Source organism: Aestuarium sp., assembly GCF_023253315.1.
Taxonomy (GTDB): Bacteria; Pseudomonadota; Alphaproteobacteria; order Rhodobacterales; family Rhodobacteraceae; genus Marivivens; species Marivivens donghaensis.
Genome location: NZ_JALRGW010000006.1, coordinates 1 through 55270, shown reverse-complemented (window position 1 = coordinate 55270; position 55270 = coordinate 1). Strand labels below are relative to the sequence as shown.

Below are 55270 nucleotides of genomic sequence, written 5' to 3'. Positions count from 1 at the left end.
CCCTGCAGGAAAAATCCGTGATCGAGATGGGCACACCGACCCGTTCGGTTATCACGACGTGCGCCTATTGCGGCGTGGGCTGTTCGTTCAAGGCAGAGATGCGCGGTGACGAACTCGTCCGCATGACACCGTATAAGAACGGCAAAGCGAACCGTGGTCACTCCTGTGTTAAGGGCCGTTTTGCTTACGGCTACGCCACGCACCAAGACCGCATTCTCAACCCGATGATCCGTGACACGATTGATGAACCGTGGCGCGAAGTGTCGTGGGACGAGGCGCTGACCTTTGCGGCGACCCGTCTGCGCGGTCTGCAAGAGAAATACGGTCAGAAGTCCATCGGCGTGATCACCTCATCGCGCTGCACGAACGAAGAGACCTTCCTCGTCCAGAAACTGACCCGCGCTGTGTTCGGCAACAACAACACCGACACCTGCGCCCGCGTCTGCCACTCGCCGACTGGCTATGGTCTGGGTCAGACCTATGGCACTTCGGCTGGCACACAGGACTTTGACTCGGTCGAAGAAACCGATTGCGCGCTGATCATTGGTGCGAACCCGACCGACGGTCACCCCGTTTTCGCCTCGCGCCTGAAAAAGCGCATCCGTCAGGGTGCAAAGCTGATCGTGATCGACCCGCGTCGCACGGACATGGTGAAATCGAACCATATCAAGGCCGACCATCACCTGCCACTGCGTCCGGGCACCAACGTGGCAATTGTCACCGCGCTGGCGCATACCATCGTGACCGAGGGTCTGATCGACGAAGACTACGTCAAAACCCGTTGCGATTGGGACGAATACCTCGCCTATGCAGAGTTCGTCAGCGATCCGCGCCATTCGCCCGAAGCCGTCGAAATGCTGACAGGCGTACCTGCGGCAGAGGTTCGTGCTGCGGCCCGCACCTATGCGACGGCTGGCAAGTCCGCGATCTACTACGGCCTCGGCGTGACCGAACACAGCCAAGGCTCGACCACCGTCATCGGTATCGCCAACCTCGCGATGCTGACAGGGAACGTTGGTATCAACGGCGCTGGTGTGAACCCGCTGCGTGGTCAGAACAACGTTCAGGGTTCCTGCGATATGGGGTCGTTCCCGCACGAACTGCCGGGCTACCGCCACGTAAAGAACGCCGACGTGCGTGAGATCTTTGAAAAAGCATGGGGCGTTGCGATTGATCCTGAACCGGGTCTGCGTATTCCCAACATGCTCGACGCCGCGGTCGATGGCACGTTCAAGGGCCTCTACTGTCAGGGCGAGGACATCCTTCAGTCCGACCCTGATACCAAACACGTCGCCGCTGGCCTTGCTGCGATGGAATGCGTGATCGTCCATGACTTGTTCCTGAACGAAACCGCTAACTACGCACACGTCTTCCTGCCGGGGTCTACCTTCTTGGAAAAAGAGGGCACCTTTACCAACGCTGAACGCCGCATCAACCGCGTGCGCAAGGTGATGGCACCGAAGAACGGCTATGCCGACTGGGAAGTGACCCAGATGTTGGCGAACGCGATGGGCGCAGGTTGGACCTACACCCACCCAAGCCAGATCATGGAAGAAATCGCAGCGACAACCCCGTCGTTTGCGAATGTGACCTACGATTTGCTCGAAGAACGCGGTTCGATCCAATGGCCGTGCAACGACAAGTCGCCAGATGGCACGCCTCTGATGCACGTCGATGGCTTTGTCCGTGGCAAGGGCCGCTTGATCGTCACCGAATATGTGGCGACTGACGAAAAAACAGGTCCGCGCTTCCCGCTGTTGCTGACCACAGGTCGTATCCTGTCGCAGTATAACGTGGGCGCTCAGACCCGTCGGACCGCGAACGTTGTCTGGCACGATCAGGACGTTCTGGAAATTCACCCGCATGACGCAGAAGTTCGCGGCGTGAAGGACGGTGATTTCATCAAGCTCGCATCGCGGTCTGGTGAAACGACGCTGAAAGCGCAGATCACGGATCGTGTCTCACCGGGTGTGGTCTACACGACCTTCCACCACCCAGATACGCAGGCGAACGTGATCACCACCGACTTTAGTGACTGGGCGACCAACTGCCCTGAATACAAGGTCACTGCCGTTCAGGTCAGCCCGTCGAACGGTCCGTCCGAGTGGCAAGAGGACTACAACGCGCAGGCCACCGCCTCGCGGCGTATCCTTCCGGCGGCAGAGTGAGCGCGGCGAAATCCATCGCTGGACAGAGCTGGCGGGGCGGGGTGCAGGACATGCACCGCGCCTTGCCTGAAGAAGTGCCCGTGGCCATCGTCTTTAACGGCACCACGCAGGCCGTTATGATGGCGACGCCCGACGCGCTGGACGCCTTTGGGATCGGCTTTGCCCTGACCGAAGGCACCGTCACCACCGCCGATGAGATCGAGAGCCTAGAAGTCATCGAACATGACCAAGGGTTCGAGGTGCGGATGTGGATCGCGGATGCAGCCGCCAAACGGATGGAGGATCGACGTCGGTCGATGATCGGTCCGGTGGGCTGCGGCCTCTGCGGGATCGATAGCCTAGAGCAGGCGATGCGAAAGTTGACAACTGTCAACATTAACAAGACGTTAACATATTCTGAGGTCAACGCAGCGACCGAAAGCCTCCGCCAGCACCAGCCCTTGCATGACCAGACACGTGCCGTTCATGCAGCGGGGTTCTGGTGCGATGGCATAGTTGCCGTGACCGAAGATGTGGGCCGTCACAACGCCCTCGACAAACTGATCGGCACCTTGGTGCAGCACGGTATCGACCCTGCGACGGGCGCGATTGTTCTCACTTCGCGGGTGTCGGTCGATATGGTCCAGAAAACTGTCATCGCGGGTGCGCCGATCCTGATCGCCGTGTCTGCGCCGACCGTACAAGCGGTCGAGATCGCCGATGCCGCCAACCTGACCATTGCCGCGCTGGCGCGTGGCGATGGCTTTGATGTCTTTACCCATCCTGAACGGATTATCCCCGATGAAGTCTGAAAAAATGGTCTACATGGCGAACCAGATCGCCACCTTCTTTTCTTCGCAGCCTGGCGATGACAAAGCGGACCGCGTTGCCGCGCATATCAAAGATTTTTGGGAGCCGCGTATGCGGGGCCAGTTGAAATCGCACATCGATGCTGGCGGCGAAGGTCTTTCGCCATTGGCGCTCGATGGGGCAAAGATCGCGACGGCAGAGTAAACTGACCCGTTGAACGTTTTTGTATACCGAGGTATACAAAGTGCAAGCCTTTCGACTCTCCGAACTTTTGGCGTGCGCTCCCGTGTCTGCAAAAACGATCTTTTCCAATGCTTTACCGATTTCGCTGTCGTTGACGATCGGCGGGATCGGGGGTGGGTTGTTCTACTATTTCCACCTGCCTCTGCCGTGGATGCTCGGCGCGATGATCGCGACCTTCGCGGTAGTTATGGGCGGTGCAAAGCTCAAGGCACCTGCGATGTTGCGGCCCATCGTGATTTCGGTGATCGGGGTCATGCTAGGGTCCGGATTTGACAGCGGCATCCTTTCTGATGCGCGCGCATGGGCGGTGTCATTGGCCTTTCTCGGGTTCTACCTTGCTGTCGCATCGGCCATCGTTGTTCCGTTCTACACACACATTGGTAAGTTCGACCGGACCACCGCGTTTTTCGCCGCGATGCCCGGTGGTGTGAACGACATGATGCTCATCGGTGAGGCGATGGGGGCGGACCCGCGCAAAATCATCCTCGCTCATGCGGCACGTATTCTGGTGACGATTGCGGTGATCGCCTTCTGGTTCCGCGTGGTTCTGGGTCTAAAGTTTGCCGGCTTTGCCATCGAACCTGTTTCGCTGGGTATGGTAGACGTTGCGATCTTGACGGCTTGTGCTGTGGCAGGGGTCTATCTGGGTGGTTGGCTGCGTTTGCCTGCCGCGCAACTGGTCGGGCCGATGATCCTGTCAGCGATTGTGCATATCGCGGGTCTGACCCATTCCGCACCGCCGCCCGTTTTGGTGATCGTCGCGCAGGTGGTCTTGGGCACCGTATTGGGCTGCCGCTTTGTCGGGGCGCCAAAACCGATGGTGGTGCGGTCGCTTGTTCTGAGCCTCGGTGCGACGCTGCTGACTTTGATCGTCACCTTGGTCTTTGCGGTTCTGTTCCACGGGTTGTTTGGTCAAACGGCAGAGCAGGTGATCCTCGCCTATGCACCCGGTGGATTGACCGAAATGAGCCTTGTCGCGCTGTCGATGAACGCGGAGGTGGCGTATATCTCGGTGCACCACCTCGCACGGATCGCGCTGGTGATCGCCTTCGCGCCCATCGTGATGAAGTGGCTCTTGCGCCGCGGTTAACAAATCCGCGGCAGCTGTTCGCCCACCAGCATATCGACAATCCGACTGCCACCAAAGGGGGTGCGCATGGTGACCATCGGCGCACCCTCTTTGGCCCGACCGATAATGGTTGCGCCCTTACCTGTGTCCACGGATCGCATCGCAGCCAGCGCTGCATCCGCGTGTTCTGCAGGGACAAAGAGGACGAGCGTTCCCTCATTCGCCAAATACAGCGGATCAAGCCCGAGGATTTCGCAGGTGCCTTTGACCTCTGCCCGAAGGGGGAGCGCGGCCTCGTCGATCTCAATCGTGCAGCCCGCTGCTTCGGCCATTTCGTTCAGCGCAGAGGCAATCCCGCCCTGTGTCGCGTCACGGCAGTGCAGGTGGCCTCCATCAGGTGCCCCAAGGCGGCGCAATCGGATTTCAGGTCAGAGGACAGCATCATATCACCCCGCGCGGCAAGGATCGTCGCCCCATGATCGCCGAGCACGCCGTTCACGATGGCAACGTCGCCCGCTTGGATCATGTCCGCCCGCAGATCACGGCCCGCAGGGATCACGCCGACGCCAGAGGTGGTGATGAACACCTTGTCGGCGGACCCACGCCCGACGACCTTTGTGTCGCCCGTGACGATCTTTACGCCTGCCTTGTCTGCCTCGGCCTTCATGCTGGCGACGATACGGCGGAGGAGGGCGATTTCGGTGCCTTCTTCGATGATGAACGCCGCAGAGAGCCAGAGCGGTTTCGCCCCACCAACGGCCAGATCGTTGACCGTGCCGCAAACGGCGATTTTACCGATGTCGCCGCCGGGGAATTCGACGGGTGTCACCACGTAACTGTCGGTCGTAAAGGCCAGTTGCGCACCCGTTTCAAGAAGCGCCTCATGGGTTAGACGGGCCTGATCCTCGCGACTGGTGGGTTCAAAGACCGAGGTGAAGATCTCTGCGATCAGGTCGCGCATGGCCTTGCCACCACCACCGTGGGACAGCGTTACTTTGTCGTCACGAAGGGTCATTCGGCAGGCTCGCGTTGGTGCCAATCCTGTCTGGTGTTGCGGCCTTGGACAGAGAGGCCAGCGCCATGAACCATGCCTTAGGCATGTCCGGCGGGAGGCCAACGGGTATGCCCGCGATCTTTGGCGTCTCGGTAAAGCTGTGGCGGGGTTCCTCGAATTCGGGCGCCGTGCAGGCGATGCAGGGATAGCCCCCGCGTGTGCACGACCCCGCGCCGTTCCATGGGCGGATGTTACAGTCACCGACGGCTTGGGTGCCAATGCAGCCCAAATGCTCCATCATGCAGCCGATCTGGCTGAGTTCCTTGGCCGAGGCATTGTATTCGTAGAATTCGTTCTTTGTGCAGCCGTGGTGGACGAGGTGATCGGCAAAGAACCGTGGACGCGCATAGCTGTCGAGGTCGGCAGGCGTGAGCGCGTCATTGGCCAGCATCAACAACGTCTCAGTCACCCAGTCCGGATGCATCGGGCAGCCTGAGATATTGATCACGGGCAGGCCACCTTTGCCGACAAAGCCTGACAGAAGGATGCCGCCCGCATGGGTGCCATCGAGCTGCAATCCAACCGCATCCGATGGGTTCCCGCCTGCGGTCGTCACACCACCAAAGGCCGCACAGCTACCCACGGCGATCACATGCCGCGCGAGGGGGGCGAGCGATTGCACCCAGTCCATCATGCTACGGCCTGTGCCCGATAGCATTTGATACCGCCCAGTGTTGCGCGGACCACGTGCGATGGCGCCTTCGACACACAGGATATCGAGCGGGATCTCCTCCGCTTCAATCTGTGCCAAGAGGCGGCGCACCTCATCGCCAGAGGCGACAGAGAGGGCAGGGTGCCAGATAAATTTGATGCCCGCGCCACCCAAAAGATCGAACACATTCGGGTTTTCAGCGCAGAGGAGCGACATCGTGCAGCCACCGCAGCCCGACGCCTGAAGCCAGAGAACGTTCATTCCCCACCTCGTTTCAGTGACAGTCGTAAACAGGCGCCCTTCTCTGACGGACAGAGTTGCAACTGCCCCCGTGTTCCTCTGCGATCTTGTGAGAGATCGACAGGTCGAGGCCTGTTCCTTTGCCCACGGGTTTGGTGGTGAAAAACGGGTCAAAGATGGACCCTGCGATGTCGGGCCCGATCCCAGGACCATAGTCCGCGACTTGAACAAAGACGTGATCGCCGTCTTGGCCCAAGGTGATCTGGATGTGCGGGTCCTCTGTGCCTTCAACAGGATCGAGCGCGTTTTGAACGAGGTTCATAATGACCTGTTGCACGTGACCGACGCGCCCGTTCGCCGAGAGGGTCAGGGGCGCATTGGTGACAATCGGTGCAGGGGTTTTCATCCCGCGCACGACCCAATGGGTTGCCACGCGTGTTGTTTCAACCAAATCGAAATTGGCAAATTCGCCTGTGCCGTCTGCGGATAGCCTGCGCAGATCCTCAACAATGTCGCGGACCCGTTCGGACCCGTCCCGCGCACCATCAATCGCGGTGCGCATATTCGCCAGTTCGCGGTCGAGCCGCAGTTCCTTGCGCAACTCAATTAGCTCTGCCCGCGATGCCCCCGCCTGCACCTGTTCGAAATAGGTCACAAACCGCGCGACGTATTTTTCCAAGGCATGGGTATTCGCGTAAATAAACGAAATCGGGTTGTTGAGTTCGTGTGCCACCCCCGCGAGCAACCGACCCAGCGACGCCAGCTTTTCGTTGCGAACGAGGTGGGTTTGGGCCTCTTGCAATGCGCGGTGGCTTTCGGCGAGTTCGGAATAGGCCTGACGCAGTTCGCCCACAGGGCGCCCGATCAGCACCGCGCCAAGGCTTTTGCCGCGTTCCCCAATGCGAGGCGTGATCGACAGGTCAATCGGGGTAGGGCCCGCAGAGGTGGGCAGTTCAGCCTCAAACCGAACGGATTTTCGGTTTTGCACGACCTATTGTACGGCCTCGTGCAGCGCGGCATCTGAAGTGAGATCAGCCAAGGGGCGGCCCCGCACACTGGCAGGGTCGAGGCCCAAGAGCATTTGGAACGACCCCGCCGCCTGTTCGATCAACCCGTCTCTATTCACGACAATCAGAACGTCCGACACCGAGGCAAAGACCTAGGCCATAAAGCCGCGCATTTCATCAAGTTCGGCGTTCCGAACCTCTAGCTCGCTCTGGTAGCTGACCAGCTCTGCGTAGGTTTTATCGACGGCCCGCAGCACATCGACCCATGCCTCATCGGACACGGGCGTTTGTCCACCGCTCAGGTCATGGGTGTCGATCACGCGAGGCTCCTCTTTGGGATAGCTTAGCGAGTTTGCAGGCCACGTCAAAGGAGAGCCCGCGTGAATTCATGGACTTATGGTCGAATAGAACACGTCCCTGCAAAGTGACCATGCAGAGACGTGGATACGTGATCAGGCAGTGATCAGAAGTCCGCAGTAACACCCGGCAGGTTCAGTGCCTTGATCAGGTCGCGCAATTCCTGACGGGCCGCGAGGTTCGAGATGTTCAACTGCGTGACGCCAACATCCTTAAGGTCGAGGAGCGTTAGGCCACGCGGGAACAATTCGCGGAAGATAACGCGCTCGTTGAAGCCTGGGGCGACACGGAACCCAATCCGACGCGATAGTTTGTTCAGCGCGGATTCCATCTTTTGTTTGTTGACCATCGCCTGTGCGCCCAAACGGTTCCGCACCACGACCCAGTCAATCGGCTGGAGGCCTGCTTGGGCACGCAACTGACGCGCGCTCCACACCATTTCGGAATAGACGGAAGGGCCAGTGATGTTCTCACCATCGCTGTCGATATGGGCGAGAAGGTCGAAATCAACAAAGCTGTCGTTCAGCGGTGTGATCAGCGTATCAGCAAGCGAATGCGCCACTTGGCTCAGGCGGGTGTGCGAACCAGGGCAGTCGATCAGGATGAAATCGCTTTCGGGTTCCAGCGCTGCCACGGCTGCGGACAGACGATGGTCGAATGCGTTTTCACCGGGCTGCAGGTCGGCCTGATCAACCTCAGGGAGGTCGCGGTACACAGGAATGGCGAGGTTCAGACCTTCGGCGTCTGAATATGCCTTACGGTTATCCAGATACCGCGCCAGCGATTTCTGCCGCATATCGAGGTCGAGCACACCAATCCGGTGTCCCATCCGCGCCAAAGCCGTTGCCACATGCATCGACACGGTCGATTTGCCCGCGCCACCTTTTTCGTTACCGACGACGATAATATGCGCCACGCCCGATCCCCAGTGCTGTTACTTGGCCGTACTATATGGCGCGAAACCGCCAAGGAAAAGATGTGCCGCCTGTGATGCCGCAATTACTTAATCCTTGACGTATAACGGCTAAGGGTCCATACGCCGCCACTGATGACCGTCCCGTCCGCGTGAGACGTGCGCTGAGATGTGCGCAAGACGTCGTCAACCTACAGGTTCCCACTTTCACGCAAGGGGCCGCGTAGATCCGGCAGTTCGACATCCGGTCGAACGGCGAGCGATCCGCGCAACTCTTGCAGTTTCCGGCGCTGGGCCGGACCAATGCGTTGCCCGTTGGGCTGCGCGGAACAGGATTTTTATGGACTTCGATATGCTGGGGCTCGCCCCCCGCCTTGTGACTAAACTTGCCGAACTTGGCATCACTGACCCGACCCCGATCCAAGCGCAGGCGATCCCGCACGCGATGAACGGTCGCGACGTTATGGGCCTTGCCCAAACGGGCACGGGTAAAACCGCTGCTTTCGGTCTGCCGATGCTCGATGCGCTGATGAAAAACGGTGAAAAGCCTTCGCCGAAAACCACGCGTGCGCTGATCCTCGCGCCGACCCGTGAGCTTGCGAAACAGATTGCGGATAGCTTGTCTGCGTTTTCTTCTGGCTCGCACCTCAAGACCGTTCTGGTCGTCGGTGGCGCAGGGATCACGGGCCAAAGCCGCCGTCTCGAGAAAGGTACCTCGATCCTCGTCGCGACCCCCGGTCGTTTGCTCGACCTGATCGACCGTGGTGCTGTGCGCCTTGATGAGACGCAGTTCCTCGTGCTGGACGAGGCTGACCAGATGCTCGACCTCGGTTTCATTCACGCGCTGCGCAAAATCGCAACGCTGATCCCCAAAGAGCGTCAGACCATGCTGTTCTCGGCGACCATGCCGAAGCAGATGGCTGAATTGGCCGAAAGCTACTTGTCCAACCCGATCCGCGTTCAAGTGAACCCTCCGGGTCAGGCGGCCGAGAAAATCGAACAATGCATCCACTTTGTTGCGAAGGCCGCAAAGACGGACCTGTTGGTTGAACTGCTCGACGGACACCGCGACGAACTGGCGCTAGTGTTTGGCCGTACCAAGCACGGGATGGAGAAACTGTCGCGCGTTCTCGAAAACAAGGGCTTTGCCGTTGCTGCGATCCATGGGAACAAATCCCAAGGTCAGCGTGACCGTGCGATCAAAGACTTCAAAGAGGGCAAGGTCCGCGTTCTCGTGGCAACTGACGTTGCGGCCCGTGGCATCGACATTCCGGGCGTGCGTCACGTGTATAACTACGAGCTGCCGAACGTGCCTGATCAATACGTCCACCGTATTGGCCGTACCGCGCGCGCAGGTGCGGACGGTTGCGCTGTTGCGTTCTGTGCACCTGACGAAATGTCGGATCTGCGCGACATTGAAAAGACGCTCAAAACGACGATCCCAGTGGCCTCTGGCCGTCCGTGGGAAGTCCTTGGCAACGAGCCGAAACGCAAACCTGCTGGCAATGGCCGTGGTGGTCCGCGTCGCTTTGGCAACAAAGGCAGCGGTGGTGCTGGCAAACCCAAAGGGGATCGTTCCTTCGGTAAGCCCGCTGGCGATCGTCCGTCGTTTGCTAAACTAGCAGGGGGCGGCCAGCGTCGCCGTAAGCCCCAAGGCAATCGCGCCGCAGGATAAAATGACAAACGCGGGCCCTCGGGTCCGCGTTTTTCGTTTCACTAACTGGCCACCCGATCGCCCAAACAAAAACGCCGCGCAAAATGCGCGGCGTTTCCGTAAACCGATGGTTTGGGATTAGAAGCCCAGACCTGCGTATTTGTTTTTGAACTTCGATACGCGACCACCTTGGTCGAGCAGACGCGAAGTACCGCCAGTCCATGCAGGGTGCACGGTCGGGTCGATGTCGAGTGCCATCGTGTCGCCCTCTTTGCCCCAAGTGGAGCGCATGGTGATAACGGTGCCGTCGGTCATTTTCACTTCGATGAAGTGGTAGTCGGGATGGATGTCTTTTTTCATAATCCGTCTCCTTACGCGTCAGCGCCGCTGTTGAGCGGTTTGTAGTTGGTGACTTCTGCGATACGTGCGGATTTACCACGACGTGCGCGCAGGTAGTACAGTTTCGAGCGACGGACTTTACCGCGACGTACAACTTCGATCGAGTCGATGTTGGTCGAGAAGAGCGGGAATACGCGCTCTACGCCTTCGCCGAAGGAAATTTTGCGAACGGTGAACGAGCCAGCGATGCCCTTGCCGTTTTTACGGCTGATGCAGATGCCTTCGTACATCTGAACACGGGTGCGGGTGCCTTCGGTCACTTTGTAGCCTACGCGAACGGTGTCGCCGGCTTTGAAATCGGGAATGGTTTTCCCGAGGGAGGCGATTTGTTCCGCCTCGAGCTGTGCGATCAGATCCATCTGACCTTCTCCTATGATGCTTGTGGTGGTCCCACAAAGTTAATGCGTCCTCAGAGCTCTTGGTCTTCTTTCGGGTCCGCCGTAGCGCCCGCCAGAGTTCAGGTCGACTTTACTTGTTCACCGATGCTGCGAGCCGTGGTGGCTGCCGAAGAAAACGCGCCAAAGCAATAGCAACACGGGCCTATGGAATCGCAAGGACCCCTAGACAGGGCGCGTATAGGGGATTGGGGGGTGTTGGGCAAGTTCTACTTGCAACTCAGATGGGGGAAGTGTTGGCTTGTGTGGACAATTTTAAGTGGAGTTCATTTGATGTCTGAGAAAATCCCTACAAGACTGATTGGACTACTGTCTGAAATACTTCCCAGCCACTATAGCCACGCACAGATTGATAATCTTTTCCTCTATTGTGGAGCGCCGGAGTTTTCGACTGATTTGAGTAAACCAAAAAAGGTTCAGGCGTGGCTACGGAAAATCAATTTGGAATCGAGCGAACCGTTATATGTGCTTGGTGGGGTGCTTGAGGACTTCTTTAGTTTGCCAATTGTGCCAGTCACGCATTTCAGTTTCGGGGAAACAGATGAAGAAACTCCTACCGAATTGGAAGAAAACCAATCGAAGATTAGAGAGCTCTTGGCGACTTGCTCGTTAAGACTCGAGGGTTCGAAGCTTTTAAAACTATCAGAAACTGCTCCAACAATCGGACTCGTGGAGCGCGTTCGATTTAGAGGTTTGGTTGAAGTTGAAACCGAAATTGATAGGGCGTTGAAAGTCGTCGAGGCTGACCCTGCCGCAGCCTGCCACTATGCAGTGAATGCTCTTGAAGCGACTTTAAAGGTCTACATTGAACACAAAATTCCGAAGTACTCTGGTTCGGATCATTTGAATGATCTTGCGAAAACTGTGTTCGACGACATCGGGTTACGACCAAAAGAACTCGACGATAAAGACTTGAAACAAATTGCATCGGGTATGTTCAGCATTGTGAATGGCTTGATGCACCTGAGGAATAAAAAAAGTGGTGCACATGGGCGATCGAGCGAACAATTAAAAACTTACGAAATCAAACCAAGGCATGCTCGGTTGGCGGTCAATTCAGCACATTCTCTGGCGACTTACATACTTGAATTAATTTGATTACCCCCGATACCTTTCCCACATATCAGGCCGACGTTCCTTCGTAAGCTCCTCGGCCTGTTCCTTCCGCCATGCTTCGATATTCGCGTGGTGGCCGGACATGAGGACTTCGGGGATTTCGCGGCCGCGCCATTCGGCGGGGCGGGTGTATTGAGGGTGTTCCAAGAGCCCGTTGGAGTGGCTTTCGTCCACCACGCTTTCAGCGTTCCCCAGCACACCAGGCAGCAGGCGCACAGTGGCGTCGAGCATGGCTTGAGCGGCGAGTTCACCGCCCGTTAGGACAAAATCGCCGAGCGAGACTTCTTGGATGTTGTAGGCGTCGATCACGCGCTGGTCGATGCCTTCAAAACGGCCACAGATCATGGTGATCCCGTCGTAGGAGGCCCAGTCCCGCGCCATCGCCTGATCGAACCGTTTCCCACGCGGTGACAGGTAGACCAGCGGCATACGGCCACGGGCATTGCGGCCCGCTTCTTGGATCGCGGGGTCGAGGACATCGGCGCGGATCACCATGCCCGCGCCACCGCCCGCAGGGGTGTCGTCGACGTTCTTGTGTTTGCCGATCCCGTAGTCACGCAGGTTGATCGTCCGCAGTGCCCAGAGGTTTTCCCGCAGCGCCTTGCCCGTCAGGCTATCGCCGAGCACCCCCGGAAAAGCATCAGGCATCAGCGTGATGATCTGCGCGGTCCACGTCCCCACCCACTCCGGCTGTTCGGTCAGCAGGTCGGTCGGTTTCAGGGTCGGACGCATCACCTTGCGGCCAATGCTGCGGGGGGTATCGGGTGTATCAGTCATGCGGCTGTCTTAGGGCAATTGGGTGGGTTTGGGAACGTCCCCCGTGCGCCATCCGCCCAAGTTCGACTGTTTGGCGAGCGCGTCTTTGGCGTCGATCAGCGCGGCGTCAGTAAGGTCAGAGCGGTTGAGTGTCAGAAACTCGCGCCACAGGGTATCGGACGGCCCTTCGTTGCCTTTGCCGACGGGGGTAAAGCCGTCGGTGGGGATGCCGAACAGGTCGAGGAGCGCACCACCGGGGCCGAACGGATGGAGCGCTGAGGTTTCCAACGGCAGCGTTTGCATCGGGCCGCATTGGGTCGCGATGGCCGAAATGATCGGGGTAAAGTCGGCGGCCTTGACATATTTCGCGGCGAAGGCATCGGGGTCGAGCGTTAAGCGCTGGCCTTTAAGGTGGTGACGGTAGGCAGAGTAGAGCCATGGTTCGGGATCGCGGGTGGTCACGACGATCTCGACCTCGGCGTTAAAACGATCACGCAAGTAGCCTGTGACATAGGTCAGGATAACGGGCGCGGCCTGATAGGTTTTCACCTTGGGCCAACCGGGGAGGTGGCCACAGAGTGCCTCGCAGGAAATCAAGATATCGCGGGTATCGTCGGGCGTGTTGGCAAAGACCTCATCAAGTCGCTCCGCCAGATCGATCAAGGTCAGAGGATTGCCGCTGCGCGAATAGCTGTGGGTCAGTTGGGTGACGGGCTTGAGGTGGCGGAGCATGAACAGATGCACATGCGGCGCCAGCTTTTCGCGGTTGGTCCAAAAGAAATGCTGGATAGAGCTGGTGCCAGTCTTGTGAAAGCCTGGGTGCAGCAAAATCCGACGTTTAGGCATCAGGGAAGAGCCCTTCGGGTGGATCAGCGACGATGCGGCCCGCGGCGATGTCGACGGTGGGCACGGCGGCTTTGGTGAACGGCAACAGAACGGTGTCGCGGTAGCCCATCTTGGTCACCTCCAAAAGGTCCGTTGCGCCGTGGTTCACGACCGTTTTCACGGTGCCGAGGTCATTGCCGCCCGTATCAAAGACCGAAAGGCCGATCAGGTCGTTGTAATAGTATTCGTCATCAGGAAGGTCGGGCATGACATCGCGCGATGCGAAGAGTTCAGTGCCCTTGAGCGCATCTGCGTCCTCTTTGGTGACGATCCCGTCCATATGTGCGGTGAGGCCATTGTTGGTGATGCCCGTCAGGACAACAACAGGGAAGCTACGACCGTCTTTTGTATAAAGAGGCGTGTAGTCGGCGATGGCTTCGGGGTCAGAGCAATATGACTTCAGGCGCACTTCACCACGGACGCCAAAGGCACCTGCGATAGAACCTACGACAACGCGATCTTCGGGCATGTCGATCCTCTTACCTTACCAGCATATCAGGGAGAGCTTGCCGTTGTTCCCAGCCAGCGCGCTCGAGTTCTGGAGTTTCATGTTCTTCTTCGGGATAGCCGATACAGAAGTAGCCGATCAATTTCCAGCCGTCCGGAACATCAAGGTCGCGCGCCAAACGGTCAGGATCGAGGATGGACACCCAGCCCATGCCGATCCCATGCGCCTTGAGCATGAGCCAAAACTGCATGACGGCGGAAACGCAGGAATAGGCCTTCATTTCGGGCATCGTTCCCGCGCCGAGGCCCTTACCCTTGGTCGTGCCTGCGTCGCACCAAACGGACATCTGAACGGGGGACAAATCCATGCCAGACAGCTTTAGCCCCGAATAAATCTTGGCATCGTCGCCACTGTAACCCGCCAGCGCATCGGCATTCGCCTCGAGGAAGTTCTCACGCGCGGCGGCGCGCCCCTCTGCGCTGTTCACCATCACGATCCGCCATGGTTCGGACAGACCAACAGACGGGGCGAGCGAAAAGCTACGCAGGCAACGGTCAACGATTTCGGGATCAATGGCGTCAGGTTTGAACCGACGGACATCGCGGCGCATGCGGATCAGTGACCAGAGGTCACTTTGAAAGTTGGGTGAGAACCCAGTCATGCGCGATGGCTCCTTTGTGCGGCATTGCCCGTCGTTATGCTGGCAAGGTCAGACAAAATAGCCCCAAAGACAAGGGGGACTGCTCGGCCCCGAAAGGCCGAGCAGAACGTTTATTATTCTTCAGCAGCTTCTTCTGCCGGTGCAGCAGCTTCGGCAGCTTTTGCAGCCTTAGCAGCAGCGCGCTCTTGAGCAGCTTTACCCGGAACAGCTTTGTTCGGGTTGTTGCGGACTTTTTTCGCAACGAGGCCAGCAGCTTCGAGGAAACGTGCAACACGGTCGGTCGGCTGTGCGCCCTGAGCGAGCCAGAACTGAACGCGCTCTACGTTCAGTTTTACGCGGTCTTCGCTGTCTTTAGCGAGAAGCGGGTTGTAGGTGCCCAGTTTCTCTTTGAAGCGACCGTCACGCGGCATGCGCGAGTCAGCAGCAACGATTGCGTAGTGAGGGCGTTTTTTCGAACCACCGCGAGCGAGACGGATTTTCATAGCCATGGGTTGATCTCCTTGAATGGCGTGGTGACGGACGGGCCGTCAGGATTGGTGTTGTTTGTGGTGTTGAATCACTTCCTGAATGACGAAATTCAGGAATTTCTTGGCGAACTCAGGATCCAGATCGGCCTGTTCCGCAAGGTCGGTCAACCGTTTGATCTGTGCCTCTTCGCGCACGGGATCAGACGGAGGAAGTTCGTTTTCCGCTTTCAGCTTCCCAACGGCTTGGGTGTGCTTAAAGCGTTCGGCCAGCGTAAAGACGAGGATCGCGTCCAAACGGTCGATGGACTCGCGGTGGCCTTTGAGGATCGCTGCTGCTTTTTGAACGGCGTCGGTCATTCTGTCCTCTTACGCTGGAATATCGGGCGAATAGCGGTAGGTGATGCAGCCGCCGAAATCAGCGGCCTCGTCACGCACCGCGCCCAGCTTTTCAGCCAGACGGATCGCACGGGTGTTGTCGGGGTGGATGTAGCTTACCAGTGTCGGCCAGCTCAGCGCGTTGAACGCGTTGTTGCGGGCAGAGCGGGCGGCTTCATAGGCGTAACCTTCGCCCTCGTATTCTTCGAGGAAGAGGAAACCAACTTCGGGCTCGGGATCGCCGAATTCATGGTCGAGCATGACAAAGCCCAAGGTCACGAAATCGCTGTTACGCTCTACGGTCCAGAGGCCAGCGCCACGCAGCACCCAACCCGCGACCAGTTGGTTAAAATCGAGCCACGCTTGGTCGCGGTCCATTGGGCCGTCAACGAATTTGCCGCGCTCGGTGCAGACGATTTTCGCGTAGTCCTCAAAATCGGTGATGCGCGGTGCGCGCAGGGTCACACGATCAAGGATGATACGGGGCAGGGCGCCGCGAATACGGTCGGTTGCAACGGCTGCTTGCCCTTCAGGGGCGTTCTCCCATGCACGTGTCATTGAACGGCCTCCGGTTTCGGGTGGCGATAGACCCAGCAGGGTTGATCGGGCTTCGGCTGTGGTGCGGTTTCATCCAGCACAGCGCCCAGCTTTTCCGCGAGGTTGGCAGAGCGAGTGTTCCCGATGCCGACGTAGCTGACGATGGTGTCCCAGTTTAAAACGTTCCACGCGTGATGAATCGCTGCGCGAGCGGCTTCAGTCGCGATGCCTGTGCCTTCGATCGACGGGTCCCAAACGGTCCAGCCAATTTCGGTTTCTGGCCAATCGGCAGGGAACCACGGTCCGATCATGCCCAGCGGTGTGTCTTCGCCCTTACGGGTTACGATCCACATGCCGTAGCCGCGGATTTGCCAATGGCCAATCTCAGCCGCGAAAGCACGCCATGCCTTGCCCAGATCGTGCGGTCCACCCACGCCTGCTGCGCGATCAGACATGAAAAAGGCGCATGCGGCCTCCATGTCCCAAGCCTTCGGCTCGCGCAGGATAAGACGTTGGGTTTCGAGCGTTTGCATGGCTTACTTCTTTTTCCCCATGCCCAGACCCGAGAGGCCACCCGGCAAACCGCCGAGGCCACCAAGCCCGCCCAGACCCGGAAGTTTGCCACCCGGCAACTGGCTGCCCAGTGCCTTCGCCGCTTGTTCCATTGCTTTGGGGTCGTCCATGTTCGGCATGTCAGGCATACCGCCTTTGCCAAACATCTGCTTAACGGCTGCTTTGAGAGCGCCGCCTTTGCCCATTTTGCCCATCTTCTTCATGACGTCGGCCATCTGCTTCTGCTGCTTGAGCAGCTTGTTCAGTTCCGACACCTCGAGGCCAGCGCCCGCAGCAACCCGCTTTTTACGGCTGGCTTGCATCACATCGGGGTTAGCGCGTTCGAGTTTGGTCATAGAGTTGATCAGCGCGATCTGGCGACGCAGCATGATGTCGTCGAAACCAGCTTCTTTGATCTTGCCAGCGTGTTTCGCCATGCCGGGCATCATACCCATCAGGCTTTCCATACCGCCCATCTTGAGCATCTGGTCCAGCTGCATCTTCAGGTCGTTCATGTTGAAGCGGCCCTTCTGGAAGCGCTTCATCATACGTTCGGCTTGTTCGACCTCGAGTGTTGCTTGGGCCTTTTCGACCAGTGCAACGATGTCACCCATGCCGAGGATACGGCCAGCAACGCGTTCCGCCTCGAAGGTCTCAATGGCGTCCATCTTTTCGCCCAGACCGACAAAGCGGATGGGTTTACCCGTGATGGCGCGCATCGACAGCGCAGCACCGCCGCGACCGTCACCGTCCATACGGGTGAGGACAACGCCAGTGACGCCGATCTTCGCGTCAAACTCGGTTGCAACGTTCACCGCGTCCTGACCCGTCAGGCCGTCCACGACCAAGAGTGTTTCGCGCGGGTTCACGGCATCACGGACGTCAGCAGCCTGTTGGATCAGCTCTTCGTCGATGTGCAGTCGGCCTGCGGTGTCGAGCATGTAAATGTCATAGCCACCGAGGCTCGCCTGAGTTTTGGCGCGCTTTGCGATCGTGACGGGATCTTCGCCTTTGACGATCGGGAGTGTGTCTACACCGATCTGCTGGCCGAGGATTTGAAGCTGTTCCATAGCCGCAGGACGGTTCACGTCGAGCGAGGCCATGAGGATGCGCTTGCCTTCGCGTTCTTTCAAACGCTTTGCGAGTTTAGCGGTCGTCGTGGTTTTACCCGAACCCTGCAGACCGACCATCAGGATCGGGGCAGGCGGGTTGTCGATTTTCAGGCGGTCAGCTTCTGCGCCACCTGACAGAACTGCGATCAGTTCGTCATGGACGATCTTAACGACCTGCTGACCCGGAGTGATCGATTTCGTTACCGCAGAGCCAGTGGCCTTGGCCTCGACCGCTTTAACAAAGCTGCGAACAACGGGCAGGGAAACGTCAGCCTCGAGGAGTGCAACGCGCACTTCACGAAGCGCGGTTTTAACATCGTCTGCGGACAGGGCACCCTGTTTCGTCAGACGGTCAAACACTCCGCCAAGGCGTTCGGATAGATTTTCAAACATGCCATGGCCCTCCAGCGACCCGTTAAACATCTGGTCGCTACATAGGCATCGACCGCTCAAACCACAATCGCGCCCATGGGCGCAACGCGCTGATGGACGGCGATCCCCCCGAATAGGGAAGGGACCGGAAGACTCGGCTTCCGGGGAATTTGGCCTGCGTTTACGCGCGTGGAACCAGTGAGTCAAGCACGCCTTGCCCTTGCGCCTTTTGGTTCAGTGGCTAGATTGACGTGGTCGATTTAAGGATTTCCACGATGGATCATTGGGATGAGGTGCGCACGGCCTATCAGGTGGCGCGTTTGGGCACAGTCAGCGGCGCGGCCGAAGTGTTGGGCGTTCACCACGCGACAGTGATCCGTCACATCGACGCTCTCGAAGGGCGTCTTGGCGTGAAATTGTTCCAGCGGCACGCTCGCGGTTACACTCCGACCGAGGCTGGGCAGGACCTGTTGAAGGTCGCAAAAGCGGCGGATGACCAATTTCATCAGCTTGGTGCGCGATTAAAGGGACACGGCGATGGGGTTTCGGGTGATCTGACGGTTACATCGCTCGCGTCGTTCTCGACCATGCTCACGCCCGTGATGGTGAAGTTCCAAAAGCAGAACCCAGAGGTAAAGATCCGCTACCTCACAGGTGACCGTCTGTTCCGCCTCGAATACGGTGAGGCGCATCTCGCGATCCGTGCGGGCGCGGCACCTGATCAGCCTGACAACGTGGTCCAGCCCTTTATCAAACAGACCGTCGCGATGGTTGCGGCCCAAAGCTACATCGACCGCATGGGGATGCCAGAGAACGACGCTGACCTCGCAAAGCACGAGTTCGTTAGCCATGACGACAATGATAGCCGAGCGCCGTTCCACCGTTGGCTTCTTGCGAACGTGCCGTCGTCGCAGATCGTTTATCGCACGATGGACAACCGCTCGATGCGGGATGCCATCGCGGCGGGGGCAGGGATCGGGTTCCTTCCGTCCTACGAATTTGGCTTGATGCCAGGTGTCCAGCAGGTCATGCCGCCGCGCGAAGAATGGTCAACCAGCCTCTGGCTGGTCACGCATGTTGATCTGCATCGGACGCCAAAGGTGCAGACCTTCCTCAAGTTCCTCAAGGAAGAGGCAAAATCGTGGGTCGATTGATCCGCCCCCATCTGGCGGGACATTTGGCGATGTTGGTGTTCTCTGCCTCAGTGGCGGGGAGCTTTTCGTTGGGGGCCTCCGTTGCCAATGACATTTCGCCTGTCGCGCTAAACACCGTTCGGTTCTGGGTCGCCGTCGCGATCCTCGGTATCGTGATGAAGCTGACAGGAAAGGGAAGTCGCCAGACGTTCAAAGCCCCGTGGCGTTACGCGATTTTGGGCGGGCTTTATGCGTGCTACTTTGTCCTGATGTTCATGGCGCTCAAATCCACGTCGCCTGTGAACCTATCGGTGGTGTTCACGCTGACGCCTGTCATGGCGGGCGGCTTTGGGTATTTCCTGCTGCGGCAAGTCATGTCCCCTCGCATCGCGCTGGCCCTCGCGATTGGCGGTGCGGGAGCGGTCTGGGTGATCTTCCGTGGCGACCTCAGTGCATTCCTCGCGTTTGAGGTCGGCAGCGGCGAGGCTCTCTATTTCTGGGGCTGCGCGGCGCATGCGCTATATACGCCGCTCGCGCGGAGGCTCAATCGTGGCACGCATGTTATTCCTTACACTTTCGGCACATTGGTCGCGGCGGCGATCTGGATCACGGGGTATGGTTGGCGTGATCTGTTGGTGACGGATTGGACAAACCTTCCGAACCTTGTTTGGATCACGATCCTCTACATTGCGGTCTTTGCGACCTCGGTGTCATCGCTACTGCTGCTCTTCGCAACCCAACGCCTGCCATCGTCCAAAGTCATGGCCTACACATACCTTGTGCCGACATGGGTGATCGCGTGGGAATACATCCGGCATGCCTACGTCCCGCCGGGGATCGTGCTGGTCGGCGTAGCAATGACGCTTATTGCTCTGCTTCTTCTTCTGCGAGAATGACGCCCTCAGAGGCGAGGAACTGTTCGAACGCATCGAGATCAACGCCGTCCATCTGGCCAAAGCCTTGCATCCAAACGCTCGCTTCACGCAGGGCGTCGGGCTCTAGCTTGCACCATTTCACCCGTCCGCGTTTCTCCTGAGAGATCAGGCCAGCGTCAGCCAGAACGGTAAGATGCTTTGAAATCGCGGCAAGCGACACGGCAAACGGTTCGGCCACATCGGTTACTGCCATATCATCCTCCAGCAGCATCGACAGGATCGCGCGGCGGGTGGGGTCGGCCAAGGCCATAAAGACGGTATCAAGTGTAGCTGCCATATCCGCCGATTAAGCCGCCTTAATCCCAAAGGTCAACCGATTGGTTGAATATAAAGAATGGGTGGTTTCGGGGGTAAAAGGGCTGTGGGTAGATTCTATGAAGGGGATGGTTTGGAAATTTTTCCATAAATTAACAATGCTTTACGTCGAACGATTTGTCACATCACGGCTTATTGACTCATTGGTCCTAAGGCCATAGCTAATCCCCAACCTTCTGAGGGGATTTTCGTGTGACTGATCCGAACGATCTTGACCGCCTAAAGGCGCTGGAAAGCCGGATCAAAGAGGTGAAAGCCAAAGCGCCCGAAACGAACCATATGAAGAAAGACTACTCTCAAGCGCAACATGCGTGGCGGATGGTCACCGAGCTTGTAGCTGGTCTTCTGATCGGCTTCGTCATCGGATACGGGTTGGATTACGCCTTTGGCACCATGCCTGTGTTTCTGGTGATATTCATTTTTCTGGGCTTTGCGGCCGGTGTTAAAACCGTGATCGGCTCTGCTCAGGAACTACAGAGGAAACTGCTGGAGCAACCTTCCAGCAAAGATGGGGATCACTGACGTGGCGACTGAAGCGCATGGCGAAGGCACAGGCCTTGTTTTCCACCCGCTGGACCAGTTCAAGGTAACTCCGCTGTTCGGGGATGGCCCCGTTCACTGGTACACCATCACCAACGCAACGTTGTGGATGGCCCTCGCTGTTCTGGCGATTGTTGCGATGTTCGTCATCGGTAGCCGCGGTCGCGCAATCGTGCCGTCGCGCGGTCAGTCGATCGCAGAGCTGTTCTACGGCTTCGTTTACAAGATGGTTGAAGACATCACCGGCCACGACGGTGTGAAGTACTTCCCGTACATCTTCTCGCTCTTCTGCTTCATCTTCTTCGCGAACTTCCTCGGCCTTCTGCCGCTGTCGTTCTCGCCGACCTCTCACATCGCAGTAACTGCTGTTCTCGGCTTTGGCGTGTTCATCATCGTAACCATGATTGGTTTCGTGAAGAACGGCATCGGCTTCCTTGGCATGTTCTGGCTGAAAGACGCACCGCTCGCGCTGCGCCCGATCATCGCGATCATCGAGGTTATCTCTTATTTCGTCCGTCCCGTTAGCCACTCCATCCGTCTTGCAGGTAACATCACTGCAGGCCACGCGATGATCAAAGTGTTCGCAGGCTTTGCTGCGATCGCTGCTGTGGCTCCGGTGTCTGTTGTGGCTATCGCAGCAGTTTACGGTCTCGAAGTTCTCGTAGCCGGTATTCAGGCTTACGTGTTCACCATTCTGACCTGCATCTACCTCAAAGATGCGCTGCACCCAGCGCACTAAGAGACGCAGGACTGAATTCCTATCCAGCCAATTCCATCGTAAGGAGATACAATCATGGAAGGCAATATCGCACAACTCGGTCAGTTCATCGGCGCAGGCCTTGGCGCAATCGGTTCCGGCCTTGCTGCTATCGGTGTAGGCAACGTTGCTGCCAACTACCTGTCGGGCGCTCTGCGTAACCCGTCGGCTGCTGCTTCGCAGACCGCTACCCTCTTCATCGGTCTGGCATTCGCAGAAGCACTGGGGATCTTCTCGTTCCTCGTTGCTCTGCTGCTGATGTTCGCAGTCTAATCACCTGACGCATCCTTACGGTCGGGCGGCGCGGGACTAACCCCGCGCCCCCGATGACACCCAAGGGTCCGACGGAGAGAGACGAGATGGCAGACGAACACAACACGGTCGAGCATGTCGCTGATGCTGCGGAACACGCAGTAGACATGGCTCATGGTGCCGAAGCTGGCGGTGCAGCAATGCCCCAGCTCGACCCTACGACCTTTTCCAACCAGATTTTCTGGCTTCTGGTCACGCTCGTCGTGATCTATTTGGTCCTGTCCAAAATTGCCCTGCCGCGCATCGCTGCGGTTCTGGCAGAACGGTCGGGAACCATCACCAACGATCTCGCTGCAGCTGAAGAGCTGAAAGCGAAAGCTGTTGCAGCTGAAGAAGCTTACAACAAAGCACTTGCTGATGCTCGTTCCGAGGCAGCTCGTATCGTTGATGAGACTAAGGCAGAGATCCAATCGCAGCTGAACGCCGAACTGGCTAAAGCAGACGATGAGATCGCAGCCAAAACTGCCGAGGGCGAAAAATCCATCGCGGCAATTCGTGATAACGCGCTGTCCAGCGTGACCGATGTAGCAACGGAAACTGCCGCTGCTCTGGTCGCTGCGCTGGGTGGCCAAGCTGACGACAAAGCTATCGCTGCTGCTGTCGCCGCTCAGATGAAGGGCTGAGATTATGAAGAAGCTTCTGATCCCCGCATTCATCCTGATGGCTCAGCCTGCGCTGGCATCGTCTAAGAACCCGTTCGCGGCTGAGTTCTGGTCGCTGCACAACACTGACTTCATCGTTCTGTTGGCGTTCCTCGTCTTCGTTGGTGTCCTTCTCAAGCTGAAGGTTCCGTCGAAGGTCGGCGAAATGCTCGACGGTCGCGCGGCATCTATCCGGTCTGATCTGGAAGAAGCCAAATCGATCCGCGAAGAAGCACAGACCCTGTTGGCCTCGTTCGAGCGCAAGCAGAAAGAAGTGCAGGAGCAAGCAGACCGCATCGTGGCAACAGCCAAAGAAGAAGCTGAAGCCGCTGCAGTTCAGGCCAAAGCAGACATCGCAGCATCCGTTGCACGTCGTCTTGCTGCCGCCCAAGACCAGATCGCAAGCGCTGAAGCGTCTGCAGTCAAAGAGGTCAAGGACCGCGCAGTTATGGTCGCTGTCTCTGCAGCCAAAGAAGTGGTCGCTAAACAGATGACCGCAGCTTCGGCGAACAAACTGATCGACGACGCGATCGCGACTGTGGAAGCAAAGCTCCACTAACGCCCGGCGTCATCACCTGAATAGAACCCCGTCTGCGCTGCAGGCGGGGTTTTGTTTTTGCGGCAAAGCATTGGAGATGAAAAAGGCCGCCCGTTTCGGGGCGGCCTCAACCTGTTCTGATTTGGGATCAGTTCGTCGGGATGATGATGATCTCAACACGACGGTTCTGTGCGCGACCCTGCGGTGTCAGGTTGTCCGCAACAGGCTGGTTCTCACCACGACCTGCGGATTGGATGCGCATCGCAGGAACACCTGCATTGATCAGGACCGAGGTCACAGCCTGTGCACGGCGCAGCGACAGGTCTTGGTTATAGGCAGCGGAGCCAGTGTTGTCGGTGTGGCCGATAACCTGAACGATGGTGTTCGGATAGGCATTGATCGACCGTGCAACGGTGTAGAGGTCATTTTGCAGGCCACCCGTCAGGGTCGCACTGTCGGTCGCAAAGAGGATATCTTGCGGCATGGTGACGATCAGCTGGTTGCCCGTGTTCACGATGCTAGACTGGTTGCCCAGTTGCTGACGCAGTTCAGCTTCCTGAAGGTCGAGCTGACGCCCGCCTACAGCACCAAGGCCACCACCAATAGCAGCGCCAATGATCGCATTACGCCGACGCTCTGCGGTATCGTTACCGCCAGTCGACGCACCAAGGAGCGCACCAATACCAGCACCAACAACCGCACCCGTCTGCGTGTTGCGGTTCGGGTTCGATGGGTCGGTCATTTCACATGCAGCCGTGCCGAAAAGCGCGAAAGCTGCCACAGCGAGCGAAGAACGAGCAAGAATCATAAGTCTATCCAGTCTTATTGAACGACGCAGAAGGTTGCGCCTATTGCCCTTTCATATGCCTCAAACGCGATTGATATCCAATAACGCAACAATAGCGGGCAAAATTTCGCCCATTGGATTTTGGTTTATGCGGCAATCCTGTTCTTGCCTGATCGGGCAACGGCGGGCATACCCACGCTATGGTTAAGCAGCTTGATTATCATACCATCCGCGAGATTTTTACCCGCTTTCAGCAGGCCGAGGCCGAGCCGAAAGGGGAGCTGGATCACGTCAACGCCTACACGCTGGTCGTGGCGGTCGCGCTCTCTGCGCAGGCCACCGATAAGGGCGTGAATCGCGCCACTGCCGAATTGTTCAAGGTCGCGGATACCCCGCAAAAGATGTTGGACCTCGGCGAAGAGGGACTGATCGAGCACATCAAAACCATTGGTCTGTTCCGCAATAAGGCTAAGAACGTCATCAAACTCAGCCGTATTCTTGTTGATGATTACGGCGGCGAGGTTCCGAATTCCCGTGCGGCGCTCGAAAGCCTTCCTGGGGTCGGGCGTAAGACGGCGAATGTGGTTTTGAATATGTGGTGGCAGTATCCAGCGCAGGCTGTTGATACCCACATCTTTCGGTTTGGGAACCGTTCTGGCGTGGCCGTGGGTAAGGATGTCGTCGCCGTTGAACGTGCGATCGAGGATCATATTCCCGCCGATTTCCAGCTTCACGCTCATCACTGGATGATTTTGCACGGGCGGTATACATGCCTTGCCCGAAACCCGAAATGCGCGACCTGTGTGATCCGCGATCTCTGTCTGTTTGAGGAAAAGAACCTATGAAGAAGTTTCAAGTCGTCGGTATCGGCAACGCAATGGTCGACGTGCTGACCCAAGAGACCGAAGCGTTTCTGTCCGAGGCGGGCATCGAAAAAGGCATCATGCAGTTGATCGACATGGATCGTGCGGTTGACCTTTACAGCCGTATCGGTGCGGCCAAGGAAATCTCGGGCGGCTCTGCGGCGAACACGATTGCGGGGATTGCGCACCTTGGTGGGCGGACGGCCTACGTGGGTAAGGTTAAGGATGACCAGCTTGGCGCGATTTTCGCCCACGACCTGCGGGCGCAGGGTGCGGTCTATGAAACCAAGCTCGCCCCCAAAGACGCAGCCCAAGAAACGGGTCGTTGCATTGTCGTCGTAACCCCCGATGGTGAGCGATCGATGAACACTTATCTGGGCGTGACAGAGTTCCTCGAACCGTCAGACATCGACGTTGATATGATGACCGATGCAGAGTGGATTTACCTCGAAGGTTACCGCTTTGACGGCCCTGACAGCCACGCTGCCTTCGCGAAAGCGATCAATGCGTGCAAGGGCCACGGCGGTAAGGTGTCGATTACCCTCTCCGACCCGTTCTGCGTTGAACGCCACCGCGATGCGTTCCGTATGATGATCCGCGAAGATGTGGACCTGTTGTTTTGCAACCGCGCTGAAATGCTGTCGATGTATCAGACAGAGGATTTCGACGCAGCCTTGGCTCAGGCCGCGAAAGAAGTGTCCATCGTCGCCTGCACAGACAGCGACAATGGTGCGCACATCCTGTCAGGCGGTCAGCGTTGGCATGCGCCAGCGGTTCCGACCCAGATCGTTGACGCGACGGGTGCGGGCGATCTCTTTGCGGGTGCGTTCCTCTGGGGCCTGACCAACGGTCATGACCTAGAGACCTGTGGCCGTATGGGTTGCGTCGCGGCAAGCGAAGTCATCAGCCATATCGGCGCACGCGCGGAAAGTGACCTTAAGGCCTTGTTCGCTCAGCACGGCCTGATCTGATCTCAATATGGCGCTAGAGCGGAGAGGGCTCCGTTCTAGCCAAACACTCGGCAAAGTCGTCCTTGCGGCATAGCTCGGTTCCATCGGTCATGCAGGCCGCAGAAGCGGCGGCAGAACCGTGGGCGAGGGCGGTTGGCAGGTCGTTGCCCTGTGCCAAAGCCCATGTGAACCCGCCGACAAAGCTGTCACCCGCGCCAACCTTTGATTTGACCGTCACGTTGACGGCGGGACAGAACCAACGGTTTGTACCATCCGAGAGGATGTTCCCATCCGCCCCACGCGCGATAATCACAATCTCTGCGGCTCCCTTGGCCACCAGACCAGACGCAAAATCCGCAGTGTCTGCGCGGGTGTTGAGGGGCGTGGCGCTGATCTCTTGGGCTTCGGCTTGATCCATGCGCAGCACGTAGGGCCGGATAGTGTGACCTTCGGCTAAATGTGACAGGGCCGCGCCTGAGGTGTCGACGACAACCTGCACGCCGTGTCCTGCGAGGTCCGCGCAGAGTTGAGAATAGAGCGAGGCCGTTGTTCCTGATGGTCCAGACCCCGACAAAACTACATACCCACCTTTGGGCGCATTGGCGCAGATGGCCGTGCTAGCGGATGCGACGTCCGCGCCGCTCCAGTTCGGGCCGGGTAGCATAAAACGGAACTGGTTGTTGATGGACAGATCGGTGACGGCAAGGCTCTGCCGTGTGTCGCCGGGTGCGGCGTGGACAATAACGGGGATGCCCGCCGCGTCCAACAGTCGACGCAGATGCGCGCCTGTATCGCCGCCCAAGGCCACAAACGCCGTTGCTTGCCCACCCAATTGAATAATCGCACGAGCCACGTTGATGCCGCCGCCGCCTGGATCAATCTGCGGATCAGAGCAGCGCAGTTTGTGCCCCGCCGTGACCTGCGGCGCAGTGGTTGCGATATCCAGCGCGGGGTTGAGCGTGACAGTGAGAATTTCAGGCATCGGGGTCGCCATCAGAGCGTTTCGTTAGCCCTAACATAGAGTGCTGTCGGCTACGACGCCACTGACATGCATCAAATGGTCGAAAATTGCGTATCGTTCATGCCGGTCCACGGGGGCTGAAACCACAGCCGATATGGACAAAAGCGGGCCAATATGAAACAGGCGAGGGGAACAGGAGATACACATGACCACAACCCGTTTCGCCCCTTCGCCCACTGGCTGGATGCACATTGGTAACCTGCGCGCTGCGCTGATGAACTTCTGCATTGCCCGACAGCAAGGCGGCACGTTTATCCTACGGATCGACGACACCGATCAGGAACGGTCAAAGCCGGAATATGTGGACGGTATCTTGGATGCGCTGGCTTGGCTGGGCATCACCTACGACCGCATCGAATATCAGTCCAAACGTCTGGAACGCTACGAGGCCGCTAAGGCGCAACTCATCGAAATGGGCCGCCTGTATGAGTGCTTTGAAACGCCGACTGAACTGGACTTGAAGCGTAAAAAGCAGCTGAACATGGGCAAGCCGCCGGTTTATGACCGTTCGGCGCTGGACCTGTCTGAGGCTGACAAAGACCGTCTGCGCGAAGAGCGTGGCGGGTCGCACTGGCGCTTTAAGCTCGACTGGGAACGCATCGAATGGACCGACGGTATCCTTGGCGATATCTCGATTGATGCGGCTTCGGTATCTGACCCCGTTCTGATCAAAGAAAGCGGTCAGTTCCTCTATACCCTCGCCTCTGTTGTGGATGATGTCGATATGGGCATCACCAACGTTGTGCGCGGCTCTGACCACGTGACTAACACCGCAACGCAAATCCAGATGATCCGCGCGCTTGGCGGTACCGTTCCGCAGTTCGCCCACCACTCGCTGCTCACGGGTCCGCAAGGCGAGGCGCTATCGAAACGACTGGGCACGCTGTCGCTCAAAGACCTCAAGGCCAAAGGCATCGAGCCGATGTCCGTCATGAGCCTGATGGCGCGTCTGGGCTCTGCTGATCCGGTCGAACTGCGTGATACGGTTCAAGAGATCATCGACGGCTTTGAGCTGGGTAAATTCGGCGTTGCGCCGACCAAATTCGATGTCCTCGACCTCGAACCGCTCACCGCTCGTATCAATGCTGCAAAACCCTTCGACGCGGTCAAGGACGAGGTTCTAGCACTGGGAGTTCCTGCGCATCTGGCCGAAACTTTCTGGATCGTAGTTCGTGAGAACATCACCTTTATGAGCGATATGGCCGAATGGTGGACCCTGTTCCGCGATGGCGCAACGCCCCTGGTCGCGGAAGAAGACCGCGAGATGATCGAGACAGCATTCAGCCTCTTGGGCGAGCCAGCCTACACCGCAGATACATGGGGTGAATGGACCAACGCTGTGAAAGAAGCCACTGGTCGCAAGGGCAAGGGCCTGTTCATGCCGCTCCGTAAGGCGGTCACCGGTCGCGCAAGCGGACCTGACATGAGCAACGTCATGCAGTTGATGCAGGTAAAACCGCGCTTCTGATTGGGTTTAGCGGCGGAGCGCTCCTGCCATAGAGAGTGTGACGCCCGCTAAGGCTATCAACAGCCACAACGATCCATTCAGTGAGGTGGCTTCGGCCACGAAACCGATCAACGGCGGCCCGATTAGGATGCCGCCGTAGGTCAGGGTGGCCACGCTCGCGATGGCACGGCCTGCGGGAACGTCGGGGTCATTGGCCGCTCGCGAAAACGCTAATGGAATGATCATCGCGTAACCGATGCCAAAAGCGGCAAAGCCGATCAATGCGACGGGTAGGGACGGTGCCACGAGGACCAGTAGCCCGCCGATCATCGCGCTGGCTGCCGAAACTCGGGTGGTGTGCGCGGGTCCTAATTGAGCGACAAGGATCGGTCCCGCGAGGCGTGTTGCGACCATCAGGGTCGAAAATACCGTGTACCCCAGCGCGGCTTGAGCCTGATCGACGCCTTTCGCAGCGGTCAGGATGAGTGCCGACCAATCGACCATCGCGCCTTCGCCGATGGCTGACGACAGTCCGACGATCCCCACCATCAACAACGGGCCTTTGGGGAACGCAAAGAGCGGGCCGTGCTCTGTCGTTCCTGTGACGCTGCTCCACGGGATAAAAGCGAAAAGTGCGACAAAACCCGTGATCCCCAGACCGCCGAGCCAGAAGTGCAGCGCGACGCTGGCGCCCCAGTTGATCGCAATAAACCCAGAGCCCGCACCGATCCCCGCGCCAAGCGAAAACGCGGCGTGGAAGCTCGACATGACGGGACGTGCCATGTGCCGCTCAACCTCAGCCGCCCAAGCATTCATGGCAACGTCTTGTCCCCCGTGAGCCATGCCGAACAGGGCAAGGATCGGGGCGAGAACCCAGACGTTAGGGGCGAGAGGCAGACAGAGGAACGCGACGATATAGAGCGCACCGTAGAGCATCGTTGCATTACGCGCGCCGCGCAGGTCCGCGGTACGCCCAGCAAGCGGAAAGCCGACAATGGCGCCCGCCGCCAAACACAACAGGAGCAAGCCCAAGTTGGCAGGGGAAAGCGTGAAACGCTCTGCAAAAGCAGGGATACGCGAGGCCCAAAGCCCGAACAGGGCCCCATTAAAGAAAAACACTGAAGCAACAGCGCGCCAAGGGCCTGAGAGTCGGATCACTTGCGTCTCCTAAAACGATTTCGGAAAATCTAGCCGCGCCGAATGTCCTGCACAATGAAAAACGGCTCACCGCGAGGGCGAGCCGTTCTTTGATCCAACTGACGCTGTCAATCAGTTGTTCATGTTGCCGTGGCCCATATTGCTGTGGTCCATTTGACCTTGGTTCATTTGGCCGCCTTGGGGCTGACGTTCGAGGTCGACAGGGATATCGACGGTGATTTCGCCCGCTTCACGGAACACGAGGGTCACGGTGACGATATCGCCTTGTTCCATCGCGTCCTTGAGGCCCATGAACATCACGTGGTCAGCACCACGTTGCAGAACGTGTTCGCCGCCAGCAGGGATCGGGAAGCCACCTTCGACCTGACGCATCTTAGCGACGCCGTCTTCCATGATGTGGGTGTGCAGTTCGACCTTTGCCGAAATGTCAGAACGGGCGTCGATGAGTTGGTCATCGGTGTCGCCTGTGTTGGTGATCACCATGAAGGCAGCGCCAGCCATAGCCGACATGCCAGACGACCGCGCATAGGCGTCGTTAACGGTGATGATGCTCTCAGCCGAAGCAGCGGTTGCGAAAAGTGTAGCGGCAACTGCCGCCAGTTTAACGGATTTCAAAAACATTGGATTGTCCTGTGATGTGTAGATGTTTGATGTTGAGGATCAAACGATCAGAGGCGGTCCTCTGGCCGAGGGCGTCAGGCGCTGCGCTTCGGCTGCATGGATGTCATGGACCGGAAGAAGGGTTAGAGCACGGCCAATGACGATCCGCTGAGGCAGATCCGGTGTCGCCAGCGCGACAATCACATTCAGGGCACAGTCTGGACAGATATGACGCGGACCGACGGGTTTCCCATCCGCATCAACGGCGACTTCGACAGCGACCTCACCAATACACAACACAGTCGTGCCAACGGCGCCTGTCTGCCCACGCAATATCGCCATTTCCTGCGAGGTGACGGTCACCAGCAGGGCAAGCGCGATAGCAATGAGCGATCTGAGCCAAACCATGGGGCAACCATTATCACCGCCGATCAGGCGGGAAAAGGGGCAGCGCGTCGCAGGGCCTACAAACGAAAAAGCCCAGACAGTGATGTCTGGGCTTTGACGAATTCGGTAGTCAGTCAGATTAAGCAGATGCTTTAACGACTTCTTTTTTGATTTTGAGTGCTTCGCTCGACAGCTCGGCGTCTTTCGCCTTGAGGAGGAACGCATCAAAACCACCGCGGTGGTCAACAGTACGCAGCGCAGCGGAAGAAATCCGCAGGCGGAACGAACGGCCCAGTACGTCAGAGATCAGAGTGACGTCCTGAAGGTTCGGCAAGAACCGGCGACGGGTGCGGTTTTTAGCGTGGCTGACGTTGTTGCCCGACATCGGGCCTTTGCCAGTGAGCTCGCATTTACGCGACATGGGTATATCCTTATTTATTGGTTCCAGCCACCAGGGCCAGTTTGTTAAACGGGCAATAGCCCAACAGGCCCCACACCTCGTGGAACCAGTTATGAGCGCTGGCAATAGGTCGATTCCGCGAAACGGTCAAGCCTGCAATGAGGCCGACCGCTGTTTTGCCCATGCGGCGGCCTCTGGAAACCTGTCTTTGCCGCGTTGTGACAGTCGGTCGAGGTAAAATGGCACGTCGCGGCGTAATTCGCGATGCATCTTGGTCAGCACCGTCGGGTCAGGCGGATCAGAGAGAAGCGCCCGCACCGTGGCCCCGTAACGACCGCCCCGCGTGATGACTTGGGTCGCGGGGTGTCCTCCAAACGCCAGCCGTGCAATCCGAAGGGCGGGGAAAATCATCTGGAGCCGCTCTGCGTGCCATAGGTCCAATCGGTTCATGGGGTCGACCGCAATGATCCCCTTTAGGGTCGGCACCGCTCTGGGCTCTAGCGCACCGAGCCTCTGGTCATAGTCACCAGCCTCAGCGCGATAGCGTTTGTCGAAAGGCACATCATCAGGATGGATGGACCATTGGGGCGAAACAGAGAGCACCCGTGTGGCGCCAATCGCGCGGGCAAAGCGGAGGGCACCATAGGCCCCCATCGAAAACCCTACCGCAGCCACATCGCGATACGGTTTCGCCACGGTCTCTAATACCCGTTCGGCGGCGGTGGTTTCACCGTTGATGAACCAATCGTTTACCGATGTGCGAACGGAAATTTGGTCATAGCCGTGCCGATCATAGACGTTGATCATATTGGGCGGCTTAAAGCCTGTACGGCCAATTTCACGGCTGTCAAAGGACACGAGCAGTTTGTCGTGGCCCCGCGCAAAATGGGTCAGGCGCAAACGGGCGCCATCGAAAATTCGGATGCCGTTGTCGGCCTCAGCCACCTGTGAACCCGTCCAAGACCCGCGCAGCGGCTTGGGTCGGGGTGGTTTCGCCGTGTTGCAATTGCTCTTCGGCCTGCGCAAGACGCGCCGCCAAGGCTGGGTCGCGTTGGAGCCGTTCGAGGAGTTGTAAACGCACCTCTTCGTGGAACCAATAGCGCGCTTGTTCTGAACGACGCACATCCCAATGCCCCTCGTCGCGGCGCCATTTGGCGAGCGTGGTCATTTCTTCCCATGCCTTCGCGATGCCATCGCCCGAATAGGCGGACACGGTCATAGCTTTCGGGAAATCGGCGGGATCTTGGGGGCGTTTGCGCAGCAGGCGCAGGGCACCCGCATAGTCCGCACAGGTGCGGGTCGCTTGTGGTTTGAGGTCGCCGTCTGCCTTGTTCACAAGGATCAGATCGGCAATCTCCATGATGCCGCGTTTGACGCCCTGCAGTTCGTCGCCACCCGCAGGAGCCAGAAGCAGGGTAAAGATATCGCACATCTCAGCGACCATCGTCTCGGACTGACCGACGCCGACGGTTTCAATCAGAACCACGTCAAACCCTGCCGCCTCGCAAAGCGCGATAGCCTCACGTGTGCGACGCGCCACGCCGCCCATTTGTGCCTGCGATGGCGAAGGGCGGATAAAGGCATTCGGATCGCGGCTTAGCTGCTCCATCCGCGTTTTGTCGCCAAGGATCGACCCGCCAGACCGTGCGGAAGACGGATCAACGGCAAGCACGGCAACACGCAAGCCAGAGCTAGTGAGCCCAAGGCCAAACGCTTCGATAAAGGTGGATTTCCCGACGCCAGGTGTGCCAGACAGACCGATGCGCAGCGCCTGTCTATCCGTGCCGAGGGCATCAAGGAGGTCCAGCGCAAGCGCGCGGTGATCGGCGCGGCCGCTCTCAACGAGGGTGATCGCGCGAGCAAGAGCACGGCGGTCGCCTTGTTTCAGGTCTGCGGCGGTCGCGGGAATATCGAATGGTTTTGCCATACAAACTGTTTAGCGGATGGCACGAGCCTGTCCAGTGCGGCGGTGGGACGCGGGGTGAATTGGCAAAAGTAGGTGGCGCGGTTATTCCGCTGCTACCGTGTCGAGCGATTGCCCCATGACCGTTTGTGCTGCGTCGATCAGAGCGCCAGCCACCACATCACATTCCTCAAGCGTGAGGCGGGCAGGGAGGCGTACGTCGCAGGCATTCATTAGCATCGCGCGGGTTTGTGGCAGGTCGGGTGTTTCGCCCAAGAACTGCCAGTTCCAAAAGGCACGCGCGTTGTCTTGGCTACGACCAAAGACTTGCACTTTGATGCCGCGTTCTGCGGCTGCGGCGGCAAAAGCTTTGACCGCGTTGTCGCCCATGCCAACGAGGTTGAACTGGATCGAGTCCGGCGCGCGGTCTTCGGCGGCGAGTTTGTCGGGCACCGAAATCCAAGGCGAGGCGTTCAGCTGCGCTGCCACGTGGTCATGGTTGCGACGACCGTCGGTGATACGGCGGTTGATCTCTGGGATCTGGGCACGAACGATGGCGGCAGAGAGGTTGTTGAGGCGCACGTTGTAGAGTGGCAGTTGGTTCTGCCAGCGTTCAAACGCCTCTTTGAGGCCCATGTTTTTGTTCCAGTTGTGCTCGTAGGCACCAGACATGATGACTGCGCGGGCGATCAGGTCGGCGTCGTCGGTGACGAGGATACCGCCTTCGCCAGAGTTGAGCATTTTGTAGCTCTGGAAGCTGAAACAGCCGATCTGACCGATGGTGCCGATGTTTTTGCCGTGCCATTTGGTGCCGAGGCTGTGGGCGGCGTCTTCGACAACGGGGATACCTGCGGCGTCACAGGCCTCCATAATTGCGTCCATGTCAGAGGTGTGGCCGCGCATATGGCTGATGATGACCGCATCCACATCGGAAAGCTTGGCGCGGAAATCATCCATGTCGATGCGGTAGTTGTCGGCACATTCACACAGTACGGGAATACAGTCGGCATGCACGATCGAGGATGGCACAGCGGCGAATGTGAAAGCTGGAATCAGGACTTTTGCGTCGCGGGGCAGGCCGAGAGCTTTGAGCGAGAGGAACAGAGCCGCAGAGCAGGACGACACAGCCAGCGCGTATTTAGAGCCGAGGAATGCTGCGAATTCTTGCTCCAGAAGGTGAACGGGGGAACCCTCGTTTGTGTAGCGGAACAGATCGCCAGAGGTCAGGAGACGTTCGACTTCGGCCAATGCAGAGGCTGGGATTGCTTCGGCGTCATAAACATTCGGCGGCAATGTGGTCATTTTGGGATTCCCGAAAAGTCATTTCGGAAATCCTTAACACATGCATTGTTACAATTCTACGAATGTCTGCCTTAAAGGCGATTAAATGCCGAGTTTGTCGCGCAGGCGGAACCATGCCATGGCGAGGGTCAAAAGCGGACCTTGGGCCAGATGGCCTGCGGGGTAGGGGCCTTGGGGGATGGTACTGAAGGTGTCAAAGCGTTCGGCCTGACCTGCGACCGCTTCGGCCATGAGTTTACCAGCCAGACCCGCCAATGCGACGCCATGACCAGAGTAGCCAGAGACCGATAGAACATTCGGCGCAACGCGGCGCACGACAGGCAAACGTCTGACCGAAATGCCGAGGGAGCCACCCCAAGTATGAGTAAAGGGCACGTGACGGATTTGCGGGAACATCTCGCCCATGCGTTTGTGCAGTTTGCTGCCGATATCGTCGGGGAACTGGCGCGTGTAGTTGGCACGGCCACCGAACAACAGACGGCGATCTTCGGTCAGGCGGAAATAGTTCACCACGTTCGATGAATCGCAGGCGGCGATGTCTTCGCCGAGCACCTTTTCGGCCAAATCACCCAAGGGTTCGGTCACACCGATAAAGCTGTTCACGGTCATCACCCGCGCATCATTTCCACGATCAAGGCCACGCATATAACCATTGCCCGCAAGGATCACATGATCCGCCGTGACGGTTCCGTTTTCGCAATGAACGACTGGCTTTGCGCCGTGCTGGATGCGCTTTGCCTCAGTCATTTCATAGATTTGGGCGCCAGCGGCCTCTGCCTCGCGGGCGAGGGCGAGGACATAGCGGAGCGGGTGAACATGGCCCGCGCGTCGGTTGATGGTGCCACCCGCGTAGAGTTTGGAATTGACCAAACGGCGGAACGCCTTTTCGTTCAGGACCGTCGTTTCATGACCTGGATAGTGTTTGTCCATCAAGTCGTAGATGCGGCGCTCCATCTCGACATCTTTGGCGTCAAAGCTGCCGTGCGCGATCCCGTGGCGAAAATTCGCTTCGGGTGCGTATGTGGTGCAGAAATCTTTGACCATGTCGGTGGCTTCGTGCGCCAGCTTCCATAGGTCTTGAGCCAGAGGCTGGCCGATCCGCGCACCCAGCCAGATTTGGCTTTTGTTGTAATCGCTCCCGACCTGCCCGCCATTACGACCAGAGGCACCCCAACCCGCGCGGTGCGCATCAAGGACAATCACCGACAGCCCCCGTTTGCGCAATTCCCACGCCGCATGAAGGCCCGTGTAGCCCGCACCGACGATCACAACGTCCGCCTTTTGATCCCCTGTCAGGGATGGGCGCAGCGCAGGAAGTGGTGTGGTTGCCGCATACCAAGAGGGCGGAAATTCACCGCGCGTATCGTTGCAATAAAGCGGGTTCATTCGTCACTCTTGGGTTCGATGGCGACCGTGAATTGGGTTTTCTTTACGGGCTGCGCGACCTCGACCTTATCTTCGCGAAAGGCCGAAATGCCGTTGAGAGAGGGGCTGTTTTTCATGCTCAACCGTCCTATGGACTTCTGAGCCTTTCCCCCATGCGAAAACATCCCCGCCGACCGTGGTCCGGTTGGTTTTTCCATCTTTGTCGGGCGGCGGGTTGGTTTCATCAGACGTTCAACAGCAAATGTTCACGTTCCCACGGGCTGATCACCTGTAGAAACTCTTCATATTCGGCACGTTTCACGATGGAATAGACGCGTGCGAATTCTGGGCCGAGGATGTCGTGCAGCGTGGTCGCCTCTTCGAAGAGGTCGAGAGCGTCACCCATCACGCGCGGCAGATCCTCGTCACCCTCATAGGCATCGCCTTTGAACGACGGACCTGCGCGGTGTTCTTCCATCATGCCCAAGTAGCCGCAGGCCAAGGACGCAGCGATGCCAAGGTATGGGTTACAGTCCATACCAGCCAAGCGGTTCTCAATCCGACGTGAGGACGGACCAGAGAGCGGCACGCGGATACCGGTTGTGCGGTTATCGCGGCCCCACGCAAGGTTGATCGGGGCGGCATGGTCGCGCACATAACGGCGGTAGCTGTTCACATAGGGCGCCATCACGGCAATTGCGGAAGGCAGGTATTTCTGCATCCCACCGATGAAGTGATAGAACGCGTCCGTTTCGCCACCCTGCGGACCAGAAAAGATGTTCTGACCCGTTTCTATTTCTTTGACCGAATGGTGGATGTGCATCGCGCTGCCGGGTTCATCCGCAATGGGTTTCGCCATGAAGGTGGCAAAGCAGTTGTGGCGCAGTGCGGCTTCGCGGATCAGGCGTTTGAAGTAGAACACCTCATCGGCCAGTTTCACAGGGTCGCCGTGCTGGAGGTTGATCTCTAGCTGACCTGCGCCGCCCTCTTGGGTGATGCCGTCGATCTCGAACCCTTGAGCTTCGGCAAAGTCGTAGATGTCGTCGATCACAGGGCCGAATTCGTCAACTGCGGTCATCGAATAGGCCTGACGTGCCGCAGCAGGGCGACCAGAGCGGCCCATCATCGGCTCGATTGTCTTTGCGGGGTCGAGGTTGCGAGCGACGAGATAGAATTCCATCTCGGGCGCAACAACGGGTTCCCACCCTTGCTTGCGATACAGTTCCACCACTCGTTTCAGAACGTTGCGGGGCGCATATTCGATCGGGTTGCCCTTGCGGTCGTAAGCGTCGTGGATCACCTGCAGCGTCCAGTCGCCCGTCCACGGTGCAGCGGTCGCTGTGTCGTAGTCAGGCTTCAGGATCATATCGCGTTCGATAAAGCCGTCCTCGCCCGCTGCATCCCCCCACTCACCTGTGATGGTTTGGTAAAAGATGCTGTCGGGCAGGTGAAAGTATTCTTGGCGCGCGAACTTGGACGCGGGAACGGCCTTGCCGCGGGCAATGCCGGGCATATCGGCGATAATACATTCAACTTCGTCTAAACGGCGGTCCTTCAGGTATTCCTGAGCCGCCTCGGGTAATTTTTCAGTCCAGTCGGTCATGACTGTGGCTCTTTCTGTTTAAAAAATGCGCCGATGCGACGGGCCAGAATGGCGCTATCGGTCGGCTTTTCCGTGTTTTCGATCGCAGTATCGATCAGCGGATCAGGCACCACGCCCCGCCCACGGCTTTCGGCCAATTTGCCGAGGAAACCGTTCGAGAACTCAGGGTGCGCCTGCACGGTGAACGCTTTGTGCCCATAGCCAAGCGCGGCATAGGGGCAGGTGTCGTTATAGGCGATGACTTTGGCATCTTTGGGCAATGCGACCACTTGGTCCTGATGCCACGCGTTAAGCGCCACAGCCTCGCCTTCGAAGTTGTAGACCTGACGGCCAACCATCCAGCCCTTATCAGACTTTTCGACCTTACCGCCGAGGGCTTGGGCGATGATCTGGTGGCCAAAGCAAATCCCGACCAGAGGAACAGCCGCCGCATAGACCGCGCGAATGAAGTCTTCGAGCGGGGGAATGAACGGCAAGTCCTCATAGGCGCCGTGGCGCGATCCAGAGATCAGCCAGCCATCCGCCGCATGAACGTCGTCGGGCAATTCGCCATCAACGGCAAACCACGTTTGAAAGGTAAACCCCTGACCAGCCAGTAGGTTTTGAAAGAACACGTCGTATTCGCCGTGTTCCGGCCTTAGGTTTTCGGGCGAATGCCCAGCGATCAGAATGCCGATCTTCATAAGTCACCAAATAAGGAGCGTTAACTCAGGCTACCTGCGGTTTTCACAGGCGGCAATGGGTCAGACGGTATCCAGATAAAGGTCTAGGATTTCCTGTTCCGACAACTCGCCCAGATAATGGAGTTCTTGGCGCTTCGTCATCACAAGGTTGTCAATCAGTGTCCGTGGAAAGACACGTTCCGCAAGGAAAGAGGTCTCGAACCGATCAATGGCTTGGGCCCACGTATCGGGGATCTGCGCCATTTCCTGTTCGTAAGCGTTGCCGCTGATGGGCGGCGGCGGGGTGAGTTTGTCCTCGATCCCGACCAGAGCCGACCCCAGCACCGCAGCGAGGAACAGATAGGGGTTCACGTCGCCCCCTGCCACGCGGTGTTCGATCCGACGAGCAGCGGGGCTACCCCCTGGCACGCGGATTGACGCTGTGCGGTTGTCGTAGGCCCAGCAAATGCCTGTTGGCGCATGGCTTTCGGGCACAAGGCGCGCATAGGAGTTTTCATGCGGGGCAAAGACCAACGCCAGATCAGGGATGCCACGCAGACAGCCCGCAATCGCGTGCTTGAGCGTATCGGTGCCCTCAAAGCTGCCGTCGGCAAAGACGTTATTCCCGTCCTCATCCACGACCGAGAAATGGACGTGCAGACCGTTGCCTGCGTATTCCTCATAGGGTTTCGCCATAAAGGACGCTGCCATCCCGTGTTTACGGGCAAGGCCGCGCACCAGCATCTTGAACAGATAGGCGTCATCAGCGGCTTTCAGGGCGTCGGCCACGTGGACGAGGTTCATTTCGAACTGGCCGACACCAACCTCTGAGGTCGCCGCCTCAGTTTCGATCTCCATCAGATCGCAAGCGTCGTAGAGGTCATTAAAGAAGTTATCGAAAGCATCCAGTGCACGCAGCGACAGGATTTCGCCACCCGCGCGGCGTTTTCCTGACCGAGGGCTTTTCGGCTGCTGGATTTCTTTGCCACTGTCATCGATGAGGTAGAATTCCATCTCGAAGGCGACGACAGGTTTCAGGCCCAACTCGGCATAGCGTTTGACGACACGCGACAAGGCGTGGCGCGGGTCACCGTCAAACGGCACGCCCTCTTCGGTGAACATCCACATCGGCAAAAGCGCCGACGGGGTCTGGAGCCACGGCATTGGAACATAGCCGCGCTCGGTCGGGAACAGCATCCCGTCAGGGTCGCCAACTTCGAAAACCAAGGGGCTGTCTTCTACGTCTTCGCCCCAAATATCGAGGTTCAAAACGGACAGCGGGAACCGCATGCCTTCGGTTTCCATCTTACGCGCAAATTTAACAGGGATGCGTTTGCCCCGTGCCTGACCGTTAAGGTCGGCAGCGCCCGCGCGAATGCTGCGGATATGCGGATTCTCGTCCAGCCAACTACTCATGTCTCACCCGTTTAAGAGGGCCGTTGACAAGGCAATGGTACGGGGTGGCGCGCGGAATACGCAGCCACGTCACAGGTCCATGCCCTTGGCCCTTCATTGATCGGATCAAACCCCGTCGCTTGGGTTGTAGCTGCCGCTCGCGCGGACCCACCCGGTAAATTTGATCAAATTATGTATACTACCGGATCAGATTTAGACGCAAGCGTATTTTAGCACGATTTGTTTGCGGCAAATGGCGGTTAAGCTGTTTGTTGATCAGCCCGAAGGTGGCGATCACGGTCAGCGTCAGCAAGATAAAGAACCCAGCGAGGATCGGGTAAGGGATAAACGGGTTGAACGTTTTGTCCGCAAAATAGCTTGCGTAATAGAGGGCATCACCCATCTGGCTGCGGGCAGGGAAGCCCGACATGAACACCAGTGTCGTCGCATGGAACAGGAAAATCGCTTCGTTCGTGTAGGCAGGCCACGCGAGGCGGAGCATGGTCGGGAAGGTGATCCGACGGAACCGTTTCCAGCCCGACATGCCGTATGCATCTGCGGCCTCAATGTCGCCTTTGGGGATCGACATCAGTGCGCCGTAAAAGATCTCTGCAGAATAGGCCGCCGTGTTGAGGAACAACACGATCAACGCGCCGAGCCATGCCGAGGTCAGCGGCGTAAAGATCGGATAGGCGCCCTTGAGGCTCTGGAAGGTAAAGTAGGCAAAGAAGAACTGGATGAACAGCGGCGACCCACGGAACACAAAGATGAACCACTCCGCTGGTTTGCGGAACATCGGGTTGTGGTGCGCTTTGCCAACTGCGGTCGCAACGGCCAAGAAGAAACCCGACACCAGTGCCAAAAGGCCAAAATAGATGTTCCAGATCATCCCCGATCCGATCAGCACGACCTGCTGACAGATGGTAAAGTTATCACGCGGCAGTAGCCGTTCGCCAATGCCCAAGCTGCGCAAGCCGTAGTCCGATAGGATATCCCAACAGGTCATGCTGCAGCCTTTCTCTGGGCTTCGCCAGCGGCGGTCGCTTGACCACGTGTGAGGCGCGACATGATTTTATCGAGCACGACTTCGGAAACTTTGGTGAAGCCGAGGTAGAAGACCAAGAGGGCGAGGAAATACCACATCCGCCAGTCGCCGTGCGGGTAATCGGTGAACTTTGCGGTCTTGGTAGCGCCCAATTCGCGGGCCCAGTACACGATGTCCTCAACACCGAGGAGGAACAGCAGCGGCGTGGCTTTGATCAAAACCATCCAGAGGTTCGACAGACCGGGCAGGGCGTAAACCCACATCTGCGGGACAAGCACGCGCCAAAAGGTTTGGCGCTGTGTCATGCCGTAGGCCTCGGCCGTTTCTAGCTGGGCATGTGGCACGGCCCGCATTGCGCCCGACAGAACGTTCGCCGCAAAGGCCCCAAACACGATCGCAAAGGTCAGCACAGCAAGAGAGAACCCGTAGGTTTCATGCACCCACTGGGGCGCGGTGCCCAAGGGTAGCTTTGCCTCGGGGCAGACGACGAAATCGTTGCCCTGACGGATCGGCATATCCCAGTCGGGACATTTCACCTCGTGCCGGATCCACTCAAAAAACTGATCGAGCGCGATGACGAAGAATAGGAAGAAGGCGATATCGGGCACGCCTCGAACGATCGCGGTATATCCCTTCCCGAACCAAGCAATTGGAAGGATGCGCGAGCGTGCGGCGCTTGCCCCTGCAAAGCCGAAAAACAGCGCAACAGGTGCTGTGATGGCCAGCAACAACAGGACCGTCCCAATAGACCAGTAGATCCCCAGATGTTTGCCTGTGGTCAAATAGCAGCTGAGCCATTCGATGCCTTCGAGCGAGGCTGGATCGGAACAGAAACTGAAAATAGCTGCCACCGTCTGTTGAGAGGATAGAGAAAACGGGGCGACTGGTGTCAGTCGCCCCGCGGTATTCAGGTCAGGCGATTAGAACTGCTCGCCGATTTCCCATTTTGCGATCAGCGCGTTGAGCGAGCCGTCTGCTTTCATCGACTGGATCGCAGCGGTGAATTTGTCGCGCAGTTCGGTATCCGACTGACGAACGCCCATGCCAACGCCGCCACCGATGAGAACGTCGTCACCAGTGAACTCGAGGTCAGCTTCAGCTTCTACGACAGGAGCAAGGAACGCTTTGTCAGCGAGAACCGCATCAGCTTCGCCGTTGCGAACTGCTGCGATCGACTCTTCCGGAGTTGCGAACTCGAGCAGGGTTGCGCCCATTTCAGCAACGTAAGACGCCTGAATGGTTGCGGCCTGTGCTGCAATCACTGCGCCAGCGAGGTCAACATCGTTGCCTGCAACAGCGACGAATGCCGACGGATCGGGCTGGGTGTAGTTTTCGGTGAAGTCGATGACTTGCTTGCGCTCGTCGGTGATCGACATGCCGGCGATGATGGTGTCGTAGTTGCCCGATACGAGGTTCGGGATGATCGAATCCCAATCGTTGGTTAGCCACTCGCAGGTTAGTCCAGCGCGTACGCAGAGTTCGTCGCCAAGTTCCTTTTCGAAGCCATCAATTTCACCAGCATCGTTGATGTAATTGTACGGAGCATAAGCACCCTCCGTGGCCAAGCGAACGGTTGTGCCATGGCCTTCAGCCAGTGCTGCGCTAGCGGTCAGCGCGGCAATCGCGGTGCTGAGGATAAGGGTTTTCATTGGTCTCTCCCAAAGGTTGGTGGGCTGTTGCCCGTGGAATCGCCCCTTAACGGGACTTTGTGGTTGTCTGTGTGACGCATCGTGCCAAAATTGACCATCGGGTCAATCAGCACGGCCCCTTAATGGAGCGAATGCGACAAAAATTGTTGGAGACGCTCAGATTTCGGCGCTCCAAAGAGCGCATCTGGTGCGCCTTCTTCTTCGATCAAGCCTTGGTGCAAGAACACGACATGATCAGAAATATCCCGTGCCATCCGCATATCGTGGGTCACGATCATCATCGTGCGGCCTTCTTCGGCCAGTCCACGGATCACTTTCACCACTTCCTGCTCTAGCTCGGGGTCCAGAGCCGAGGTCGGTTCGTCAAACAATAGCGCCTCAGGCTCCATGCAGAGCGCGCGCGCAATTGCGGCACGTTGCTGCTGCCCGCCTGACATCTGCGCAGGGTAAACATCGCATTTGTCGCCGATACCTACCTTATCGAGGTACATCCGCGCCTTCTCTTCGACCTCGGCCTTATCACGGCCCAGCACGGTCACAGGCGCTTCCATCACGTTCTGCAGAACGGTCATATGCGCCCAGAGGTTGAACTGTTGGAACACCATCGACAGGTTCGTCCGAATACGAAGCAACTGTTTGCGATCCGCAGGTCGACGCAGCAGGCCTTCGCCTTTCCACGCAACAGGCTCACCCTTGAACAGGATGTCGCCTTTTTGGCTGTCTTCCAAAAGGTTGGCACAGCGCAACAGCGTTGATTTCCCTGACCCCGACGAGCCAATGAGCGAAATGACCTGTCCGGCCTTGGCGCTGATATCCACACCCTTGAGAACCTCCAAGGCGCCATATGCCTTGTGTAGGTTGCGAATTTCGATGACGGGGCTGTTCAAAGTCACGGCGTCTGTATTCCCTGTTTGGCTGCGGAGTAGTGCGGAATTTTCTGTCCAGCGCAACGTCCATTATGGGTTGACGTTAGGGCCACTCGACCGATTTGCGCAATCCATTTGCCCGTTTTGTGCATTTTGCTCGCTTAAGGTGCGATTAGTTTTTCGTAATCGCGATACGGATGCGGTTGCTGTCCTGATCGGTAAAACCAAGCAGCGGCGCGACCATCCGCATCAACGCGTCCTCATGCTGGTCCCGTGAACCGTCAGTCAAAACGACTTCCCACATGGCACGCACCACGGCTTCGCGGTCGTCGAGCGGGATGGCTTCTTTGATCACGCGGGTGAATCGAACAGTGTCAGGCGCCTCGGCCTCAATCGTTTCACATTCCTCTCGGAGCGCCTTTGCCTCTGCCTCAGACAGCCCAAACCGTGCACCCAAAATCCGATCAATCCGCGCCTTTTCTTCGGGGGCGTAGTGGTTATCGGACCGCGCGATCCGAACCAAAAGCGCACCGATCGCACGGCGGGCATCCACATCGGACAGTGGGTCTTGGGCGGGGGCGGTCAGACGCCGCAGGAAATCAGCTATCATAAGAGAGGTATAAGCCCCTGTAGACCCGTGGGAAAGTCCCGCTCACGCCAAAGTGCCAAAGAGCTTGGATAGACGCGCTGATTCTTCGGTGAACCCGTAGGGAGCGTTCACCACAAACATCCCCGACCCGATCATACGGTGGCCATTGCGTGCAGGCGGGAATTTCACCTCGTGTCGGATCCCATCAGGAATGGCCTGTTCTAATGTGCGCAGCATCGGTTTGTGCGGCCCGTCCTTGAGGATCGGATACCAGAGCATCAAAACGCCCACGTTCCACTTTTTGTGCACCTGCACCAAAAGGTCCGCCATGGTTTTGTAGTCGTCCTTGATCTCGTAGGGCGGATCAACGAGCAGCACACCGCGCCGTGGCTCTGGCGGTAAAATGGACTTCGCATATTCCACGCCGTCCCGTTTGACCCGAACCGCACGCCCCGCCATCAACTCGTCTAGCGCTGCGAATTCCTTGGGGTGCAGCTCGGCCAACTGAAGGTTGTCCATCGCCCGCAGCGCCCCCGCTGCAACCAGCGGCGATCCAGGGTAGGCGTCGCGCCCATGTTCATCACGAACACCCTTCAAGACCTTCGCATAAGGATGATCCGGCGCGAACCAGCCACGCTCTTCCGCTACCGCTATCCCTGCCGCCGCTTCCCCTGTCTTCAACGCTTCAAACGACCCAAGGTCATAAAGCCCGCGCCCCGCATGGGTCTCAACGTAGGTCAGCGGCTTATCTTTCTTGGTCAGATAGGCCAGCACCCACGCCAATAGCGCGTGCTTTTGCACATCAGCTAAATTTCCAGCGTGATAGATATGTTGATAAGAAAGCATCGCCCTGCCTTTGTGCCCCAAATATCCCGGAGGAGTCTGCATCGCAGACGGGGGCAGCGCCCCCAATGAAACACGGCGCCCGAAGGCGCCGTAATCCGTTAGACCAACCGCGAGTTTTCGACCGCGGCCCGAACGAAGTCCGCAAACAGCGGGTGCGGTTCGAACGGCTTGGATTTGAGCTCTGGGTGGAACTGAACGCCGATAAACCACGGGTGGTCTTTCCACTCGACGATTTCAGGCAGACGACCATCAGGCGACATACCAGAGAAGCACAGACCAGCCTCTTCCAGTTTCTCGCGGTATTTTACGTCGACTTCATAACGGTGACGGTGACGTTCTTCGATCTTGGTTTCGCCGTAGACGTTCGCCACTTTGGACCCATCGAGGAGCGTCGCGTTATACGCGCCCAGACGCATCGTGCCGCCTTTCGCGTCATCCGCTTTGCGGGTCACGGTGTGGTTGCCCTGAACCCACTCTTTGAGGTGGTAAACAACGGGTTCGAAACGCTTTTCGCCTGCTTCGTGGTCAAACTCTTCCGACCCTGCTTTGGCGATGCCAGCCGCGTTGCGCGCTGCTTCGATAACCGCCATCTGCATACCGAGGCATATGCCCAGATACGGGATGTTGCGTTCACGTGCGAATTGCGCCGCTTTGATTTTGCCTTCGGTGCCGCGTTCGCCAAAGCCACCCGGAACCAGAATCGCGTGGTAGCCCGACAGGTGTTCGCCAACGTCTTCGCGGTCGAATTCTTCTGCATCGACCCAATTGACGTTGACCTTAACGCGGTTCGCCATGCCACCGTGAACCAGTGCTTCTTTGATCGACTTATAGGCGTCCTCAAGCTGCACGTATTTGCCAACAATCGCGACGTTCACTTCGCCGTCGGTGTTGTGAATACGGTCTTGGACGTCGAGCCAACGGTCGAGGTTCGGTTTCGGCGCAGGCGCAATGCCAAAGCAATCGAGAACTGCCTGATCCAGACCTTCGCCGTGGTAAGCCAGCGGTGCCTCGTAGATCGACTTCAGGTCGTAGGCTGCAACGACGTGCTCTTTGCGGACGTTACAGAACAGGGCGATCTTTTCGCGCTCACGCTCTGGGATCGGCTGTTCGGAACGGCAGACCAGAACGTCGGGGGCCAGACCGATGGATTGCAGCTCTTTTACGGAGTGCTGGGTCGGTTTGGTTTTCAACTCGCCCGATGCTGCGAGGTAGGGCAGCAGCGTCAGGTGCATCAGAATGCACTCACCACGCGGCTTTTCGTGGATGAACTGGCGGATCGCTTCAAAGAAGGGCAGGCCTTCGATGTCGCCCACGGTGCCGCCGATTTCGCAGAGCATGAAATCAACTTCGTCTTCGCCGATGCGGATAAAGTCTTTGATTTCGTTGGTGACGTGCGGAACCACCTGAATGGTTTTACCCAGATAATCGCCACGACGCTCTTTTTCGAGAACGTTGGAATAGATGCGGCCCGACGAAATAGAATCGGTCTTGCGAGCAGGAACGCCTGTGAAGCGCTCGTAGTGACCAAGGTCGAGGTCTGTTTCTGCACCGTCATCGGTCACGAACACTTCGCCATGTTCAAACGGGGACATCGTGCCAGGGTCAACGTTCAGGTAGGGGTCAAGCTTGCGCAGGCGGACCGAATAGCCACGCGCCTGCAACAGCGACCCGAGAGCAGCAGAAGCAAGCCCCTTGCCGAGGGAGGACACAACACCACCAGTAATAAAAATGAAACGTGCCATGGTCAGGCATCCCCCGTGAGTCAATCCGAAATCATGTGGAAACGCTGTCCGAATCTATCGAACAAAACGCAGTATCACGGGAGTTAAGTATAACCGGAATCGCCCCGCGAACGCAACCGGGTACGCAACATGATGTTGGGGCAAATGCCCCAAAACCTATACGTAGTGGTAAGACTTAGTTTGCAGGTGCCGGCGGCAGAGTGCTGTCAACCGACGGCGGAAGCAGGTCGCTACCCAAGCCCGGCAGTGCAGGTGCATCAGCCGCAGGTGCCTCTTCGACCGCAGCAGGAACCGCAGTATCAAGTGCAGACGCGGTGCTTGCGTTCTGCTTTGCAATGATCGTCAGAGTGATCGAGGTTACGATAAACGCGGCCGCCAGACCCCAAGTCACTTTACCCAGTGCAGTTGCCGCACCACGTGCAGACACGAGGCCATTGCCGCCGCCGCTGCCCATGCCGAGGCCGCCGCCATCAGACTTCTGCATTAGCACAACGCCAATGAGGCTGAGGGCGAGGATCAGGTGGATGACCAGTACGACGCTTTCCATAGGGCTCTTCTCTGCACTTTCGTGAACGGTGGGTATCTAGAAGGTCAGTGCGTTCCCCGCAACCCCTCAACGTGACCGAGTGTCGGTTTTCTGCAGTCTTGCACCTTTGACGGGTAAGTCAGCACATTAAATTGGACGAAACACGCATTCGTATCGGTTCTATGACAGATTGCGGTTTCCTGCCTCGTTCTACCCCGTTATACGGGCGCGGGTTTTGAGCCGGAAATCGAGGAGACTCAGGTATGGCCAACGTAGTTGTCGTCGGCGCTCAGTGGGGCGACGAAGGAAAAGGTAAGATTGTAGACTGGTTGTCGGAACGCGCTGACGTGATCGCGCGTTTTCAGGGCGGTCACAATGCAGGCCATACGCTCGTTATCGACGGGAAAGTCTATAAACTGCACGTGCTGCCGTCTGGCGTTGTGCGTGGCGGTAAGCTTTCGGTCATTGGTAACGGTGTTGTTCTCGATCCGTGGCACCTCGTCAAAGAGATCGCGACCGTTCGTGAGCAGGGCGTAGAAATCACGCCAGAAACGTTGATGATCGCGGAAAACACTCCGCTGATCCTGCCGATCCACGGCGAACTCGACCGCGCTCGCGAAGAAGCCGCAAGCCAAGGCACAAAGATCGGCACCACCGGTCGCGGCATTGGCCCGTGCTATGAGGATAAAGTAGGCCGCCGCGCAATTCGCGTTGCTGACCTCGCGGATGAGGCAACCCTCATCGCCCGCGTCGACCGTGCACTGCAGCATCACAACCCTCTCCGCAAAGGTCTGGGTATGGAAGAGGTCAACCGTGACGACCTGATCCAGCAACTCAAAGATATCGCACCGTCGGTTCTGGAATTTGCGGCTCCTGTTTGGAAGGTTCTGAACGAAAAGCGCAAAGCTGGTAAGCGTATCCTGTTTGAGGGCGCACAAGGCGCGCTGCTCGACATCGATTTCGGCACATATCCGTTTGTGACCTCCTCGAACGTTATCGCAGGTCAGGCGGCGACGGGCGTTGGGATTGGTCCGGGTTCGATCGACTACGTTCTCGGCATCGTCAAAGCATACACCACTCGCGTTGGCGAAGGTCCATTCCCGACCGAACTGCACGACGCTGATGGCGACCGTCTGGGCGAACGCGGCCACGAGTTCGGCACCACCACTGGCCGTAAGCGCCGCTGTGGTTGGTTCGACGCTGCTCTGGTTCGCCAGACCTGCGCGACCTCGGGCATCACTGGTATTTCGCTGACCAAGCTGGACGTTCTGGACGGTTTTGAGACGCTGAAAATCTGCGTGGGCTACGATCTCGACGGTAAGAAAATGGATTACCTGCCGACCGCAGCTGACGAACAGGCACGTTGCACACCGATCTACGAAGAAATGCCGGGCTGGTCGGAATCGACCGAAGGCGCACGGTCGTGGAACGATCTGCCTGCAAACGCGATCAAATACGTCAAACGCGTTGAAGAGCTGATTGAATGCCCTGTGGCGCTTCTGTCGACCTCGCCAGAGCGTGACGATACGATCCTTGTTACTGACCCGTTTGCTGACTGATGGACTATAAGAAACGGAAACGCCTGTCGCTCTTGATCCTCATTGTGGGGATGCCGCTCTATGTCATTTTCGCGGTGACGGTGATGTCGAACATCGACCGCCTGCCAAAATGGTTAGAGCTGCCCACTTACGTGATCTTGGGTCTTGCATGGGCGTTGCCGTTTAAATGGGTCTTTCTCGGGATCGGCAAAGAAGATCCTGATCAGAAATAAGCACTCGCGATATCAAACGTAAAAAGGGGCCGGAAAACCGACCCCTTTTTTCATTCTGTTGTGCCCTTATCCGCGAGCGGCGCGGGGCTCAGGACGGAACCGTGTGCCTTCGGCAACTTGAAAACGACCGTTGCGGACCTTGCTGATACGACCCTCACGCAGGAGCGTGCCGAATACGCGCAGACCGTCTTCGCGGTTAAAGTCGTCGTCTTGCAGAACCTCACGGACCTTTTTCATCACATGCGGACGCGAGAATTCCTCGTGACCTTCGACGAAAGAGGTATAAGCCGCTGCCGCTTCGAGAAGGTCGGGCAGGCTATGCGCACCCATTTCTTCGACATAGTCGGCAAAGCTCTCTGCATCGCGGGCATCAATCGTTGAAACCGATTCCGTTGCAACACGGCGCGGACGCACAGGGGCAACGGGACGAGCGGGAGCGGCCTCTTCGGGGGCCAGATCGACGCGTTGGGCGGCAACCAGTTTGAGCGGCGCAGGACGCGGACGCTCTGTGCGGGGCTGATCGTCCCCACGTTCGGCGCGACGGGGCAGGACGCCACCAGCGGTCGGACGTGTCGGGCGAACTACCGCGCTCAGATCGCTGCGGAAATCGGTCTCTTCGTCTTCTTTCGATTTGACCGGCTCACCCATGCGGCGGGCCGCTTCGGTCGCTGCAACTGCGGCCTTCAGGTGGCTCAGCGTACGACGACGCAGATCGGTTTCCGGCGCGCGAAGCTGTTCGTCCGTGCGGTCCAAGATGCGGGACATGTCACGGGCGTCAGCCTCGGGCTCGCGGTCCAGCAGGGCGCGGGCACGTTGGTCGCCACGCGCATCTGCAACTGGCTCTTCGTCCTCATCCTCGTAGTCGTCTTCCATAACGAAGGCGTTCTGCGATTCGATTTCGTCGGCGTCAAAGTCGTCTTCGTCGTCATCCAGCGCGGACAATTCGCGCAGGAGGTCGGCTTCTTCTTCGTCAGAGAGCGAGCTATCCGCGTCGAAATCAATGTCGTCCGCACCATCCAAAGAGGCGAGGTCGAATTGGTTTGCTTCGGCTTTTTTCGCTTCAACCTCGGCCGCGGCGAGTTTGGCCATAATGCTGGCCTCAACAATATCCGCATCGTCGTAGGTTTCGTCATAGTCGTTTGCTGTGGTGTCATCGGCCCAGTCTTGGACCTCTTCGACAGGCTCTTCGGTCGGTGTCGCAGCAAGCGCAGCAGCAACAACGTCCTCATCAGCTTTGTCAGCCACCGCTTCGATGGTGCCGTTGTTCAGCGCACGGTCAAATTCCGAACGTTTCAAACGGATCACACGAGTGCGGCGGAGCGGGGCGGCCTCCTGCGGCGATGCCACATCGGCAACAGGAGCAGACTGTTGCGCAACGGGTTCAGCCGCAGGGGCGTCCTCACCAATCGTGTCCTCTGGTTCATCAAAGGTCACTTCGGTCTCTGCGATTGACACATCCATCGGCGCGACCTGAGCGGGCACTTCTTCCGTGGCATCAATAACAGAGCCAAGGTCAAAGTCCTCTTCGGGTTCGGAGGCGTGAATGTCTTCGATGTAATCGGATTCGCCGGTCGACGATTTGCCAACGACAGCGCGGATACGCTGAAGTTTCGCGGCAACGCTTTCGGACATTGCGGGCGCTGGGGCGGGTTGCGGCGCAACTCCTTCCACGACCTCAGGTGTCTCGACGGGCGGCGGCATAACAGGTGCCACGCTCGGCGCAACGGCCTGCGGTTCTTCTGCCACGGGTTCGGCAGCGCGATTTTCCGAGGCCGCCAAGGCAGCCGCACGCAACACGATCCCAGATGATTCCATACGGGCTTCGACCCGACGCGCAATTTCGTTTTCGGCAATGCGCGCCAGCATTTCTGCATCCGGTGTTGGGGGTTCAGCCCCAAAATATCTATCGTCCGCCGCCAGATCGCGGAAATATTCCGCAATGGCCTTCATCGTGTCGAAGGAATCATCGAATCCCTCAAGTGTGCACGCGAAGGTTCCGTAGGAGACGGTTAAAATCTTGCTCGATCCAACCATAACTACATGCGCTCGCTTTCTTTCCCCTAGTCCAGTAATTCACTCTCTGACGTCCAATTGGTTCGTAAAACGGAACGAAATCAGGTTATGGACGGTATTATTTCGTGACCCTTTTGGGGCAAGTTGCGAATTTGTGGACAATCAATGGGTCGGTAATGGGAACTGTTGCTTATAACGAACCAGTCACGCTGATCGGCGGTGCGCAATCTGGCAACGATGAGATTAGCACCGCTATGCGGTTAGCGCCAAGGATTGTTGCAGCTGATGGTGGTGCGGCGCAGGTTATGGCTGCTGGATACCGTCCCGAGCGGGTCATTGGTGACCTCGATAGCCTGTCTGACGATTTACGCCTTAGCTTGGCCGATGTGATCGAACATGTCAGCGAACAAGAGACGACCGATTTCGAAAAATGCCTGATGCGGATTGATGCACCGCGCATTCTGGCCTTGGGGTTCATGGGTGGTCGAACTGACCACCAGCTCGCCGTTCTCAATGTTGTGGCCCGCTATGCGGACCGACGCGTGGTTTTGTTGGGGGCGGGCGATTGTGCGGTTGTCGTTCCCAAAGATGGGTTGTCCCTCACATTACCTGTTGGGGACCGAATTGCCCTGATGCCTTTGGGGGCGTCACAAGCATGGACAACGGGGTTGCGGTGGAACCTCGATGGTCAAGCCCTCGCGCCTGATGGCATGATCAGTTCCTCGAACGAGGTCGCTGGCCCGATCACGGTCCGTGCCTCTGGTCCCGTTCTTCTCTCGACTTCCGCGGCCAATTTGCCCGCGCTCTGGTCCGCGCTGGGTTAAAGCTCGGCTGGAACTTTCAAACGGACCTTGCCCTTTTCGGTCAGCCGTTCGCGGTGAATGATGTAGAGCCCTGACGACACGATGATCGCGATGCCCGCCCACGTTAGCGAGTTCGGGAAGTCTTGGAATACCAAAAGGCCCAAGATCGCGGCGCTGATGATTTCCAAATAGTGCAGCGGCGCGAGGGTCGCAGAGGGTGCGAACCGCAAGGCGTAGGTCATCATGAGATGCGCCAGCGCTGACGCGGCACCAACCCCAAAGAGCCAAAGCCAAGTGATCCCTTCGGGCATCACGGGGACGTGGGCATCCCATTTGCCAATCCAAGCGGCCCCAACAAAGAGGCTACAGAACAGCGCCGTCAGAACCGAGGTCGCGAACTGCATCGGAATCGGGTGCATTTTACGGCTGAGCGATCGAGTCTCTAGCATATAGAGCGCGAAACACAGCGCCGTACCAAGGGGGTAGAGCGCAACAAGGCCAAAGGTCACGAGGCTCGGTTGAATGACTAAAAGCGATCCACCGAACCCGACAACCGAGGCGATGATACGGCGCATCCCGACCTCATCGCCAAAGAGGAACTTGCCAAGGATCAGCAGAATGAATGGCTCCACAAACGCGATAGCAAGCGCGTCAGCGATGGGCATTTCATTCGTCGCCGCAACAAAGCAATAGGTCGAAATGCCAAGAAACAGCGCACGCCGCACCAGTGGCCAGCGCAGCGATGGATCACGCGGGATGGCGTGGCGCAAGAGAACCAGAACGGGCAACATGATCGCCGCCTGCACGATGAACCGCGCAGAGGCGATTTGCATCACGGGGGTCGTATCCGTCGCCAGCTTTGCGAAAACGTCCAAAATGGGCGCCGTCACACAAAAGCCGAGCATCAGCAGAATACCGGGCAGGATGCGGTCGTTCATGATCTCTCCGACAGAGTGAGGATATCCGCGCCAGCTTCAGCAGTTTGGCACGTTCACGGCAAGCCCGCCGAGAGAGGTTTCTTTGTATTTCGCGTTCATGTCGACGCCAGTCTGACGCATCGTTTCAATCGCGGCATCCAGTGGGACGAGGTGGGTGCCATCGCCACGTAGCGATAGGGACGCCGCCGATACAGCCTTGATCGCGCCGAGGCCGTTGCGTTCGATACATGGTACCTGAACCAAGCCACGCACAGGATCGCAGGTCATACCGAGGTGGTGTTCGAGAGCAATCTCAGCCGCGTTTTCGATCTGTTCAGGCGTGCCACCCATGACAGCCGCGAGGCCCGCCGCAGCCATTGCCGACGCGCTGCCAACCTCGGCCTGACAACCACATTCCGCGCCAGAGATGGACGCGTTGTATTTGATCAACCCACCAATCGCGGCGGCGGTGAGTAGGAACTCGGGCACTTTAGCAGCAGTCGCACCTGGGACGTGGTCGAGCCAGTAACGGATCACCGCAGGGATCACGCCTGCCGCACCGTTGGTCGGCGCTGTGACGACCTGCCCACCAGCCGCGTTTTCTTCGTTCACGGCCATCGCGTAGGTTGCCATCCAGTCGTTGATCTGGTGCGGGGCCGAGAGGTTCATACCGCGTTCCGCCATGAGGCTGTCGTAAATTCCCTTCGCGCGGCGTTTTACAAACAGCCCACCCGGGAGGATGCCATCACGGGTCAAACCGCGATCAATGCATTGGTTCATAACGTCCCAAATACGTTCCACACCACGGTTCAATTCGTTCAAACCACGGCGCGAAAGTTCGTTTTTACGCTTCATATCCGCAATCGACAGCCCGCTTTCCGCCGCCATGTCGAGCATCTCTTTGGCGGACTTGAACGGGAAGGGCACAGGCGCACCGTCATCGGTGTCTTTCCCTGCAGCGAGTTCTTCAGCCGTGAGGACAAAACCGCCACCGACCGAATAATAGGTCACTTCGGTGATCACGTCGCCTTGGGCGTCGAGCCCGCGCAGGATCAGACCGTTGGCGTGACCTTCAAGGTTAGGACCGTAGTCAAAGATCACGTCGTCCTTGGGGTTAAAGGTCAGGACGGGCAGACCTTCGGGCGTCACGGTGCCTTCGGTTTTGATCCGTTCCAGCTCTGCATCCGCTTTTTCAGCGTCGTAAGTGTCAGGCAGGAACCCAGCGAGACCGAGGATCACAGCGCGGTCAGTCGCGTGACCCACACCCGTAAACGCCAATGACCCATGCAGCGACGCACGCAGTCCAGCCACGCTAAACGGCTGTTTGCGCAGGTGGTCGAGGAACATCGCACCCGCCACCATCGGGCCCATTGTGTGCGAAGACGACGGGCCAACGCCCACCTTGAACATGTCAAAGACAGAGAGAAACATTAGAGTGCGCTTCCTTCGGGGGGATTAGGATATGTCGGTTTAGAGAACGGCGTCGATCCCAGACCTTCGGCCTGCATCGCGGCCAAGGTTGCGGGACGGTCGTCCATCATTGTGCAGAAGTCAAACAAGGCGGGCCATTTCGATAAATCGAACCACGCCGTGTCACTGATAGGGTAGAGCGCCAGCCACCGCAGCAGCGGCGCCACGTATGTTTGCAGGATCGACGGTGCCGTCAAATCAGGACCATCGGCCAGAATATCGAGAAGCCCTTCGATGCGAACCTTTGTTGCCTCGCGAAACTCAATCGGGTGATCGGGGCTGAATTTCTCGGGGTAGAACAGCATCCGCAATGCGGGGTGCAAAGTGTTCGCCACCCAAAACAGCCATTTCAGGAAATCGCCACGGGCAGGGCTCTGCGGATCAGGGGCAAGTGCACCGTGCCGATCGGCCAGCCACAACAGGATCGCACCCGTTTCAAACATCACCCCATCAGGGGTTTCCAGAACGGGGATCAGACCATTGGGATTGAGGGCGAGGTAGGCTGGATCGCGCTGGGCGGACTGGCTCCGATCCACCAAAACGGTGTCATAGGGCACGCCCAATTCCTCTAGCGTCAACCGAACGCAGAGCGAGGCATTGTCAGGGGCAAAGTGCAGGCGATAGCGCGTCATCATTCTGCGAGTGTATCTGGCAAAACCACACCGCTCTGTCCGATAACGACATTGGGGCAGAGTTTTACGCCCAGCGGTTCGGGTTTTTCGACCACGCCCCTCGCCAGTTGTGGGGGAAGGCCCTATAAGATCGGCAACATCCATGAGGAGCTGCCATATGCCCATCGATCTGTCCCCAATCGACAAAGCCAAATTCGTCGCCGCGAAACGCGCAGCGCAGTTTGTAGAAAGCGGCATGAAGGTCGGTTTGGGCACGGGATCAACGGCGGCTTGGCTGGTGAAATGCCTAGGTGAAATGGTCCGCGAAGAGGGCCTGCGGATCAAAGGCGTGCCCACCTCGACCCGTACCGCGATCCTCGCCCGCGAGGTTGGTATCGACGTTATCACACTGGATGAAGCGAAATGGCTCGACCTGACCATTGATGGCGCGGACGAATTCGACCCGCAGTTGAACCTGATCAAAGGCGGCGGTGGTGCACATCTTCAGGAAAAGATCGTCGCGACGGCATCGGACCAGATGATCGTGATCACCGACGCTTCTAAATCGGTCGAAACACTCGGCGCGTTTCCTCTGCCGATCGAGGTGATCCCCTTCGGCTGGCAGACCACGAAATCCATCGTCGAAGAGGCGCTGATCGGCATGGACGTTCTCGGCCGCGACGTGACGCTGCGGATGAACGGCGATGCGCCTTTTGTGACCGACGAAGGGAACCATATCCTCGACCTGCATCTCAAACGGATCGGCAACCCACGTCAGCTGAGCTTTGTTGTGAACCAAATTCCTGGCGTCGTTGAAAACGGTCTGTTCCTTGATGTCTGTGATGCGGTTGTCATCGGCTACGGCGATGGTCGCGTTGAAGTGCGCGATATTCACGAGGGCACGATCACCGAGGACAAGTTCGATTTCCTCGGCGACGATAACATCTTTGGCGATATCGCAGATTAAGCGACTGCTGTGTGCGTGGGGGCAGATTGACCGCCCCCGAATGGCCCACCACATCAGGGCTAAATAGTTTTAGACGGAGACATCCTATGTCCTTTGATTATGACCTCTTTGTCATCGGTGGCGGTTCGGGCGGTGTGCGTGCCGCACGCGTTGCTGCAGCCACTGGCGCAAAGGTTGCCTTGGCCGAAGAATACCGCATGGGCGGCACCTGCGTGATCCG

The 55270-nt window shown here is 58.0% G+C and carries 63 protein-coding genes and 1 pseudogene (1 of these 64 cut by a window edge); 21 read left to right on the top strand and 43 right to left on the bottom strand.

All coding sequences use genetic code 11. The features are described from left to right. The 4 genes from fdhF to AC1QQ2_RS05460 all read left to right on the top strand — a co-directional run. A protein-coding gene (gene fdhF / locus AC1QQ2_RS05475) for a formate dehydrogenase subunit alpha (RefSeq protein WP_479712374.1) crosses the window boundary here: on the top strand, nt 1–2168 show its 3' portion. It extends 721 nt beyond the left edge of the window; only the last 2168 of its 2889 coding nucleotides appear in the window; its start codon lies beyond the left edge, outside the window; its stop codon occupies nt 2166–2168. Then, a complete protein-coding gene (fdhD, locus tag AC1QQ2_RS05470; protein WP_479712373.1) occupies nt 2165–2959 on the top strand; it encodes a formate dehydrogenase accessory sulfurtransferase FdhD in 795 nt (264 codons plus the stop codon). The genes fdhF and fdhD overlap by 4 nt, the downstream gene beginning before the upstream one ends. After that, entirely contained in the window at nt 2949–3161 is a 213-nt protein-coding gene (locus tag AC1QQ2_RS05465; RefSeq protein ID WP_105235777.1) for a formate dehydrogenase subunit delta, read from the top strand. Before fdhD ends, AC1QQ2_RS05465 begins: the two co-directional genes overlap by 11 nt. An 82-nt stretch (nt 3162–3243) precedes the next feature. Then, entirely contained in the window at nt 3244–4290 is a 1047-nt protein-coding gene (locus tag AC1QQ2_RS05460; protein WP_479712372.1) for an AbrB family transcriptional regulator, read from the top strand. Here the strand turns inward: AC1QQ2_RS05460 and hypE are convergent. The 6 genes and pseudogenes from hypE to AC1QQ2_RS05430 all read right to left on the bottom strand — a co-directional run bounded on the left by hypE (nt 4287) and on the right by AC1QQ2_RS05430 (nt 8495). Continuing rightward, a pseudogene (hypE, locus tag AC1QQ2_RS05455) lies at nt 4287–5284 on the bottom strand (hydrogenase expression/formation protein HypE). The gene AC1QQ2_RS05460 and the pseudogene hypE sit on opposite strands and share 4 nt — an antisense overlap. After that, nucleotides 5271–6236 carry an NADH-quinone oxidoreductase subunit B family protein gene (locus AC1QQ2_RS05450; protein ID WP_479712371.1) on the bottom strand — a complete coding sequence of 322 codons (966 nt, stop codon included), beginning with the start codon at nt 6234–6236 and terminating at the stop codon, nt 5271–5273. Before AC1QQ2_RS05450 ends, hypE begins: the two are co-directional and overlap by 14 nt. A gap of 13 nt (nt 6237–6249) precedes the next feature. Further along, nucleotides 6250–7203 carry a sensor histidine kinase gene (locus AC1QQ2_RS05445; RefSeq protein WP_479712370.1) on the bottom strand — a complete coding sequence of 318 codons (954 nt, stop codon included), beginning with the start codon at nt 7201–7203 and terminating at the stop codon, nt 6250–6252. A gap of 3 nt (nt 7204–7206) precedes the next feature. After that, nucleotides 7207–7362 (bottom strand): PAS domain-containing protein, encoded by a 156-nt coding sequence (locus tag AC1QQ2_RS05440; RefSeq protein WP_479712369.1) that lies wholly within the window; start codon nt 7360–7362, stop codon nt 7207–7209. A gap of 12 nt (nt 7363–7374) precedes the next feature. Continuing rightward, the gene (locus tag AC1QQ2_RS05435; protein ID WP_479712368.1) at nt 7375–7542 is read right to left on the bottom strand and encodes a hypothetical protein; all 168 of its coding nucleotides are present in this window, start codon (nt 7540–7542) and stop codon (nt 7375–7377) included. A gap of 143 nt (nt 7543–7685) precedes the next feature. Then, complete coding sequence (locus AC1QQ2_RS05430; RefSeq protein WP_105235759.1) at nt 7686–8495, bottom strand: division plane positioning ATPase MipZ; 810 nt, start codon at nt 8493–8495, stop codon at nt 7686–7688. 337 nt (nt 8496–8832) lie between these two features. Between AC1QQ2_RS05430 and AC1QQ2_RS05425 the strand changes: the two genes are divergently transcribed. Continuing rightward, complete coding sequence (locus AC1QQ2_RS05425) at nt 8833–10167, top strand: DEAD/DEAH box helicase (RefSeq protein ID WP_479712367.1); 1335 nt, start codon at nt 8833–8835, stop codon at nt 10165–10167. Nucleotides 10168–10284: 117 nt separating this feature from the next. On the opposite strand, the gene rpmE is transcribed toward AC1QQ2_RS05425, so the two are convergent. After that, a complete protein-coding gene (rpmE, locus tag AC1QQ2_RS05420) occupies nt 10285–10506 on the bottom strand; it encodes a 50S ribosomal protein L31 (RefSeq protein WP_067550059.1) in 222 nt (73 codons plus the stop codon). Between the two features lie 11 nt (nt 10507–10517). After that, nucleotides 10518–10904, bottom strand: a complete 387-nt coding sequence (gene rplS, locus AC1QQ2_RS05415) for a 50S ribosomal protein L19 (protein WP_067550057.1) — start codon at nt 10902–10904, stop codon at nt 10518–10520. Nucleotides 10905–11213: 309 nt separating this feature from the next. Between rplS and AC1QQ2_RS05410 the strand changes: the two genes are divergently transcribed. Next, a complete protein-coding gene (locus tag AC1QQ2_RS05410) occupies nt 11214–12038 on the top strand; it encodes an abortive infection family protein (protein ID WP_479712366.1) in 825 nt (274 codons plus the stop codon). On the opposite strand, the gene trmD is transcribed toward AC1QQ2_RS05410, so the two are convergent. The 9 genes from trmD to ffh form a co-directional block, all read right to left on the bottom strand. Beyond that, the gene (gene trmD, locus AC1QQ2_RS05405; protein ID WP_479712365.1) at nt 12039–12833 is read right to left on the bottom strand and encodes a tRNA (guanosine(37)-N1)-methyltransferase TrmD; all 795 of its coding nucleotides are present in this window, start codon (nt 12831–12833) and stop codon (nt 12039–12041) included. It lies immediately after the preceding gene. Between the two features lie 9 nt (nt 12834–12842). Continuing rightward, entirely contained in the window at nt 12843–13658 is an 816-nt protein-coding gene (locus tag AC1QQ2_RS05400; protein ID WP_479712364.1) for a hypothetical protein, read from the bottom strand. Then, nucleotides 13651–14166, bottom strand: coding sequence for a ribosome maturation factor RimM (rimM, locus tag AC1QQ2_RS05395; protein ID WP_105235754.1), 516 nt, complete (start codon nt 14164–14166; stop codon nt 13651–13653). The genes AC1QQ2_RS05400 and rimM overlap by 8 nt, the downstream gene beginning before the upstream one ends. Nucleotides 14167–14176: 10 nt before the next feature. After that, nucleotides 14177–14806 carry a 5,6-dimethylbenzimidazole synthase gene (bluB, locus tag AC1QQ2_RS05390; RefSeq protein WP_479712363.1) on the bottom strand — a complete coding sequence of 210 codons (630 nt, stop codon included), beginning with the start codon at nt 14804–14806 and terminating at the stop codon, nt 14177–14179. A gap of 113 nt (nt 14807–14919) precedes the next feature. Then, nucleotides 14920–15294, bottom strand: a complete 375-nt coding sequence (gene rpsP, locus AC1QQ2_RS05385; RefSeq protein ID WP_067550045.1) for a 30S ribosomal protein S16 — start codon at nt 15292–15294, stop codon at nt 14920–14922. A gap of 39 nt (nt 15295–15333) precedes the next feature. Next, complete coding sequence (locus AC1QQ2_RS05380) at nt 15334–15630, bottom strand: chorismate mutase (protein WP_067550043.1); 297 nt, start codon at nt 15628–15630, stop codon at nt 15334–15336. Nucleotides 15631–15639: 9 nt separating this feature from the next. After that, nucleotides 15640–16206: a GNAT family N-acetyltransferase gene (locus AC1QQ2_RS05375; RefSeq protein WP_479712362.1), complete on the bottom strand. Its 567-nt coding sequence runs from the start codon at nt 16204–16206 to the stop codon at nt 15640–15642. After that, nucleotides 16203–16718: a GNAT family N-acetyltransferase gene (locus AC1QQ2_RS05370; protein ID WP_479712361.1), complete on the bottom strand. Its 516-nt coding sequence runs from the start codon at nt 16716–16718 to the stop codon at nt 16203–16205. The genes AC1QQ2_RS05375 and AC1QQ2_RS05370 overlap by 4 nt, the downstream gene beginning before the upstream one ends. 3 nt (nt 16719–16721) lie before the next feature. Continuing rightward, nucleotides 16722–18242, bottom strand: coding sequence for a signal recognition particle protein (gene ffh, locus AC1QQ2_RS05365; protein WP_105235750.1), 1521 nt, complete (start codon nt 18240–18242; stop codon nt 16722–16724). Nucleotides 18243–18496: 254 nt separating this feature from the next. On the opposite strand from ffh, the gene AC1QQ2_RS05360 reads away from it, so the two are divergent. Further along, nucleotides 18497–19375, top strand: a complete 879-nt coding sequence (locus AC1QQ2_RS05360) for a LysR family transcriptional regulator (protein WP_479712360.1) — start codon at nt 18497–18499, stop codon at nt 19373–19375. Then, nucleotides 19372–20250 carry a DMT family transporter gene (locus AC1QQ2_RS05355; protein WP_479712416.1) on the top strand — a complete coding sequence of 293 codons (879 nt, stop codon included), beginning with the start codon at nt 19372–19374 and terminating at the stop codon, nt 20248–20250. Before AC1QQ2_RS05360 ends, AC1QQ2_RS05355 begins: the two co-directional genes overlap by 4 nt. On the opposite strand, the gene AC1QQ2_RS05350 is transcribed toward AC1QQ2_RS05355, so the two are convergent. Continuing rightward, nucleotides 20219–20566, bottom strand: coding sequence for an ArsR/SmtB family transcription factor (locus AC1QQ2_RS05350; RefSeq protein WP_479712359.1), 348 nt, complete (start codon nt 20564–20566; stop codon nt 20219–20221). The two genes, AC1QQ2_RS05355 and AC1QQ2_RS05350, sit on opposite strands and share 32 nt — an antisense overlap. Nucleotides 20567–20796: 230 nt before the next feature. On the opposite strand from AC1QQ2_RS05350, the gene AC1QQ2_RS05345 reads away from it, so the two are divergent. From AC1QQ2_RS05345 to AC1QQ2_RS05325, 5 genes are all read left to right on the top strand, one after another. After that, complete coding sequence (locus AC1QQ2_RS05345) at nt 20797–21126, top strand: AtpZ/AtpI family protein (protein ID WP_105235746.1); 330 nt, start codon at nt 20797–20799, stop codon at nt 21124–21126. Then, nucleotides 21113–21883 carry a F0F1 ATP synthase subunit A gene (locus AC1QQ2_RS05340; RefSeq protein WP_105235745.1) on the top strand — a complete coding sequence of 257 codons (771 nt, stop codon included), beginning with the start codon at nt 21113–21115 and terminating at the stop codon, nt 21881–21883. The genes AC1QQ2_RS05345 and AC1QQ2_RS05340 overlap by 14 nt, the downstream gene beginning before the upstream one ends. Nucleotides 21884–21937: 54 nt before the next feature. Then, on the top strand, nt 21938–22174 hold the full coding sequence (locus tag AC1QQ2_RS05335) for a F0F1 ATP synthase subunit C (RefSeq protein ID WP_067550029.1): 237 nt from the start codon (nt 21938–21940) through the stop codon (nt 22172–22174). Nucleotides 22175–22260: 86 nt separating this feature from the next. Then, nucleotides 22261–22836 carry a F0F1 ATP synthase subunit B' gene (locus AC1QQ2_RS05330; RefSeq protein ID WP_479712358.1) on the top strand — a complete coding sequence of 192 codons (576 nt, stop codon included), beginning with the start codon at nt 22261–22263 and terminating at the stop codon, nt 22834–22836. Between the two features lies 1 nt (nt 22837). Then, nucleotides 22838–23413 carry a F0F1 ATP synthase subunit B gene (locus tag AC1QQ2_RS05325; protein ID WP_438986212.1) on the top strand — a complete coding sequence of 192 codons (576 nt, stop codon included), beginning with the start codon at nt 22838–22840 and terminating at the stop codon, nt 23411–23413. 127 nt (nt 23414–23540) lie between these two features. On the opposite strand, the gene AC1QQ2_RS05320 is transcribed toward AC1QQ2_RS05325, so the two are convergent. After that, a complete protein-coding gene (locus AC1QQ2_RS05320) occupies nt 23541–24200 on the bottom strand; it encodes a YiaD family glycine zipper/OmpA-like lipoprotein (RefSeq protein ID WP_105235743.1) in 660 nt (219 codons plus the stop codon). Nucleotides 24201–24379: 179 nt separating this feature from the next. On the opposite strand from AC1QQ2_RS05320, the gene nth reads away from it, so the two are divergent. Both nth and AC1QQ2_RS05310 read left to right on the top strand, forming a co-directional pair. Further along, on the top strand, nt 24380–25024 hold the full coding sequence (nth, locus tag AC1QQ2_RS05315; RefSeq protein ID WP_479712357.1) for an endonuclease III: 645 nt from the start codon (nt 24380–24382) through the stop codon (nt 25022–25024). Then, nucleotides 25021–26013, top strand: a complete 993-nt coding sequence (locus tag AC1QQ2_RS05310) for an adenosine kinase (RefSeq protein ID WP_479712356.1) — start codon at nt 25021–25023, stop codon at nt 26011–26013. Before nth ends, AC1QQ2_RS05310 begins: the two co-directional genes overlap by 4 nt. Nucleotides 26014–26026: 13 nt before the next feature. Here the strand turns inward: AC1QQ2_RS05310 and AC1QQ2_RS05305 are convergent, their stop codons facing one another. Beyond that, entirely contained in the window at nt 26027–26974 is a 948-nt protein-coding gene (locus AC1QQ2_RS05305; protein WP_479712355.1) for a 1-phosphofructokinase family hexose kinase, read from the bottom strand. Between the two features lie 184 nt (nt 26975–27158). On the opposite strand from AC1QQ2_RS05305, the gene gltX reads away from it, so the two are divergent. Next, nucleotides 27159–28481, top strand: a complete 1323-nt coding sequence (gltX, locus tag AC1QQ2_RS05300; RefSeq protein ID WP_479712354.1) for a glutamate--tRNA ligase — start codon at nt 27159–27161, stop codon at nt 28479–28481. Between the two features lie 6 nt (nt 28482–28487). Here gltX and AC1QQ2_RS05295 read toward each other — a convergent pair whose 3' ends face one another. The 19 genes from AC1QQ2_RS05295 to secG all read right to left on the bottom strand — a co-directional run bounded on the left by AC1QQ2_RS05295 (nt 28488) and on the right by secG (nt 46519). Continuing rightward, nucleotides 28488–29618: an MFS transporter gene (locus tag AC1QQ2_RS05295; protein WP_479712353.1), complete on the bottom strand. Its 1131-nt coding sequence runs from the start codon at nt 29616–29618 to the stop codon at nt 28488–28490. Between the two features lie 111 nt (nt 29619–29729). After that, nucleotides 29730–30239 carry a copper chaperone PCu(A)C gene (locus AC1QQ2_RS05290; RefSeq protein ID WP_479712352.1) on the bottom strand — a complete coding sequence of 170 codons (510 nt, stop codon included), beginning with the start codon at nt 30237–30239 and terminating at the stop codon, nt 29730–29732. A gap of 39 nt (nt 30240–30278) precedes the next feature. Beyond that, nucleotides 30279–30626: a hypothetical protein gene (locus AC1QQ2_RS05285; RefSeq protein WP_479712351.1), complete on the bottom strand. Its 348-nt coding sequence runs from the start codon at nt 30624–30626 to the stop codon at nt 30279–30281. Nucleotides 30627–30744: 118 nt separating this feature from the next. Continuing rightward, nucleotides 30745–31026: a 50S ribosomal protein L28 gene (gene rpmB / locus AC1QQ2_RS05280; protein ID WP_067550008.1), complete on the bottom strand. Its 282-nt coding sequence runs from the start codon at nt 31024–31026 to the stop codon at nt 30745–30747. A 126-nt stretch (nt 31027–31152) separates the two neighbouring features. Continuing rightward, a complete protein-coding gene (locus AC1QQ2_RS05275; RefSeq protein ID WP_479712350.1) occupies nt 31153–31950 on the bottom strand; it encodes an alpha/beta hydrolase in 798 nt (265 codons plus the stop codon). Next, entirely contained in the window at nt 31943–32932 is a 990-nt protein-coding gene (meaB, locus tag AC1QQ2_RS05270; RefSeq protein WP_479712349.1) for a methylmalonyl Co-A mutase-associated GTPase MeaB, read from the bottom strand. The genes AC1QQ2_RS05275 and meaB overlap by 8 nt, the downstream gene beginning before the upstream one ends. Before the next feature lie 81 nt (nt 32933–33013). Then, the gene (locus tag AC1QQ2_RS05265; RefSeq protein ID WP_105235734.1) at nt 33014–34210 is read right to left on the bottom strand and encodes a DegT/DnrJ/EryC1/StrS family aminotransferase; all 1197 of its coding nucleotides are present in this window, start codon (nt 34208–34210) and stop codon (nt 33014–33016) included. An 81-nt stretch (nt 34211–34291) separates the two neighbouring features. Beyond that, nucleotides 34292–35596 (bottom strand): NAD(P)/FAD-dependent oxidoreductase, encoded by a 1305-nt coding sequence (locus tag AC1QQ2_RS05260; protein ID WP_479712348.1) that lies wholly within the window; start codon nt 35594–35596, stop codon nt 34292–34294. Between the two features lie 223 nt (nt 35597–35819). Continuing rightward, nucleotides 35820–37178 carry a glutamine synthetase family protein gene (locus AC1QQ2_RS05255; protein WP_105235732.1) on the bottom strand — a complete coding sequence of 453 codons (1359 nt, stop codon included), beginning with the start codon at nt 37176–37178 and terminating at the stop codon, nt 35820–35822. Next, a complete protein-coding gene (locus AC1QQ2_RS05250; RefSeq protein ID WP_479712347.1) occupies nt 37175–37861 on the bottom strand; it encodes a type 1 glutamine amidotransferase in 687 nt (228 codons plus the stop codon). The genes AC1QQ2_RS05255 and AC1QQ2_RS05250 overlap by 4 nt, the downstream gene beginning before the upstream one ends. A 60-nt stretch (nt 37862–37921) precedes the next feature. Continuing rightward, entirely contained in the window at nt 37922–39256 is a 1335-nt protein-coding gene (locus tag AC1QQ2_RS05245) for a glutamine synthetase family protein (RefSeq protein ID WP_249943431.1), read from the bottom strand. A 178-nt stretch (nt 39257–39434) separates the two neighbouring features. Beyond that, entirely contained in the window at nt 39435–40241 is an 807-nt protein-coding gene (locus AC1QQ2_RS05240) for an ABC transporter permease (protein ID WP_479712346.1), read from the bottom strand. Next, a complete protein-coding gene (locus AC1QQ2_RS05235) occupies nt 40238–41122 on the bottom strand; it encodes an ABC transporter permease (protein WP_067550537.1) in 885 nt (294 codons plus the stop codon). Before AC1QQ2_RS05235 ends, AC1QQ2_RS05240 begins: the two co-directional genes overlap by 4 nt. Nucleotides 41123–41200: 78 nt before the next feature. Continuing rightward, nucleotides 41201–41929 (bottom strand): transporter substrate-binding domain-containing protein, encoded by a 729-nt coding sequence (locus AC1QQ2_RS05230; RefSeq protein WP_479712345.1) that lies wholly within the window; start codon nt 41927–41929, stop codon nt 41201–41203. A gap of 119 nt (nt 41930–42048) precedes the next feature. Further along, complete coding sequence (locus tag AC1QQ2_RS05225) at nt 42049–42822, bottom strand: ABC transporter ATP-binding protein (protein ID WP_479712344.1); 774 nt, start codon at nt 42820–42822, stop codon at nt 42049–42051. Between the two features lie 145 nt (nt 42823–42967). After that, on the bottom strand, nt 42968–43405 hold the full coding sequence (locus AC1QQ2_RS05220) for a tellurite resistance TerB family protein (RefSeq protein WP_479712343.1): 438 nt from the start codon (nt 43403–43405) through the stop codon (nt 42968–42970). A 42-nt stretch (nt 43406–43447) separates the two neighbouring features. Then, entirely contained in the window at nt 43448–44230 is a 783-nt protein-coding gene (locus tag AC1QQ2_RS05215; protein WP_479712342.1) for a 23S rRNA (adenine(2030)-N(6))-methyltransferase RlmJ, read from the bottom strand. A 98-nt stretch (nt 44231–44328) separates the two neighbouring features. Further along, a complete protein-coding gene (locus tag AC1QQ2_RS05210; RefSeq protein WP_479712341.1) occupies nt 44329–45972 on the bottom strand; it encodes a CTP synthase in 1644 nt (547 codons plus the stop codon). A gap of 175 nt (nt 45973–46147) precedes the next feature. Next, a complete protein-coding gene (secG, locus tag AC1QQ2_RS05205; protein WP_249945871.1) occupies nt 46148–46519 on the bottom strand; it encodes a preprotein translocase subunit SecG in 372 nt (123 codons plus the stop codon). Between the two features lie 242 nt (nt 46520–46761). Between secG and AC1QQ2_RS05200 the strand changes: the two genes are divergently transcribed. Both AC1QQ2_RS05200 and AC1QQ2_RS05195 read left to right on the top strand, forming a co-directional pair. Further along, complete coding sequence (locus AC1QQ2_RS05200) at nt 46762–48057, top strand: adenylosuccinate synthase (RefSeq protein WP_479712340.1); 1296 nt, start codon at nt 46762–46764, stop codon at nt 48055–48057. Beyond that, nucleotides 48057–48269 carry a DUF2842 domain-containing protein gene (locus AC1QQ2_RS05195; protein ID WP_105235723.1) on the top strand — a complete coding sequence of 71 codons (213 nt, stop codon included), beginning with the start codon at nt 48057–48059 and terminating at the stop codon, nt 48267–48269. The genes AC1QQ2_RS05200 and AC1QQ2_RS05195 overlap by 1 nt, the downstream gene beginning before the upstream one ends. A 66-nt stretch (nt 48270–48335) precedes the next feature. On the opposite strand, the gene AC1QQ2_RS05190 is transcribed toward AC1QQ2_RS05195, so the two are convergent. Continuing rightward, on the bottom strand, nt 48336–50219 hold the full coding sequence (locus AC1QQ2_RS05190) for a hypothetical protein (RefSeq protein WP_479712339.1): 1884 nt from the start codon (nt 50217–50219) through the stop codon (nt 48336–48338). Nucleotides 50220–50458: 239 nt separating this feature from the next. On the opposite strand from AC1QQ2_RS05190, the gene AC1QQ2_RS05185 reads away from it, so the two are divergent. Beyond that, nucleotides 50459–51106: a thiamine diphosphokinase gene (locus AC1QQ2_RS05185; RefSeq protein ID WP_479712338.1), complete on the top strand. Its 648-nt coding sequence runs from the start codon at nt 50459–50461 to the stop codon at nt 51104–51106. Here AC1QQ2_RS05185 and AC1QQ2_RS05180 read toward each other — a convergent pair. From AC1QQ2_RS05180 to AC1QQ2_RS05170, 3 genes are read right to left on the bottom strand one after another with little or no spacing between them, the layout of a single operon-like run. Next, nucleotides 51103–52023 carry a DMT family transporter gene (locus AC1QQ2_RS05180; protein ID WP_479712337.1) on the bottom strand — a complete coding sequence of 307 codons (921 nt, stop codon included), beginning with the start codon at nt 52021–52023 and terminating at the stop codon, nt 51103–51105. The genes AC1QQ2_RS05185 and AC1QQ2_RS05180 overlap by 4 nt on opposite strands. A 36-nt stretch (nt 52024–52059) precedes the next feature. Further along, a complete protein-coding gene (locus tag AC1QQ2_RS05175) occupies nt 52060–53433 on the bottom strand; it encodes an L-serine ammonia-lyase (RefSeq protein ID WP_479712336.1) in 1374 nt (457 codons plus the stop codon). After that, on the bottom strand, nt 53433–54107 hold the full coding sequence (locus AC1QQ2_RS05170; protein ID WP_479712335.1) for a glutathione S-transferase family protein: 675 nt from the start codon (nt 54105–54107) through the stop codon (nt 53433–53435). Before AC1QQ2_RS05170 ends, AC1QQ2_RS05175 begins: the two co-directional genes overlap by 1 nt. A 154-nt stretch (nt 54108–54261) precedes the next feature. Between AC1QQ2_RS05170 and rpiA the strand changes: the two genes are divergently transcribed. Both rpiA and AC1QQ2_RS05160 read left to right on the top strand, forming a co-directional pair. Next, nucleotides 54262–55050 (top strand): ribose-5-phosphate isomerase RpiA, encoded by a 789-nt coding sequence (rpiA, locus tag AC1QQ2_RS05165; RefSeq protein ID WP_105235718.1) that lies wholly within the window; start codon nt 54262–54264, stop codon nt 55048–55050. A gap of 86 nt (nt 55051–55136) precedes the next feature. Continuing rightward, the coding region (locus tag AC1QQ2_RS05160; protein ID WP_479712415.1) for an FAD-dependent oxidoreductase at nt 55137–55270 on the top strand (134 nt) is incomplete at its 3' end.

Coding starts and splice junctions, on each gene's coding strand:
- AC1QQ2_RS05230 (WP_479712345.1), bottom strand. CDS start 41,929: ATGAAAACCCTTATCCTCAGCACCGCGATTGCCGCGCTGACCGCTAGC.
- rpiA (WP_105235718.1), top strand. CDS start 54,262: ATGCCCATCGATCTGTCCCCAATCGACAAAGCCAAATTCGTCGCCGCG.
- AC1QQ2_RS05170 (WP_479712335.1), bottom strand. CDS start 54,107: ATGATGACGCGCTATCGCCTGCACTTTGCCCCTGACAATGCCTCGCTC.
- AC1QQ2_RS05320 (WP_105235743.1), bottom strand. CDS start 24,200: ATGATTCTTGCTCGTTCTTCGCTCGCTGTGGCAGCTTTCGCGCTTTTC.
- AC1QQ2_RS05190 (WP_479712339.1), bottom strand. CDS start 50,219: ATGAAGGCCATTGCGGAATATTTCCGCGATCTGGCGGCGGACGATAGA.
- AC1QQ2_RS05265 (WP_105235734.1), bottom strand. CDS start 34,210: ATGACCACATTGCCGCCGAATGTTTATGACGCCGAAGCAATCCCAGCC.
- nth (WP_479712357.1), top strand. CDS start 24,380: ATGGTTAAGCAGCTTGATTATCATACCATCCGCGAGATTTTTACCCGC.
- AC1QQ2_RS05380 (WP_067550043.1), bottom strand. CDS start 15,630: ATGACCGACGCCGTTCAAAAAGCAGCAGCGATCCTCAAAGGCCACCGC.
- rpmE (WP_067550059.1), bottom strand. CDS start 10,506: ATGAAAAAAGACATCCATCCCGACTACCACTTCATCGAAGTGAAAATG.
- AC1QQ2_RS05240 (WP_479712346.1), bottom strand. CDS start 40,241: ATGACCTGTTGGGATATCCTATCGGACTACGGCTTGCGCAGCTTGGGC.
- AC1QQ2_RS05310 (WP_479712356.1), top strand. CDS start 25,021: ATGAAGAAGTTTCAAGTCGTCGGTATCGGCAACGCAATGGTCGACGTG.
- AC1QQ2_RS05260 (WP_479712348.1), bottom strand. CDS start 35,596: ATGAACCCGCTTTATTGCAACGATACGCGCGGTGAATTTCCGCCCTCT.
- rplS (WP_067550057.1), bottom strand. CDS start 10,904: ATGGATCTGATCGCACAGCTCGAGGCGGAACAAATCGCCTCCCTCGGG.
- AC1QQ2_RS05370 (WP_479712361.1), bottom strand. CDS start 16,718: ATGCAAACGCTCGAAACCCAACGTCTTATCCTGCGCGAGCCGAAGGCT.
- AC1QQ2_RS05450 (WP_479712371.1), bottom strand. CDS start 6,236: ATGAACGTTCTCTGGCTTCAGGCGTCGGGCTGCGGTGGCTGCACGATG.
- AC1QQ2_RS05360 (WP_479712360.1), top strand. CDS start 18,497: ATGGATCATTGGGATGAGGTGCGCACGGCCTATCAGGTGGCGCGTTTG.
- AC1QQ2_RS05200 (WP_479712340.1), top strand. CDS start 46,762: ATGGCCAACGTAGTTGTCGTCGGCGCTCAGTGGGGCGACGAAGGAAAA.
- AC1QQ2_RS05220 (WP_479712343.1), bottom strand. CDS start 43,405: ATGATAGCTGATTTCCTGCGGCGTCTGACCGCCCCCGCCCAAGACCCA.
- gltX (WP_479712354.1), top strand. CDS start 27,159: ATGACCACAACCCGTTTCGCCCCTTCGCCCACTGGCTGGATGCACATT.
- AC1QQ2_RS05285 (WP_479712351.1), bottom strand. CDS start 30,626: ATGGTTTGGCTCAGATCGCTCATTGCTATCGCGCTTGCCCTGCTGGTG.
- AC1QQ2_RS05305 (WP_479712355.1), bottom strand. CDS start 26,974: ATGCCTGAAATTCTCACTGTCACGCTCAACCCCGCGCTGGATATCGCA.
- AC1QQ2_RS05425 (WP_479712367.1), top strand. CDS start 8,833: ATGGACTTCGATATGCTGGGGCTCGCCCCCCGCCTTGTGACTAAACTT.
- AC1QQ2_RS05215 (WP_479712342.1), bottom strand. CDS start 44,230: ATGCTTTCTTATCAACATATCTATCACGCTGGAAATTTAGCTGATGTG.
- rpsP (WP_067550045.1), bottom strand. CDS start 15,294: ATGGCTATGAAAATCCGTCTCGCTCGCGGTGGTTCGAAAAAACGCCCT.
- AC1QQ2_RS05195 (WP_105235723.1), top strand. CDS start 48,057: ATGGACTATAAGAAACGGAAACGCCTGTCGCTCTTGATCCTCATTGTG.
- AC1QQ2_RS05465 (WP_105235777.1), top strand. CDS start 2,949: ATGAAGTCTGAAAAAATGGTCTACATGGCGAACCAGATCGCCACCTTC.
- AC1QQ2_RS05400 (WP_479712364.1), bottom strand. CDS start 13,658: ATGCCTAAACGTCGGATTTTGCTGCACCCAGGCTTTCACAAGACTGGC.
- ffh (WP_105235750.1), bottom strand. CDS start 18,242: ATGTTTGAAAATCTATCCGAACGCCTTGGCGGAGTGTTTGACCGTCTG.
- AC1QQ2_RS05335 (WP_067550029.1), top strand. CDS start 21,938: ATGGAAGGCAATATCGCACAACTCGGTCAGTTCATCGGCGCAGGCCTT.
- AC1QQ2_RS05375 (WP_479712362.1), bottom strand. CDS start 16,206: ATGACACGTGCATGGGAGAACGCCCCTGAAGGGCAAGCAGCCGTTGCA.
- AC1QQ2_RS05185 (WP_479712338.1), top strand. CDS start 50,459: ATGGGAACTGTTGCTTATAACGAACCAGTCACGCTGATCGGCGGTGCG.
- rimM (WP_105235754.1), bottom strand. CDS start 14,166: ATGCCCGAAGATCGCGTTGTCGTAGGTTCTATCGCAGGTGCCTTTGGC.
- AC1QQ2_RS05210 (WP_479712341.1), bottom strand. CDS start 45,972: ATGGCACGTTTCATTTTTATTACTGGTGGTGTTGTGTCCTCCCTCGGC.
- AC1QQ2_RS05250 (WP_479712347.1), bottom strand. CDS start 37,861: ATGAAGATCGGCATTCTGATCGCTGGGCATTCGCCCGAAAACCTAAGG.
- secG (WP_249945871.1), bottom strand. CDS start 46,519: ATGGAAAGCGTCGTACTGGTCATCCACCTGATCCTCGCCCTCAGCCTC.
- trmD (WP_479712365.1), bottom strand. CDS start 12,833: ATGACTGATACACCCGATACCCCCCGCAGCATTGGCCGCAAGGTGATG.
- AC1QQ2_RS05340 (WP_105235745.1), top strand. CDS start 21,113: ATGGGGATCACTGACGTGGCGACTGAAGCGCATGGCGAAGGCACAGGC.
- AC1QQ2_RS05290 (WP_479712352.1), bottom strand. CDS start 30,239: ATGTTTTTGAAATCCGTTAAACTGGCGGCAGTTGCCGCTACACTTTTC.
- AC1QQ2_RS05350 (WP_479712359.1), bottom strand. CDS start 20,566: ATGGCAGCTACACTTGATACCGTCTTTATGGCCTTGGCCGACCCCACC.
- AC1QQ2_RS05410 (WP_479712366.1), top strand. CDS start 11,214: ATGTCTGAGAAAATCCCTACAAGACTGATTGGACTACTGTCTGAAATA.
- bluB (WP_479712363.1), bottom strand. CDS start 14,806: ATGACTGGGTTCTCACCCAACTTTCAAAGTGACCTCTGGTCACTGATC.
- rpmB (WP_067550008.1), bottom strand. CDS start 31,026: ATGTCGCGTAAATGCGAGCTCACTGGCAAAGGCCCGATGTCGGGCAAC.
- AC1QQ2_RS05245 (WP_249943431.1), bottom strand. CDS start 39,256: ATGAGTAGTTGGCTGGACGAGAATCCGCATATCCGCAGCATTCGCGCG.
- AC1QQ2_RS05180 (WP_479712337.1), bottom strand. CDS start 52,023: ATGAACGACCGCATCCTGCCCGGTATTCTGCTGATGCTCGGCTTTTGT.
- AC1QQ2_RS05255 (WP_105235732.1), bottom strand. CDS start 37,178: ATGACCGACTGGACTGAAAAATTACCCGAGGCGGCTCAGGAATACCTG.
- meaB (WP_479712349.1), bottom strand. CDS start 32,932: ATGGCAAAACCATTCGATATTCCCGCGACCGCCGCAGACCTGAAACAA.
- AC1QQ2_RS05330 (WP_479712358.1), top strand. CDS start 22,261: ATGGCAGACGAACACAACACGGTCGAGCATGTCGCTGATGCTGCGGAA.
- AC1QQ2_RS05175 (WP_479712336.1), bottom strand. CDS start 53,433: ATGTTTCTCTCTGTCTTTGACATGTTCAAGGTGGGCGTTGGCCCGTCG.